Origin of the sequence: Chelativorans sp. J32, from assembly GCF_000518985.1 — a bacterium.
In the GTDB taxonomy this organism is placed as follows: Bacteria; Pseudomonadota; Alphaproteobacteria; order Rhizobiales; family Rhizobiaceae; genus Chelativorans.
This window is the reverse complement of sequence record NZ_JAEQ01000002.1, coordinates 222,965-278,648: the sequence shown is the minus strand read 5'-3', so window position 1 is coordinate 278,648 and position 55,684 is coordinate 222,965. Positions and strand designations below refer to the sequence as shown.

At 61.0% G+C, this 55,684-nt stretch carries 53 protein-coding genes, 1 other RNA gene and 1 riboswitch (2 of these 55 cut by a window edge); of the genes, 19 read left to right on the top strand and 35 right to left on the bottom strand.

Features of this window, described 5'->3' with window-relative positions; all coding sequences use genetic code 11:
• The 7 genes in view from mraY to mraZ are tightly spaced (at most 46 nt apart) and all read right to left on the bottom strand, a layout consistent with a single transcriptional unit that may run on beyond the window.
• Positions 1-616: the 5' portion of a phospho-N-acetylmuramoyl-pentapeptide-transferase gene (gene mraY / locus CHEJ32_RS0104595; protein WP_028032805.1), read on the bottom strand. 467 nt of this gene lie to the left of the window's left edge; only the first 616 of its 1,083 coding nucleotides appear in the window; its start codon is at positions 614-616; its stop codon lies off the left edge, out of view.
• Between the two features lie 28 nt (positions 617-644).
• Positions 645-2,081 carry a UDP-N-acetylmuramoylalanyl-D-glutamyl-2,6-diaminopimelate--D-alanyl-D-alanine ligase gene (locus CHEJ32_RS0104590; protein WP_028032804.1) on the bottom strand — a complete coding sequence of 479 codons (1,437 nt, stop codon included), beginning with the start codon at positions 2,079-2,081 and terminating at the stop codon, positions 645-647.
• Positions 2,078-3,529: a UDP-N-acetylmuramoyl-L-alanyl-D-glutamate--2,6-diaminopimelate ligase gene (locus CHEJ32_RS0104585; protein ID WP_028032803.1), complete on the bottom strand. Its 1,452-nt coding sequence runs from the start codon at positions 3,527-3,529 to the stop codon at positions 2,078-2,080. Before CHEJ32_RS0104585 ends, CHEJ32_RS0104590 begins: the two co-directional genes overlap by 4 nt.
• Positions 3,530-3,575: 46 nt before the next feature.
• Positions 3,576-5,303, bottom strand: a complete 1,728-nt coding sequence (locus tag CHEJ32_RS0104580) for a penicillin-binding protein 2 (protein ID WP_028032802.1) — start codon at positions 5,301-5,303, stop codon at positions 3,576-3,578.
• Positions 5,300-5,671 (bottom strand): hypothetical protein, encoded by a 372-nt coding sequence (locus CHEJ32_RS0104575; protein ID WP_028032801.1) that lies wholly within the window; start codon positions 5,669-5,671, stop codon positions 5,300-5,302. The genes CHEJ32_RS0104580 and CHEJ32_RS0104575 overlap by 4 nt, the downstream gene beginning before the upstream one ends.
• Before the next feature lie 7 nt (positions 5,672-5,678).
• On the bottom strand, positions 5,679-6,692 hold the full coding sequence (gene rsmH / locus CHEJ32_RS0104570; protein ID WP_028032800.1) for a 16S rRNA (cytosine(1402)-N(4))-methyltransferase RsmH: 1,014 nt from the start codon (positions 6,690-6,692) through the stop codon (positions 5,679-5,681).
• The gene (mraZ, locus tag CHEJ32_RS0104565; RefSeq protein WP_028032799.1) at positions 6,689-7,159 is read right to left on the bottom strand and encodes a division/cell wall cluster transcriptional repressor MraZ; all 471 of its coding nucleotides are present in this window, start codon (positions 7,157-7,159) and stop codon (positions 6,689-6,691) included. Before mraZ ends, rsmH begins: the two co-directional genes overlap by 4 nt.
• 405 nt (positions 7,160-7,564) lie before the next feature.
• Between mraZ and CHEJ32_RS0104560 the strand changes: the two genes are divergently transcribed.
• Positions 7,565-7,966, top strand: coding sequence for a VOC family protein (locus tag CHEJ32_RS0104560; protein ID WP_028032798.1), 402 nt, complete (start codon positions 7,565-7,567; stop codon positions 7,964-7,966).
• 46 nt (positions 7,967-8,012) lie between these two features.
• Here CHEJ32_RS0104560 and rnpB read toward each other — a convergent pair.
• The 5 genes from rnpB to CHEJ32_RS0104540 form a co-directional block, all read right to left on the bottom strand.
• Positions 8,013-8,459, bottom strand: an RNA gene (gene rnpB, locus CHEJ32_RS26130) — RNase P RNA component class A.
• Between the two features lie 47 nt (positions 8,460-8,506).
• Complete coding sequence (locus tag CHEJ32_RS0104555) at positions 8,507-9,073, bottom strand: lytic transglycosylase domain-containing protein (protein ID WP_371179775.1); 567 nt, start codon at positions 9,071-9,073, stop codon at positions 8,507-8,509.
• A 223-nt stretch (positions 9,074-9,296) separates the two neighbouring features.
• Positions 9,297-10,061: an N-acetylmuramoyl-L-alanine amidase gene (locus tag CHEJ32_RS0104550; RefSeq protein WP_028032796.1), complete on the bottom strand. Its 765-nt coding sequence runs from the start codon at positions 10,059-10,061 to the stop codon at positions 9,297-9,299.
• Positions 10,058-10,768: a DnaJ family molecular chaperone gene (locus CHEJ32_RS0104545; protein ID WP_028032795.1), complete on the bottom strand. Its 711-nt coding sequence runs from the start codon at positions 10,766-10,768 to the stop codon at positions 10,058-10,060. Before CHEJ32_RS0104545 ends, CHEJ32_RS0104550 begins: the two co-directional genes overlap by 4 nt.
• Positions 10,769-11,007: 239 nt before the next feature.
• Positions 11,008-11,208 (bottom strand): hypothetical protein, encoded by a 201-nt coding sequence (locus CHEJ32_RS0104540; protein ID WP_028032794.1) that lies wholly within the window; start codon positions 11,206-11,208, stop codon positions 11,008-11,010.
• Between the two features lie 224 nt (positions 11,209-11,432).
• On the opposite strand from CHEJ32_RS0104540, the gene CHEJ32_RS0104535 reads away from it, so the two are divergent.
• Positions 11,433-15,068, top strand: coding sequence for a hydantoinase B/oxoprolinase family protein (locus CHEJ32_RS0104535; protein ID WP_028032793.1), 3,636 nt, complete (start codon positions 11,433-11,435; stop codon positions 15,066-15,068).
• Between the two features lie 75 nt (positions 15,069-15,143).
• On the opposite strand, the gene CHEJ32_RS0104530 is transcribed toward CHEJ32_RS0104535, so the two are convergent.
• Both CHEJ32_RS0104530 and CHEJ32_RS0104525 read right to left on the bottom strand, forming a co-directional pair.
• Positions 15,144-15,620, bottom strand: a complete 477-nt coding sequence (locus CHEJ32_RS0104530; RefSeq protein ID WP_028032792.1) for an SRPBCC domain-containing protein — start codon at positions 15,618-15,620, stop codon at positions 15,144-15,146.
• Positions 15,617-15,955, bottom strand: a complete 339-nt coding sequence (locus CHEJ32_RS0104525; protein ID WP_028032791.1) for a helix-turn-helix transcriptional regulator — start codon at positions 15,953-15,955, stop codon at positions 15,617-15,619. Before CHEJ32_RS0104525 ends, CHEJ32_RS0104530 begins: the two co-directional genes overlap by 4 nt.
• A 165-nt stretch (positions 15,956-16,120) precedes the next feature.
• Here CHEJ32_RS0104525 and CHEJ32_RS0104520 point away from each other — a divergent pair, with 165 nt between their 5' ends.
• A complete protein-coding gene (locus CHEJ32_RS0104520) occupies positions 16,121-17,368 on the top strand; it encodes a DUF3419 family protein (RefSeq protein ID WP_028032790.1) in 1,248 nt (415 codons plus the stop codon).
• Positions 17,365-18,027 carry a class I SAM-dependent methyltransferase gene (locus CHEJ32_RS0104515; RefSeq protein ID WP_028032789.1) on the top strand — a complete coding sequence of 221 codons (663 nt, stop codon included), beginning with the start codon at positions 17,365-17,367 and terminating at the stop codon, positions 18,025-18,027. Before CHEJ32_RS0104520 ends, CHEJ32_RS0104515 begins: the two co-directional genes overlap by 4 nt.
• Positions 18,028-18,068: 41 nt before the next feature.
• Here the strand turns inward: CHEJ32_RS0104515 and CHEJ32_RS0104510 are convergent, their stop codons facing one another.
• Positions 18,069-19,478: a serine hydrolase gene (locus CHEJ32_RS0104510; RefSeq protein ID WP_028032788.1), complete on the bottom strand. Its 1,410-nt coding sequence runs from the start codon at positions 19,476-19,478 to the stop codon at positions 18,069-18,071.
• Between the two features lie 60 nt (positions 19,479-19,538).
• Between CHEJ32_RS0104510 and CHEJ32_RS0104505 the strand changes: the two genes are divergently transcribed.
• Entirely contained in the window at positions 19,539-20,330 is a 792-nt protein-coding gene (locus CHEJ32_RS0104505) for a GH25 family lysozyme (protein ID WP_028032787.1), read from the top strand.
• A gap of 27 nt (positions 20,331-20,357) precedes the next feature.
• Positions 20,358-21,542, top strand: a complete 1,185-nt coding sequence (locus CHEJ32_RS0104500) for a lytic murein transglycosylase (protein WP_028032786.1) — start codon at positions 20,358-20,360, stop codon at positions 21,540-21,542.
• Between the two features lie 133 nt (positions 21,543-21,675).
• Here CHEJ32_RS0104500 and CHEJ32_RS0104495 read toward each other — a convergent pair whose 3' ends face one another.
• A complete protein-coding gene (locus CHEJ32_RS0104495; RefSeq protein ID WP_028032785.1) occupies positions 21,676-22,896 on the bottom strand; it encodes an alanine racemase in 1,221 nt (406 codons plus the stop codon).
• 177 nt (positions 22,897-23,073) lie between these two features.
• On the opposite strand from CHEJ32_RS0104495, the gene CHEJ32_RS0104490 reads away from it, so the two are divergent.
• Positions 23,074-23,301 (top strand): hypothetical protein, encoded by a 228-nt coding sequence (locus CHEJ32_RS0104490; protein ID WP_156936604.1) that lies wholly within the window; start codon positions 23,074-23,076, stop codon positions 23,299-23,301.
• 486 nt (positions 23,302-23,787) lie between these two features.
• On the opposite strand, the gene metF is transcribed toward CHEJ32_RS0104490, so the two are convergent.
• Both metF and CHEJ32_RS0104475 read right to left on the bottom strand, forming a co-directional pair.
• Positions 23,788-24,702, bottom strand: a complete 915-nt coding sequence (metF, locus tag CHEJ32_RS0104480; protein ID WP_028032783.1) for a methylenetetrahydrofolate reductase [NAD(P)H] — start codon at positions 24,700-24,702, stop codon at positions 23,788-23,790.
• Positions 24,702-25,712 carry a metalloregulator ArsR/SmtB family transcription factor gene (locus CHEJ32_RS0104475; RefSeq protein WP_198023819.1) on the bottom strand — a complete coding sequence of 337 codons (1,011 nt, stop codon included), beginning with the start codon at positions 25,710-25,712 and terminating at the stop codon, positions 24,702-24,704. Before CHEJ32_RS0104475 ends, metF begins: the two co-directional genes overlap by 1 nt.
• Before the next feature lie 168 nt (positions 25,713-25,880).
• Here CHEJ32_RS0104475 and CHEJ32_RS0104470 point away from each other — a divergent pair, with 168 nt between their 5' ends.
• A complete protein-coding gene (locus tag CHEJ32_RS0104470) occupies positions 25,881-26,195 on the top strand; it encodes a DUF2293 domain-containing protein (RefSeq protein ID WP_028032781.1) in 315 nt (104 codons plus the stop codon).
• Positions 26,196-26,198: 3 nt separating this feature from the next.
• Here CHEJ32_RS0104470 and CHEJ32_RS0104465 read toward each other — a convergent pair whose 3' ends face one another.
• The 4 genes from CHEJ32_RS0104465 to ettA form a co-directional block, all read right to left on the bottom strand.
• A complete protein-coding gene (locus tag CHEJ32_RS0104465; protein WP_051469476.1) occupies positions 26,199-26,765 on the bottom strand; it encodes an MOSC domain-containing protein in 567 nt (188 codons plus the stop codon).
• Between the two features lie 62 nt (positions 26,766-26,827).
• Positions 26,828-28,012: a beta-ketoacyl-ACP synthase III gene (locus CHEJ32_RS0104460; protein WP_084032685.1), complete on the bottom strand. Its 1,185-nt coding sequence runs from the start codon at positions 28,010-28,012 to the stop codon at positions 26,828-26,830.
• 112 nt (positions 28,013-28,124) lie between these two features.
• Entirely contained in the window at positions 28,125-28,502 is a 378-nt protein-coding gene (locus tag CHEJ32_RS0104455) for a response regulator (RefSeq protein ID WP_028032778.1), read from the bottom strand.
• 173 nt (positions 28,503-28,675) lie between these two features.
• Entirely contained in the window at positions 28,676-30,325 is a 1,650-nt protein-coding gene (ettA, locus tag CHEJ32_RS0104450; protein WP_028032777.1) for an energy-dependent translational throttle protein EttA, read from the bottom strand.
• A 178-nt stretch (positions 30,326-30,503) separates the two neighbouring features.
• Between ettA and CHEJ32_RS0104445 the strand changes: the two genes are divergently transcribed.
• Together CHEJ32_RS0104445 and CHEJ32_RS0104440 are read left to right on the top strand one after the other, a co-directional pair.
• Positions 30,504-31,433 carry an alpha/beta fold hydrolase gene (locus CHEJ32_RS0104445; protein ID WP_028032776.1) on the top strand — a complete coding sequence of 310 codons (930 nt, stop codon included), beginning with the start codon at positions 30,504-30,506 and terminating at the stop codon, positions 31,431-31,433.
• A 75-nt stretch (positions 31,434-31,508) separates the two neighbouring features.
• Complete coding sequence (locus tag CHEJ32_RS0104440) at positions 31,509-32,678, top strand: CaiB/BaiF CoA-transferase family protein (RefSeq protein WP_028032775.1); 1,170 nt, start codon at positions 31,509-31,511, stop codon at positions 32,676-32,678.
• A gap of 31 nt (positions 32,679-32,709) precedes the next feature.
• On the opposite strand, the gene CHEJ32_RS27020 is transcribed toward CHEJ32_RS0104440, so the two are convergent.
• Both CHEJ32_RS27020 and CHEJ32_RS0104430 read right to left on the bottom strand, forming a co-directional pair.
• On the bottom strand, positions 32,710-32,871 hold the full coding sequence (locus tag CHEJ32_RS27020) for a hypothetical protein (RefSeq protein ID WP_156936603.1): 162 nt from the start codon (positions 32,869-32,871) through the stop codon (positions 32,710-32,712).
• A 791-nt stretch (positions 32,872-33,662) separates the two neighbouring features.
• Positions 33,663-34,277: a TetR family transcriptional regulator C-terminal domain-containing protein gene (locus CHEJ32_RS0104430; protein WP_028032774.1), complete on the bottom strand. Its 615-nt coding sequence runs from the start codon at positions 34,275-34,277 to the stop codon at positions 33,663-33,665.
• A 220-nt stretch (positions 34,278-34,497) separates the two neighbouring features.
• Here CHEJ32_RS0104430 and CHEJ32_RS0104425 point away from each other — a divergent pair, with 220 nt between their 5' ends.
• Complete coding sequence (locus CHEJ32_RS0104425; RefSeq protein WP_028032773.1) at positions 34,498-35,823, top strand: aspartate aminotransferase family protein; 1,326 nt, start codon at positions 34,498-34,500, stop codon at positions 35,821-35,823.
• Between the two features lie 61 nt (positions 35,824-35,884).
• Entirely contained in the window at positions 35,885-37,135 is a 1,251-nt protein-coding gene (locus CHEJ32_RS0104420; protein ID WP_028032772.1) for a Zn-dependent hydrolase, read from the top strand.
• A gap of 165 nt (positions 37,136-37,300) precedes the next feature.
• On the opposite strand, the gene CHEJ32_RS0104415 is transcribed toward CHEJ32_RS0104420, so the two are convergent.
• Positions 37,301-38,203, bottom strand: coding sequence for a helix-turn-helix domain-containing protein (locus tag CHEJ32_RS0104415; RefSeq protein WP_028032771.1), 903 nt, complete (start codon positions 38,201-38,203; stop codon positions 37,301-37,303).
• Positions 38,204-38,357: 154 nt separating this feature from the next.
• Between CHEJ32_RS0104415 and pcaC the strand changes: the two genes are divergently transcribed.
• From pcaC to CHEJ32_RS0104395, 4 genes are read left to right on the top strand one after another with little or no spacing between them, the layout of a single operon-like run.
• Complete coding sequence (gene pcaC / locus CHEJ32_RS0104410; protein ID WP_028032770.1) at positions 38,358-38,759, top strand: 4-carboxymuconolactone decarboxylase; 402 nt, start codon at positions 38,358-38,360, stop codon at positions 38,757-38,759.
• Positions 38,756-39,496, top strand: coding sequence for a protocatechuate 3,4-dioxygenase subunit beta (pcaH, locus tag CHEJ32_RS0104405; RefSeq protein ID WP_028032769.1), 741 nt, complete (start codon positions 38,756-38,758; stop codon positions 39,494-39,496). The genes pcaC and pcaH overlap by 4 nt, the downstream gene beginning before the upstream one ends.
• A 2-nt stretch (positions 39,497-39,498) precedes the next feature.
• Positions 39,499-40,113 (top strand): protocatechuate 3,4-dioxygenase subunit alpha, encoded by a 615-nt coding sequence (gene pcaG / locus CHEJ32_RS0104400; protein ID WP_028032768.1) that lies wholly within the window; start codon positions 39,499-39,501, stop codon positions 40,111-40,113.
• A 6-nt stretch (positions 40,114-40,119) separates the two neighbouring features.
• A complete protein-coding gene (locus tag CHEJ32_RS0104395) occupies positions 40,120-41,190 on the top strand; it encodes a 3-carboxy-cis,cis-muconate cycloisomerase (protein WP_028032767.1) in 1,071 nt (356 codons plus the stop codon).
• On the opposite strand, the gene CHEJ32_RS0104390 is transcribed toward CHEJ32_RS0104395, so the two are convergent.
• The 5 genes from CHEJ32_RS0104390 to CHEJ32_RS0104370 form a co-directional block, all read right to left on the bottom strand.
• On the bottom strand, positions 41,191-41,655 hold the full coding sequence (locus CHEJ32_RS0104390) for a carboxymuconolactone decarboxylase family protein (protein ID WP_028032766.1): 465 nt from the start codon (positions 41,653-41,655) through the stop codon (positions 41,191-41,193).
• A gap of 12 nt (positions 41,656-41,667) precedes the next feature.
• On the bottom strand, positions 41,668-42,189 hold the full coding sequence (locus CHEJ32_RS0104385) for an Rrf2 family transcriptional regulator (RefSeq protein WP_028032765.1): 522 nt from the start codon (positions 42,187-42,189) through the stop codon (positions 41,668-41,670).
• A 104-nt stretch (positions 42,190-42,293) separates the two neighbouring features.
• Positions 42,294-43,604, bottom strand: a complete 1,311-nt coding sequence (preA, locus tag CHEJ32_RS0104380; protein WP_028032764.1) for an NAD-dependent dihydropyrimidine dehydrogenase subunit PreA — start codon at positions 43,602-43,604, stop codon at positions 42,294-42,296.
• Positions 43,605-43,622: 18 nt separating this feature from the next.
• Entirely contained in the window at positions 43,623-43,988 is a 366-nt protein-coding gene (locus tag CHEJ32_RS0104375) for a VOC family protein (RefSeq protein WP_028032763.1), read from the bottom strand.
• A 14-nt stretch (positions 43,989-44,002) separates the two neighbouring features.
• Positions 44,003-45,355 carry an NAD(P)-dependent oxidoreductase gene (locus tag CHEJ32_RS0104370; protein ID WP_028032762.1) on the bottom strand — a complete coding sequence of 451 codons (1,353 nt, stop codon included), beginning with the start codon at positions 45,353-45,355 and terminating at the stop codon, positions 44,003-44,005.
• A 260-nt stretch (positions 45,356-45,615) separates the two neighbouring features.
• Here CHEJ32_RS0104370 and CHEJ32_RS0104365 point away from each other — a divergent pair, with 260 nt between their 5' ends.
• The gene (locus CHEJ32_RS0104365; protein WP_028032761.1) at positions 45,616-46,386 is read left to right on the top strand and encodes a VOC family protein; all 771 of its coding nucleotides are present in this window, start codon (positions 45,616-45,618) and stop codon (positions 46,384-46,386) included.
• 127 nt (positions 46,387-46,513) lie between these two features.
• Here the strand turns inward: CHEJ32_RS0104365 and CHEJ32_RS27015 are convergent, their stop codons facing one another.
• The 5 genes from CHEJ32_RS27015 to CHEJ32_RS0104345 form a co-directional block, all read right to left on the bottom strand.
• A complete protein-coding gene (locus CHEJ32_RS27015; protein WP_156936602.1) occupies positions 46,514-46,915 on the bottom strand; it encodes a hypothetical protein in 402 nt (133 codons plus the stop codon).
• Positions 46,916-47,007: 92 nt separating this feature from the next.
• Entirely contained in the window at positions 47,008-49,074 is a 2,067-nt protein-coding gene (locus CHEJ32_RS0104360; RefSeq protein ID WP_028032760.1) for an ABC transporter ATP-binding protein, read from the bottom strand.
• A 4-nt stretch (positions 49,075-49,078) separates the two neighbouring features.
• Positions 49,079-50,236: an ABC transporter permease gene (locus CHEJ32_RS0104355; protein WP_028032759.1), complete on the bottom strand. Its 1,158-nt coding sequence runs from the start codon at positions 50,234-50,236 to the stop codon at positions 49,079-49,081.
• A 9-nt stretch (positions 50,237-50,245) separates the two neighbouring features.
• Positions 50,246-51,283, bottom strand: a complete 1,038-nt coding sequence (locus CHEJ32_RS0104350; protein WP_028032758.1) for an ABC transporter permease — start codon at positions 51,281-51,283, stop codon at positions 50,246-50,248.
• 97 nt (positions 51,284-51,380) lie between these two features.
• Entirely contained in the window at positions 51,381-53,033 is a 1,653-nt protein-coding gene (locus tag CHEJ32_RS0104345) for an ABC transporter substrate-binding protein (RefSeq protein ID WP_028032757.1), read from the bottom strand.
• A 237-nt stretch (positions 53,034-53,270) separates the two neighbouring features.
• Positions 53,271-53,468: riboswitch (cobalamin riboswitch) on the top strand.
• Positions 53,469-53,582: 114 nt separating this feature from the next.
• Here CHEJ32_RS0104345 and CHEJ32_RS0104335 point away from each other — a divergent pair.
• Together CHEJ32_RS0104335 and CHEJ32_RS23900 are read left to right on the top strand one after the other, a co-directional pair.
• On the top strand, positions 53,583-55,535 hold the full coding sequence (locus tag CHEJ32_RS0104335; protein ID WP_034657837.1) for a TonB-dependent siderophore receptor: 1,953 nt from the start codon (positions 53,583-53,585) through the stop codon (positions 55,533-55,535).
• Positions 55,535-55,684, top strand: the beginning of a protein-coding gene (locus CHEJ32_RS23900; RefSeq protein ID WP_034657835.1) for an ABC transporter substrate-binding protein. The gene runs 720 nt beyond the window's last position; the window shows 150 of its 870 coding nt (coding positions 1-150); it begins with the start codon at positions 55,535-55,537; the stop codon falls past the right edge of the window. The genes CHEJ32_RS0104335 and CHEJ32_RS23900 overlap by 1 nt, the downstream gene beginning before the upstream one ends.

Here is a 55,684-nt window from a genome sequence, read left to right as displayed (position 1 = left end):
TCACCGGCACTGTAGCAAGTCCGTCGAGGCCATCGGTGAGGTTCACCGCATTGCCTGCGCCGACGATCACGAAGGCGGCGAAGGGAATAAAGAATATGCCTAGATTGAGCAGAAGCTCCTTGAAGAACGGAAAGGTGAGCGAGGAGGAGAACGGAGCCTGTCCGGCGCGCATGATCGCCCAGGCGGCGAACCCTGCAATCAGGAACTCCAGCGCGAGCCGGGATTTTCCGGAGAAGCCCAGATGCGACTGTTTGGTGACCTTCAGATAGTCGTCGTAAAAGCCGATCGCGCCGAACCCCACGGTGACCATCAGCACCACCCAGACATAAACGCTGGAAAGATTGCCCCACAGGAGGGAAGAGCCGAGGATACCCGAAAGGATCATCAGGCCGCCCATGGTGGGAGTACCGGCCTTTTTGAAATGGGTCTGCGGCCCATCCGCACGGATGGGCTGGCCCTTACCCTGGCGAAGACGCAGCGAATTGATGATCGCGGGCCCGAACAGGAACACGATGAACGCCGCCGTTATCAACGCGCCGCCGGTGCGGAAAGTGATATAGCGAAAGACGTTCAGCACCGAAAACTCATCGGCGAGTTCAACAAGCAGCATCAACATCTAAATAGCCCCCGCGACTGCCGGCCCATTAAGCCCGGTCCGGTTCATCGACCGCTGCCGGATATGTTTTCAGAAGTGCATCGACCAGCCTGGAAAACCCGATGCCTTTTGACGATTTGATCATGACTGTATCCCCCGGGCGGAGCACCTCGAAGAGAAGCGACTGCAACTCCTCCACGGAAGGTCTGTATTCCACCAGCCGGCCGGCCGGCGGATTGTCGGCAAGCGCCTTCATCTCCGTTCCCGCTAGGAGAAGAACATCCGTCCTGGTCGCCGCAATGATGTCGCCGAGGGCCGTATGAAGCTTCTCCGAATGAACGCCCAGTTCCAGCATGTCGCCGAGGACGGCAATGCGGCGCCCCTCGCCGGACGACACCGGAGAGTGGTCCAGCACCTGCAAGGCGGCTTTCATCGAAGCGGGATTTGCATTGTAGCTTTCATCAATCAGGGTGATCGTGCCCTCACCGAGGCTGAGGCGATGCATCCTGCCCCTGCCTTCTTCGGCGGAGAAATCGCCGAGGGCTGCGAGAAGCTTCGAAACGTCCGCACCAGCAAGATAGCCGGCGCCGATCACGGCGAGCGCGTTCTGAACGATGTGCCGCCCCGGAGCGCCGATACGCCCGACGAGTTCCTGGCCGGCCACCTTGATCGCGACGGCCGAACGGTTGCCTTCCGGTTCGTAATGCGCAAGCCGGAAATGTGAGCGCACATTCTCACCAAAACCCCAGATATTCTTGATCCCGGCCTCTGCCGCCATATCGGCGAGAAGTTTGAAGCGCTGGTCGTCTCGATTGAGGATCGCATGGCCTCCCGGCACGACGCCGGAGAAGATCTCGCCCTTTGCCTCGGCGATCTCGTCAAGGCTCTTGAAATGGCCGAGATGCGCTGCCGCGATCAAAGTGATGATCGCTATATGCGGCTTTACGAGCTGCGTCAGCGGCTCGATCTCGCCGGGATGGTTCATGCCGATCTCGAAGATGGCGTAGTCGGCATCGGCAGGCAGGCGAGCGAGCGAAAGGGGCACACCCCAGTGATTGTTGAACGAGCGGTCGGCGGCATGCACCGTGCCAACGCTCGACAATGCGTGTCGCAACATCTCCTTGGTGGTGGTCTTGCCGGCGGAACCGGTGACGGCAATCACCTTGCCATGGCTGCGCTTGCGGGCGGCGACCGCAAGATCCCGCAATGCCTTCAGGACGTCCGGAACCACCACTTTCGGCACCGTGAGGCGGCCGAGCGCCGGCAGCTTCTCTTCCGAAATGACGAGCAGGCCGGCACCGGCAGCCATGGCAAAGGTGGCAAAGTCATGCCCGTCGAAGCGATCGCCCTTGATGGCGAAGAAGGCTTCTCCGCGCTGCAAGGTTCTGCTGTCGATGGAAATGCCGGTCACACCCTCAGGGAGCGTCCCGAAAGGGCGGCCGCCGACCGCAGCAACCAGCTCATCCGAGGTCCAAAGAAGCGTCACGCCGCTCTCTCCTTTAGCGCCCGTCGCACCTCCTCATGGTCCGAGAACGGGAATTTCTGGCCCGCGATCTCCTGGCCGATCTCGTGGCCTTTGCCTGCAACGATCAATGTGTCGCCCGAGTGGAGCATGGAAACGGCGGTGCGGATGGCCTCGCGCCGGTCGCCGATTTCCGTCGCATCCGGCACGGCTTCGAGGATCGCCTTGCGAATCGTCGCGGGGTCTTCCGAACGTGGATTGTCGTCCGTCACGATGACCACATCAGCCAACCGCCGCGCGATTTCACCCATGATGGGCCGTTTACCGGGGTCGCGGTCGCCGCCGCAGCCGAAGACGACGATCACTCGTCCCGTCGTGAAGGGCCTCACCGCCTGAAGCACGTTTTCCAGCGCGTCCGGCTTGTGGGCGTAATCCACATAGACCTGCGCGCCATCTTCCGTCGCGCCGGTGAGTTCGAGACGGCCCGACGCACCCTTCAGGTGCTCCAACGCAGCGAGCGCCTTATCGGGAGAGAGACCGGTGGAGATGGCGAGCCCCGCGGCGACCAGCGCATTGCCGACCTGAAAATCCCCGGCAAGAGGCAGCACGATTTCATAGATCGTGCCCTTATGCTCGATCTCGGTACGCTGCCTATGGCGCTCATGCTCGACGCGCTTGATGGTGAGGAAAGTTCCCTTGCGGCCTACGGTGCGAAGATCGAGACCGGCGGCGAGAACTGCCTTCTCTGTGGGTTCCGACCAGGGATCGTCCGCGAAGATAACGGCCGGCGCCTCCTTCGGAAGAATCGTATCGAAGAGCCGCATCTTGGACTGATGGTAGTGTCCGACAGTCGGATGATAATCCATGTGGTCACGGCCGAGATTCGTGAAGCCGCCGGCAGCAAGCTTCACCCCATCGAGACGGCGCTGATCGAGCCCGTGGCTCGAAGCCTCCATGGAAGCGTGGGTCACGCCTGCATCGGAAAGCTCCCGCAGGAGCTGGTGGAGAGAGACCGGATCTGGCGTGGTCAGCTCGCCGTATTCTTCCCGTCCCGGCGCCACGACGCCGGTCGTGCCGATCGACGCAGCGGCAAAGCCCGCTTGTTCCCAGATCTGACGGGTGAAGGAGGCGACGGACGTCTTTCCGCTGGTCCCCGTAACCGCGACCATTGTTGAAGGCTGCGCGCCATAGAAGCGGGCTGCCGCAAGCGCCAGCACATGCCGGGGGTCTTCGGCCTCGATGATGGGAACACCCAGATCTTGGATGGTGCCGGGTCTGGCAACGATGGCCACGGCACCGCGCTGCACGGCGTCGGCGACATAGGCGGTGCCGTCCGCCTTCGAGCCTTGCAGCGCAAAGAAAACGTTCCCGGCAGTCACCCGCCGGGAATCCGATGCGAGACCGGATATGTTCGTATCACCCGCAAGGGGCCCGCTATACGGCAGGATATCGGCAAGTTCGCCCAGCTTCATCGCAATCCATTATTCTCTGCGGTCGGTCCGCTCATTTGATCCGGAATCACCGGTAGGAGACCAGCAAAGCGTCACTTTCATGACCGAAATCCGGCTCCACGCCAAGTAGTGGTGCAGTACGCCGGATAACATTCGAGACGACCGGCGCCGTATTGAGGCCTGCAGTTGCAGACATGCCGGGCTTTTCGCCCTTGGGCTCGTCCAGGATCACCACCACGACATATTCCGGATCATTGATCGGATACGCGGCGAGGAAAGCATTGAAGCGCTTGTCGTTCGAATACCTGCCGTTGACAACCTTCTCGGCGGTGCCGGTCTTACCGCCCACATAGAAGCCGGGGACATCCGCGCGCGAGCCGGAACCGCCCGTTCCTTTCTGCACGTTCAGGCGGAAGAGATAACGGATCGCCGCACTGGTTTCGGGCGAGATCACCTGAGTGGACAGGGCTTGCGCCTCCTCCTTGGAGCGGGGCAGGAAAGTGGGCGGGATGAGCTTGCCGCCATTGACCATGGCCACAGCGGCAACGGCGGTCTGGAGCGGCGTGGTCGCAACGCCGTGGCCGAAGGAGATGGTGACGGAATTGATCTTCTTCCACACCTTGGGCTCGGTCGGCTGCGCGACCTCGGGAAGCTCGGTTTTCATCCTGTCGAGGAGGCCGATCTTCTTGAGAAAGGCGCGATGGCCGTCGATGCCAACCACGTCCGCCATCTTGGCCGTGCCGATATTGGACGAATAGATGAAGACCTCCGGCACGGAAAGAACTCGCCCCTTGCCGTGGAAATCACGGATCGTGAAGCCGCCAAGGCGCAGCGGACGGGATGCGTCGAAGCTATCGCTCAGCTTCACGAGCCCCGAATCGAGCGCCATGGCGGTCGTGAAGAGCTTGAAGGTCGATCCCATCTCGAACACGCCCGCGCTCATGCGGTTCATCCGGTCCTTCTCAAGCGCGTTGTAGGGATTGTTCGGGTCATAGTCGGGCAGCGACACCATCGCCACCACCTCGCCGGTCCGCGCGTTCAGGATGGCGCCGCCACCGGCGATCGCGTGATAGCGCTCCATCGCCTGCGACAGCTCGTCATGCAGGATATATTGCGCCCTGAGGTCAATCGACAGCCGCACCGGCTCAAGCGTGTCCGGCCCAGCGAGTCCCAGTGCCTGGAGATCGGCAAGACCTTGGTCGTCGACATATTTCTCAATGCCGGCGATGCCTTTGTTGTCGATATTGACGAGGCCGAGAATGTGGGAGGCCGTGGCGCCGCCGGGATAGAAGCGGGTCTTCTCCGTACGGAAACCGAGGCCCGGAATACCGAGTGCGAGGATGTCGCTCTGCTGGCGCGGCGAAAGCTGCCGCTTCAGCCACACGAAACCAGCATCGCTGTCGAGCCTGCGATAGGTCTGTTCATAATCGAGATCGGGCAAGACGCGTTGCAGTTTCTCGATCGCCTCGTCGATGTCGACGATGCGGCGCGGCTCGGCAAATAGCGAGGCGGTCTTGATATCCGTGGCCAGCACTTCGCCGTTGCGGTCGAGCAGATCGGGCCGGGATGCGGTCGGCCGCGTTTGCGGCAGGTTCACGGGCGGTTCCTCGATCATGCCCAGATGCACAAGCCGCGCACCGATCGCGCCATAGATACCGAAGAGCATCGCCATTGCCATTATGATGCGGCTTTGAGCCCGACCGGACGTCGCCTTGCGTCGTCCTTGCAACACGATCGAAGACGGCTCGGCAGCCGCTTGCGATTGCTTCGATTTCCTCAGGCTCGGAAGCTTCATGGCCGCACTCCTCCGGTAACGGTAGGATCGGTTTCCCCGCCACCAAGTTCGGCGATCAGATCACCCACTTTGTCGACGGGAAAGGGAATCCCGCCAAGCGCTGAGAAATTCACGATCTGCTGGGGTTTCGTTACCTCAAGCCCCAGCTCGGAATTGTAGGCCTCCGCCAGCTTCTGCAGCCGTCCCGGCTGGGTGAAGAGGCTCCAGTCGGCCTTCAGCACGTCGATCGAGTCCTTTTCGAGCTGGATCTTGGTCTCCAGCTTGCCGATGCGCTCCATCATGGCTTCCGCATCATGCTTGGTCTTGTAGGTGAAAGCGGCCGCCGAAAGCATGACCGCAATCAGGATGACGTCGCTGGTCCGAAACAACATGGGCCTACCTCGTCTTCTCGCCGAGCTGCTCTGTGACAAACAGCGCGGGAACGCCAAAAAGTTTGAAATCTTCCACGCCAGCGGGATGCTCCGTCCGCCGCGCAGCCCTAAGATGCGCCGAGCGGGCGCGCGGGTTCTCCGCCGTTTCCGCCTCGCCCGGCGAAACAGGCTTCATCGGTTTCTCGAATGTCGGCTGCGCCGCTGCCGCCTCCGGCAGATGCCTCGACTGCGCCTGCGGGCCGGAACGCGCCTGGAAGAAGCGCTTGACGATCCGGTCTTCGAGCGAATGGAAGGTAACGACTGCAAGCACGCCGCCCGGCTTCAAAAGCCGCTCTGCGGCGAAAAGCGCCCGTGCGAGCTCGCCCAATTCGTCATTGACGAAAATGCGAAGCCCCTGGAAGACGCGGGTGGCCGGATGGATCTTGTCTGTCGGCTTGTGACCTATGGTGCGTTCGACCAAGTCCGCCAGATCGCCCGTCGTCTGGAACGGCTTGTCCGCCCGCCTCTTCTCGATGGCACGGGCGATGCGGCCGGCATGCCGCTCCTCGCCTAAAAGCCCGAAAATCCGGGCGAGATCGGCCGCTTTGAAGCGGTTGACGACATCCGCCGCACTCAGGCCCTGCTGGCTCATGCGCATATCGAGCGGTCCATCCCTGCGAAAGGAAAAGCCGCGCACCGCCTGATCGAGCTGCATGGATGAGACGCCGATATCGAGCACCACGCCATCGAGCATCTCACCTGCTAGACGCTCCATCTCGGAGAAGCGGCCGCGCTCTAGTCGCATCCTTCCGCCGAATTCCAGAACCATCCGCTCACCGCCTGCGATGGCATCAGGATCTTGGTCGACCGCGATCACATTGGCGCCTCGTTCGAGCATAGCCCGCGTGTAGCCGCCAGCACCAAAGGTCCCGTCGAGGATCAGCTTACCGGGCGCCGGATCAAGCGCCTTCACCACCTCGGCCAGAAGAACCGGAATATGGAGGGACGGTCTGCCGCCGTCTTCGCCGGCGCCGGTCATGATTCCGGGAGGGCGGCAGCCCGAGCCTCTGAGGCCTGCTGCCGCAGCTTGAGAAGCCTTGAACGCACGGCACCGGCGTGAGCCTTCAACCGCTCCGGCTCCCACATCTGAAAGAAAAGCCCGCGTCCTACAAAAGCCACTTCCGCGCCGATCCCCGTATGCTCGCGAATGAAGTCGGTGATGGTGATGCGCCCGTCCTGATCGAGCTTCAGGAAGCTGCCATCCCCATGCACGAAGAAAGACATGTCGTCGGCGGCCTGCAAAAACGGATCCTCCAACGCGATGCGCTGCTCGTACCGGTCGAGAAGATCCGGGCCGCCCACATCCATGGCCTGAACGTCCAGCGCACGTAACGCATAGAGCTCCACAAAGCCCCGCTTCTGCAGCACGGACCGGAAATGGGCCGGCACAGAAACCCGCCCCTTCGTATCGATCTTGTTGGTCGCGCTGGATAAAAACCGGTCCATATTCTGCGGCGACTAGCGACGCCCTGCCCCTCTGCATTGCTCCAACCGCGGGAAATCGCGGCTCCTCAGTTGCTTGCACGCCCTCACGCGCAAACACGCTCCAGCGCCCCGCCTGACCCGCAAGCGACACAGCTTTCAATGACTTGACTGGAACGAGAACTGACGTGTTCATGGGATAGCATGGGACAATATGGGCGTCAACGGGAACTGACCCCATCGTCAATGGCGTTGAGCAATACTCCTGGCCGCACAAAAGCATGCGGCTTTTATGAGCCATTAACGCTAACGAAGTGTTAGGACCGCCCCTCTTCGCATCGACCCAGACAGCAACGGGCCGCTGCGATCCTGGTCGCCTTGCGCCGGTGATCGGACTAGAATGATAAGGTCAGCATCCGAGGAGGAGAGATGATGACCGTTTCCGTCCGTTACATTGTCGACGATGTGGACGCGGCAATCCCGTTCTATGTCGACGCACTCGGGTTCAGCGTAGCAATGCATCCCGCTCCGGCCTTTGCGGCACTTTCGAAGGGCGACCTCAGACTTCTGCTCAACAGGGCGGGCGCTGGCGGCGGAGGCCAATCGATGCCCGACGGCACCACGCCCTCACCAGGAGGCTGGAACCGCATCCAGGTGGAGGTGGAAGACCTTGATGCCACAGTCGCCGACATGAGGTCCAAAGGCTGCGTCTTCCGCAGCGACATCATCGAAGGAATTGGCGGCAGACAGATCATTGTCGAAGATCCGAGCGGAAACCCCGTGGAGCTGTTCGAAGCGACACGCCGGGCGGAACCCGGACGATCCGCATGAATCTTTGTGCGAGGAGGCGCCCGCAACCCCTTCCGGGTGAAGAAGAAATACCAGCCGGCCTATAAGCCGGGTTCTGTATGGCCCCGCCGTCCGAAGACAGCGCGACGTGACGACCATTCCTCTTGGACCGATGTCGCCATCGGCCTCGTGCAACCTACCCGAACGGCGGGCCGGAAATCGCCTTGAAGGTCTCCCTTCATGCCGTTCCTATTCGGTCTTGCTCCCGGTGGGGTTTACCGTGCCGCCTCTGTTGCCAGAAGCGCGGTGGGCTCTTACCCCACCCTTTCACCCTTACCCCGCCAATAAATCGGTCCGTCGAGAGGCTGCGTCAGCGCATCGGGGCCGATTTATAGGCGGGGCGGTCTGCTTTCTGTGGCACTTTCCCTAGGGTTACCCCCGCCGGGCGTTACCCGGCACCGTATTTCCGTGGAGCCCGGACTTTCCTCACACGCGGCCTTTCGGCGCTTGCGCGTGCGGCCGTCCGACCGGCTGGTAGCCCCGTATAAAGGGATTCCCGAAGGAAAAGGCAATGGGGTTCGTTTATTTCCCGCCGATCAGCCGCTTCACCTTCTGACAATAGGCCGAAGAGACCGGATTCATGCGCTTTGCTCCATGCCCGGCATTGTATTTCAGGATGACCGAGCAAGTCTTTCCGCCGCCCAGTTTGAACGCCTCAGCCAGATACTTCATGCCGTATTTGATGTTGGTCTCCGGCTCGTAGAGGCCCTTGGCCGAACCGCTATAGCCCATCATGCGCGCGGTCGCGGGCTTGATCTGCATAAGGCCGATCTCGCCGGCCCTGCCCCGGACGCCCGGCCGGTAGTTGCTTTCCACCGAGATCACGGCATGGGCAAGCGAAACCGGCACGCCATACTCGGTTGCATAACGAGAGATGATAGAGTGGTAGGGACGTCCGCCCTGCTTGTTCGACTGCTTCGGAACCCGGGTTGAGGCCGTCACTGTCTTGTCCACCTGCTTCTTTGCTGCTCCACTGGTCTTTTTCGGCTGATTTAGCGCGTCCATGAGGTTGCTGGGAACCGCTTCCGCATTCGCCACGGCCAAGCCTCCCTCGGAGGAAACATCCTTGGCATTCGAGGCAATAGTCATCGCTCCGACAGCGATCGCTGTCGCAATAAACACACTGATTTTCATAGTTACCCGTTTGTTATTGCCGCCGCCTGCGCCACGACATTTCTTGGTTGCTCTTTGCTGGGCCGGAACAGTACCGCCCGCCACCGATGGGATTGGGTTTTACGGTGGAAGATGAACCAAAAAGGGCTTGAGGAGTAAAAAGGCGTTACAGTTCGTAACACTTTAAGAGAAAATCATTTCAACTTGTCGTTTTCGGCAGGGTGGAAATGAGCTTTTGGAGCGTCTCCGATGTGGACGAATCGGCGACCCCGTCAACGCGTGCGGGGCGGAAGTGACGCTGGAATGCCGCTACCACCACCTCCGTCGCAGCATCAAAAATGCCATTTACATCAACGCGATACCCATAATCGGCCAAACGGCGCTGCAATAAGGCGACCGCGTCACCTTCATCGCCAAGGGAAAGCGCATTTCCGCCCGCGATCCGCTCCGGCGCGACATAGTGACCGACGCCGTGCTCAGCTAAGCGCTTCCAGGGAAATTTTTCTCCCGGATCCACCTTTCGGCCCGGTGCAGTGTCTGAATGGGCAAGCACCCTTTGTGGCAGGATTGCGTTACGTCGGCAGATATCCAGGCAAAGGGCGATCACCGCCTCCACCTGCAGGTCGGGAAAATCGGGGTAGCCGAACTGGTGCCCGGGATTGACGATCTCCACGCCAATCGAGAAGGAATTGACGTCCTCCTCCCTCTTCCAAGAGCCCTTGCCCGCATGCCAGGCGCGGGCTGCTTCAGGGACCATCTGTATGATGCGCCCGTCTTCATACACCAGATAATGTGAGGAAACCTCGCTTACCGGGTTGCAGAGCCAATCTTCCGCTGCTTGCCCGGTCGTCATGCCGGTGTAATGGAGGATCAATGCATCCGGCTTCCGCCCGCCACGCCTCTCGCCAAAATTCGGCGAGGGCCGCACCACCGCCCCTACAAAATCGGGCGGAAAGGCGGTCATACGGGCACCCAGCTCTTTTCGATCTGCTCAAAGGCAGCATTGATCGCAGCAAGCCTGGCATTGGCGAGCGCCAGAAACTCCATTGGAACGCCACGCGCAATCATCCGGTCCGGATGGCTCTCCCTTACCAGTTGGCGATACCGCCGCTTGATCTCTGGGAAAGGCGTGTCCGGGCTCACGCCGAGCAGAACGTAAGGGTCCGCTTTGTCGCCGAGCACATGACGCGCGCGTATGCGGGCATAATGGCTTTCGGTGATCGAGAAGATCTCGGCCACCCGCGCCAGGAAGCTGTGCTCCCGCTCGTGCAGAACGCCATCCGCCTTGGCGATGTGGAACAGCCCGTCGAGAATGTCCTCCAGCATCGCACAGTTTTTGTGGCCGGACCCGCAGAGACCGGCCATCTGCCTGGCATAGGCTTCGAAGCCGGCCACATCCTGCTTGGCAAGGTCATAGAGGCGCATAACGTTGCGCATCTCGTGCCGTGGTACGGCGAAGATCTCATGAAAGGCGCGTACCTCGTTCGCGGTGACGATGCCGTCCGCCTTTGCCATCTTGGCGGACAGGGCGATGATGGCGATCGAAAACGCGACGCGCTTGCGCAATTCGGGGTCGCCTTGGAAAACCGTGCGAACCGCTTCGACAATGGCGGAAAGCACGCTTCCGGAGGCGCGCGCGACATATTCGGAAATGCGGCGAAGAATAGACATTTGATCCGCACTCTTAAGATGATTTGGCGCTGATTTCGAGACAGCTTTTTCGTCGCACAGCGCTTGGTGCGGAATTTCGGTCTTCTTGTGTTGGGAGCGTGATTTAATCATCTAAAGCGGGTTAGGCCCACAAAGAGAAAGGCCGGTATCCCGGCCTTTCTGCCTTTCCCAAAGCGATCCGAGCGAGCTCAAGGATCCGAACACCAGCCAAGCGCTGGGGCCTTGGGCACTTTCCTGGATTACTGCGCCGTGTTGGTGCCTGTGCCTGCTCCACCGCCAGCGCCCGTATCTGCCGGAGGGGTAGCAGCCGGCGGATTGGCCGGCGTCGTCTGCGTTGCATCCGGCTCCACGCTCTGGGTGGTCGTGTTGTCGGCGTCGCCGCAAGCCGCAAGGCCCAAGAGGGCGGTGCCGCAGACGAGACCTGTCAGGATCTTCTTCATCGAGTATGTCTCCCTTTACCGTTGCAGCCCGATGGGGCAGCCATCTTCGAAATGCATGGCGACAAAGGGGGTTTCCTCACATTGGATGACAGAATGTAATCGATCCCATCGTTGCCTCGCTCGGACGCCTTTCGGCCGAGACAACGGCCCAGGAGCCAATATTGTCTTCACCCGTGATAAAATGACTGCTGTTATTCGAGCCTTTATCGCGCAGAGAGGAATGCATGGTTTCTGGCAAATGGGATTTCTGGATCGATCGCGGCGGCACGTTCACGGATGTGATCGGCAGGGATCCCGACGGTAGGCTGCACCAGCGCAAGCTCCTCTCGGAAAGTCCGGAAGCCTATCGCGACGCCGGCATCCAGGGCATCCGCGACCTTCTTGGCGTTGCATCCGACGAGCGCATCCCTTCCGAAAAGATCGGTGAGGTGAAGATGGGCACGACCGTTGCCACTAACGCGCTCCTTGAGCGCAAGGGCGACCGCGTGCTCCTCCTTATCACCAGGGGGTTCCGGGATGCGCTAAGGATCGCCCACCAGGCGCGGCCGGACATCTTCGCCAAGGAGATCATCCTGCCCGAGCAGCTTTATGAGCGGGTGGTCGAGGTACCTGAGCGGGTGCGCGTGGACGGCATGATCGAGACGGAGCTCGATCTGGAATCCGTCCGGCACCAGATGGAAGCCGCGCGCCGCGACGGGATCGCGGCGGTCGCGATCGTCTTCATGCATGCCTGGAAATACCCCGCGCATGAAAAAAAGGCCGCCGAACTCGCGCGCGACCTGGGCTTCACGCAAATCTCGGTAAGCCACGAGACCTCGCCGCTTATCAAGTTGGTTGGCCGCGGCGACACGACCGTGGTGGACGCCTATCTCTCGCCGATTCTCTCCCGCTATGTGCGACTGGTGGCGGGGGAACTGGGAATCCACGCCGCAGGGGGGGCCGGCTCTCCCCGTCTCGAATTCATGATGTCCTCGGGCGGGCTGACCGCAGCAGACATGTTCCAGGGCAAGGACGCGATCCTGTCCGGGCCCGCCGGCGGCGTGGTGGGTATGGTGGAGACCGCCCGGATCGCCGGTTTTGAGAAGGTGATCGGCTTCGACATGGGCGGCACCTCGACCGACGTCGCCCATTACGATGGCGAGTATGAGCGTGCCTTCGATACGGAAGTTGCCGGCGTCCGCATCCGCGCGCCCATGATGCGCATCCATACCGTGGCGGCGGGCGGTGGGTCGATCCTGCATTACGAGGATCGGCGGCTGAAGGTCGGGCCGGATTCGGCCGGCGCCAACCCCGGCCCGGCCTGCTACCGCCGCGGCGGGCCGCTGGCCGTGACGGACGCCAATGTCATGCTGGGCAAGTTGCAGCCCGACTTCTTCCCCGCGATCTTCGGTCCGGAACGAGATCTACCACTCGAGCTCGGCATCGTACGCCAGCGCTTTTCCGAACTGGCCCAGAAAATCGGTGACGGCAGGAGCCCGGAGGCCGTGGCGGAGGGCTTCATCACCATCGCCGTCGAGAACATGGCAAACGCGGTGAAGAAGATCTCCGTCCAGCGCGGCTATGACGTGACGCGTTATCTGCTCAACTGTTTCGGTGGCGCAGGCGGGCAGCATGCCTGCCTCGTCGCGGACGCGCTTGGCATGGAGGCGGTTCTGATCCATCCCTTCTCTGGCCTGCTTTCGGCTTACGGGATCGGGCTTGCGACCGTATCCGCCTCACGCCAGAAGGCGCTTCTAAAGCCTTTGTCGCATAGCGCGGTGGCGGACATCGCTTCCATGGTCTCCGAACTCCAGGCCGACGTCTCGAAGGAGCTGAAGGGCCAGGACATAGAGGCTGAGGCGACCGAGTGGCGCATCCGCCTGGAAATCCGCTACGATGGCACGGACACCACCCTCTCCATCCCTTTCGACAACCGCTCGGTGGAGGAGGCCAGGAAGCGCTTCGAGGCTGCACACAAAGCCCAGTTCGGCTTCGTCTACGAGGACAAGCCTCTGGTCGTGGAGGCGGTCAATGTCGAAGGCGTGGACGCGCGGCGTGCTGCGCCCGAGGAGTCTCTCCTGCCCGTGAACGACAACACGGCAGAGCCGCACGTGGTCAGGCAGATCTTCTGCGAGGGCAAGTGGCGGGACGCCGGCATTTTCCTGCGGTCAGAGCTTGCGCCGGGCAACCGGATCGCCGGCCCGGCCCTCATCATCGAGGCGAACCAGACAGTGGTGGTCGAGCCCGGCTGGCAGGCCGAGATCACGCCGCGCGACCACGTGCTCATGCGCCGAGTGGAGAAGAAGGCACGCCAGGCCGCGATCGGCACCGATGCCGATCCGGTGATGCTGGAGGTCTTCAACAATCTCTTCATGTCGATCGCCGAGCAGATGGGCGTAACGCTGCAGAACACCGCCTATTCGGTGAATATCAAGGAGCGGCTCGACTTCTCCTGCGCCGTGTTCGACGGCCAGGGCGCCCTGGTGGCGAACGCCCCGCATATGCCGGTGCATCTCGGCTCCATGGACCGTTCCGTCGAGACGATCATCCGCCTCAACGAGGGCGATATCCATCCGGGAGACGTCTTTGCGCTGAACGCCCCCTATAACGGCGGCACGCACCTGCCGGACATAACCGTTGTCACGCCGGTCTTCGACGAGAAAGGCGAAACGATCCTCTTCTGGGCGGCTTCGCGCGGCCATCACGCGGATGTCGGCGGCACCGCGCCGGGCTCCATGACTCCGCTCGCCACGACGGTGGATGAGGAAGGCGTGCTCTTCGATAACTTCCGGCTGGTCGAGCGCGGGCGCTTCCGCGAGAACGAACTCTACGAGCTCCTGACGAACCATCCCTACCCCGCCCGCAACCCGCACCAGAACATCGCCGACTTGAAGGCACAGATCGCGGCCAACGAGAAGGGCGCGGCGGAGCTGAAGAAGATGGTCGCCAATTTCGGCCTCGACGTGGTCGAGGCCTATATGGGCCATGTGCAGGACAATGCCGCGGAAGCGGTGCGCCGCGTGTTGGAGCGCCTGCCGGACGAATCCTCCTGCGAGTACCCGACTGACACCGGCCAGGTGATCAGGGTGAAGATCACGGTCGACCGCGGGAAACGCGAGGCGACGGTCGACTTTACCGGCACCTCGTCCGTGATGAGGAATAATTTCAACGCGCCGGAGCCGGTCACCCGCGCGGCGGTGCTCTATGCGTTCCGCGTGATGGTCGAAGGCTCGATCCCGATGAATGCCGGATGCCTCAGGCCCGTCAAAATCATCATTCCGGAGGGTTGCATGCTGCGGCCCTCCTATCCGGCCGCAGTGGTGGCCGGGAACGTGGAGACCTCACAGCACGTGACCAATGCGCTCTTCGCTGCCATGGGTGCGCTGGCTAACGCACAGGGCACGATGAACAATCTCACCTTCGGCAACGAGACCTATCAGTATTACGAGACGATCTGCTCGGGCTCGCCGGCTGGCCGTATGAATGACGGCCGCGGCTTCCACGGCACCTCCGGCGTGCACACGCACATGACCAATTCGCGCCTGACCGACCCGGAAATTCTGGAACTGCGTTTCCCGGTACTGCTCGAGGACTTCCACATCCGCGAAGGCTCCGGCGGCAAGGGCCGCTGGAAGGCGGGGGACGGAACGAGACGCACGCTCCGCTTCCTGGAGAAGATGGAATGCGCCATCCTCGCCTCCCACCGCGCGACGCCACCGCGCGGTATAGACGGCGGAGGTGACGGCCAGGTCGGCAAGACCGAGGTGCGGCGCAGGGATGGCCGGATCGAAGTGTTGAAGGCCTCGGACCAGACTGTGATAGACGCCGGCGAGGCGGTGATTGTCACCACGCCGACGGCCGGGGGATTTGGAAAATCATAAAGACGCTTTGCTCATGCCAAGTCGCTGATAGCCTCGCCTTGCTTCGAGGACGACGTTGGGTCTGGCAGCTGTGCCTTACCCCTCCTCCTCGAGGGTCTCCTCCAGCCGCGCGTAGCTCGCCTCCATGCCATGCTCCATGCCTGTGGCAAGCATGGCCGTCCGCGTCTCGGAATCCGGCAAAGTCATGCGCATGGTCATGAGCGTCCCGGTGCCGTCCGGCTCGAAGATCGTCTCGACATGGTTGTCGGGCGTCGCGTCCGGCAGGTGCATGCGCTCGACATGAACAATGCGCCGGAACGGCTCCAGCGAGATGAACTCGCCCGTAAGGTAGAACCCGCCGCCCTTCCCGTCGGACCACTCATAGCGAATCTTGCCTCCCGGCTTCGCCTCGTTGATACAGACGGGCATTGTCCAGCCCTCAGGACCAAGCAGCCACTTCTTGAGAAGGGCGGGCTCCATATGCGCGCGATAAACCGCTTCCGGCGGAGCTGCGAAACGGCGGGTGACGACGACGTGGGTATCGCCCTCGGTCTTGAGTGTCAGTTGGCTCATGGGGCTTCCTTTCCTTCTTCCGATTGCATTTCGGCCAGCACCTGGTCGAGCCGGTCATAGTTGCGCGCCAGCGCTTCCCGCAGCATGTCGAGCCACCGGTCGATCTGCCGGATCGCATCCGGCGCCAGTCGGCAGGGCCGCTTCGTTCCTTCCACGCGCCGCGTGATCAACCCCGCGCCTTCAAGCACCTTCAGGTGCCGCGAAATGGCCGGCTGAGACATATCGAACGGTTCCGCCAGCTCCATCACCGTAGCTTCGCCCACCGCAAGGCGCGCAAGAATCGCGCGGCGAGTGGGGTCGGCAAGCGCCGAAAACGCTCCGTCCAAATCTTTCATGCGCAGTTCCTTATATAACAAATATCTTATATATCACCAGTGACTTTGACAAGGCGGATTCTCGCCGAAGCTGATTCACAAGGCCGTCACACAGCGTCACATCTCCTTCAATCGGCTGTCATCGAGCTGAGCTAGGGCTTGGCAAGTGCCCGGAGGACTCAGGCGATGACAGATCTTTCCGCCGATATTGGCCTTTCCTCGCATCATCGTATCGGCAAGGCCGTCTACCAGAACAGGTTGCTTTCGAAGGAAGGCCTTTCGGAGCGCCTGTTCGCTCTGCTCTTCTCAGGCCTCGTCTACCCACAGATCTGGGAAGACCCTGAGGTGGACATGGCCGCAATGGAACTCACCGAGGGCCACCGCGTGGTCACCATCGCATCGGGCGGCTGCAATATGCTCGCCTATCTTACTCGCTCGCCCGGGCGCATCGACGTGGTCGACCTCAATGGCGCACATGTGGCGCTCAACAGGTTGAAGCTCGCCGCCTTCACTGCGCTGCCCAACTACGAGGACGTGCTGCGTTTCTTCGGCGAGCCCGGTCACAGCTCCAATGTGCCGGCTTATGACCGCTTCATCGCCGAGAAGCTCGATGCCCGCTCTCGCCGCTACTGGGAGACACGCGATCTTCTCGGACGGCGGCGCATTTGTGCCTTCGGCCGCGACTTTTATCGCACGGGGCTGCTCGGCTTCTTTATCGCCATGGGCCATCGCGCGGCCAAATTTCACGGCGTCGATCCGGCCGAAATCATGCAGTCGACCAATCTGCGCGACCAGCGCCGTTTTTTCGAAGAACGCCTCAAGCCCTTGTTCGATAAACCCCTGGTCCGTTGGGCAACGTCGCGAAAGGCCTCGCTCTTCGGGCTGGGCATACCGCCCGCACAATATGATGCCCTGCTCAGCTCCGGCAATGGCAGCATGGCCGAGGTGCTTTCGACCCGGCTCGAGAAGCTCGCCTGCCATTTTCCGCTCAAGCAGAACTATTTCGCCTGGCAAGCCTTTGCCAGGCGCTATCCGCGCGAGGGCGAGGCCGAGTTGCCGGTCTATCTGAAGCGGGAGAACTTCGCGACAATCCGGGCCAATAGCGGACGGGTCTTCGTCCATCACGCCAATTTCGTGGAGCTTTTGGCAGCAAAGCCCGCCGGCAGTGTCGACCGTTTCATTCTTCTCGACGCGCAGGACTGGATGAGCGACCAGCAGTTGAACACGCTCTGGACCGAAATCACGCGCACGGCGGCCCCCGGCGCCCGTGTGATCTTCCGCACCGCGGCGCAGCCGACCCTGCTCACGGGACGCCTTTCCGATGCCCTGCTTGGCGAGTGGCGTTACGAGTTCGCACGCTCGCGGGAGCTTGCCGCAGGTGACCGCTCCGCGATCTATGGCGGCTTCCATCTCTATGTGAAGAACGACGCATGAGCGCGGTGGCGGACAACCCCTCGCATGCCCGGCTGATGGACAGCGTCTATCGCCACCAGCGGCACATCTATGATCTTACGCGCAAATTCTACCTGCTCGGACGGGACGATCTTATCGACGGGTTGGTCGTACCGCGCGGCGGCTCGGTGCTGGAGCTGGGTTGCGGCACGGGCCGGAACCTGGCGCTCGCCGCCGGACGCTATCCCAAAGCGTTGTTCTACGGTCTCGACATCTCGCAGGTGATGCTGGAAACCGCCCAGAAGAGACTTCACCGCGAACATATTCACGATATTGTCCGGCTGGCTCGCGGCGATGCCTCTGATTTCGACGCCGCGCCGCTCTTCGGCAGATCCCGCTTCGACCGCGTTTTCCTTTCCTATGCCTTGTCTATGATTCCGCCCTGGGAACGGACGGTTTCGGCCGCACTCGACTGCGTCGAAAGCGGAGGCTCGCTCCATATCGTCGATTTTGGCCAGCAGGAAAACCTTCCCGGCTGGTTTCGTCGGGGACTTCGTCACTGGCTCGCCAGCTTCCATGTAAGCCCCCGCGATTCACTGCGTGAAGTACTTGAATCGGAATGCGAGAAGCGCGGCGCAAGCCTACGTTTCGACTCATGTTTCGGGGGCTATGCCGTCCATGCGGTGGCGCAGATGGGCTGATGGGGCAGCCGCAAACAAGGCTACCCCGAAGACGATCGTCGCTACTCCCCTGCCACGCTCCCTTGCGCATCCAACGCCCTGACCACTGCCTCCACCAATGCCTGGGGCTTGTAGGCGAGCTTGTTCGGCGTAAGCCCCATGCGCACCACGACGAGTTGGCGCGAAGGGATGATCGTGACCGTCTGGCCGTCATGGCCAATCAGCCAATAAGCGTCGTCGGGCAGGTCGAAACCGGCATCGGGATCTGGATTGCGCGAGAACCCCACCCGTGGTCCGTGGAGCCAGATGCCGCGGCCATATTCACCCCCTGAAGCCTCGGTCGGCCTCCGCATCCATTCGGCCCAGCCTTCCGGCAGGATGCGCCGCCCGTTCCATACACCGTCCTGGAGCAGGAGCTGTCCGAAGCGGGCCCAGTCACGTGCGGAAGCGTAGACATAGGACGAGCCGACAAAAGTGCCTCGCGCATCCGTCTCGTAGATGGCCGTATGCATCCCGAGGGGTTCGAACAGCGCCTGACGAGGCCAGAAAAGTGCATCCTCCGGGTCCTCGAACACGTTCTGCCAGATACGCGAGACGATCACGCTCGCTCCACTGGAATAGGCGAAATGCGTGCCGGGACGGTGAAGCAGCGGCTGGTTGGCGGCAAAGCCTGCCATGTCGGGCTCCAGGAAGAGCATGCGCGTGACATCGCTGACATTGCCGTAATTTTCGTTGAAGGCGAGCCCGCTTTCCATCCCGAGCAGATGGGAAAGCGTGATCTCGTTGCGCCCGTCGCCCGCCCATTGAGGAAGGAGATGGCCTTCATCGACCGAAAGGCGCCCTGCCCCGGCCAATGTGCCGACAATGGCGGCATTCACGGTCTTCGTCATCGACCAGCCGAGAAGCGGCTGATCCGGGCTCTGGACGCCCGGGCCTAACCGCTCGCCCATGATGCGCCCGTTTCGGACGACAACAATGGCGCGCATGCCCGGACCGGTCATGCCGGGATCATCGAGGATCTCGGCGATGGCGGGATCGCCCGGAAGCTCGACGCGGTCACCCAACGGCCATAGCTCCTCGCTGCCGCCGGCAGCAGGCACATCCATCACGATCCCCCGCGCGGCGGCCAGATCTCCGTCGGGTACGACGGCGCATCCCGTCGCCCCGCGATAAAGGGCAAGTCCGTTCCCCATCGAGCCGAAAAGGCCGGTGCGCACGATCGCATGAGCAGTATCGACCTCGACGCGCATCAGCCTGAGCAGGGGATTGCCGGGCGCCTGCACGTCCTCATCGAGAACCTCTGCCGGATCGCGGCCGGCCAGGAAGACATTAGAGCAAACGATCTTCGCGGCATAGTTGGAGCCGACGCGGATCAGTTCAGGTGGAGAAAACCAGAGCCAGCCCGCAGCGGCGACCAAGGCGAGGATGATGAAACCCGTCAGCCATTTGGCGATGGAAAGAGTTCTCCGCATAACTTATCCCACAAAAAAAGATCACGATAGCGATTCGCCCGGCGGGAGGCTCTCTCTAACATGCGCCTGATGGCATTTTTGCTGACGTCGCTTCTGCTCGCCGGCTGTTCCACCGTGAGCTACGATTTCTCCGACCTCGCGCCGTCTGCTGCGACCCGTTCCGCAGGTCCGCGTTTCGCGGACAACAATCCGCATGAATGGGATGGCCACGCGCCGTGGCACTACCCCATCCACGGCACGGATGTTTCAAAATATCAGGGCGAAGTGGATTGGCACGCGCTGCGGCAAGGCGGCATCCGCTTTGCCTTCATAAAGGCGACAGAGGGCGGCGACCGGTTGGATGAAATGTTCCACCGGAACTGGCAGGGTGCGAAGGCAGCCGGCATTCCCCGCGGAGCCTATCATTTCTTCTACTTCTGCCGTCCGGCCGTCGAGCAGGCACGCTGGTTCATCCGGCATGTCCCACGGGATAAATCGGCGCTGCCACCGGTGCTCGACATGGAATGGAACCATCTCTCGCCCTCCTGCAAGCTCCGGCCGCCTGCAGAGACGGTCCGCGCCGAAATGCAGGTGTTTCTAGACATAATCGAAAGGCATTACGGAAAACGCCCTATTATTTACACATCTATCGACTTCTTCGACGACAATGGCCTGTGGCGCTTCAAGGGCTATCCGTTCTGGTTGCGCTCGGTCGCCGGCCACCCGGACGGGAAATACGACGACCACCCCTGGGTGTTCTGGCAGTATACGGGAACGGGGGTTCTCCCCGGCATCAAAGGGAACGCGGACATCAACGTGTTCCATGGCAATGCGGAAGCCTGGAAGGGCTGGCTCAAGGCGCACGCCGGTTGAAGCGGCCCCATTCGGTGAGGAGTAGAGATGCAATTGAAGTCCACCATGCTTGGAGCAGTTCTTGCGCTGTCGCTGCCTTCGCTGGCCACCGCCCAGCAATGCGGAGGAGATTTCGCCACGTGGCGCGCGGGCGTGGAGGCGGAGGCACAAAGCCAGGGCGTGGGTCCAGCAGGGATCGCGGCGCTCGAAGGTGCGGGAATCGACCAGAAGGTGCTCAACCGCGACCGTTCCCAGCGTGTCTTCACGCAGACTTTCCGCGAATTCGCAAACCGGATGATCAGCCGCGACCGAATGCAACGGGGCGCCGCCAATCTGCAGAAGTATGCGGATGTGTTCGCCCGCGGGGAACGCGAATATGGCGTACCCGGCCCGGTGATTGCCGGCTTCTGGGCTTTGGAGACGGATTTCGGCGCGGTCCAGGGGGACTTCAACACACTCAAGGCGCTGGCGACGCTTTCGCATGACTGCCGCAGGCCGGAACTGTTCCGGCCCGAGCTGATCGCGTTTCTGAAGCTCGTCGATGGCGGAATCGTTTCCACGGATATCACAGGCGCGTGGGCCGGCGAGATCGGCCAATTGCAGGTGCTCCCAAGCGACTACCTCGAAAAAGGCGTGGATGGCGACGGAGACGGCCGCGTTGATTTGAAGGGGAGCGCACCCGACGCGATCCTCACCGCCGCCAACAAGCTGGCCCAGCTCGGCTGGAAACCCGGAGAGCCGTGGCTGGACGAAGTGCGCGTGCCGGACAATCTGAACTGGGCTGAAACCGGCCGCGTCAACAAGATCCCGCGATCCCAGTGGACGGCGCTCGGTGTTACCAATCATGATGGCAGCCCCCTGCCCTCGGACGGCCTCATGGCGGGCCTGGTGCTGCCCATGGGCCACAAGGGTCCTGCTTTTCTCGCCTACGACAATTTCGATATCTATCTCGAATGGAACCAGTCTCTGATCTACACGCTGACCGCGGCCCATCTGGCCTCGCGTTACGCAGGGGCGCCGGCTTTCGATGCCCGCAATCCTGAGGAAGGATTGCAGCCGGAGATGCTCAAAGTTCTGCAGCAGAGGCTTCAATCCCTCGGCTATGATGTGGGTGATGTGGACGGGATCCTCGGCTTCAATACACGCGAAGCGGTTCGCCAGGAGCAGCTGCGTCTGGGCCTACCTGCGGATGGTTGGCCTACCCCCGCACTGCTGACCGGACTGGGAGAGTAAGGCGGGGTAAGGCATCAGAGCGGTAGGAAGAGAACCATTGATGAGTGTCCGGCTGGACAATGACGGGCAGGGTCTCCGCGCCGCTCGACGTGCCTACGGCCTGATTCCCCTATCGCCACGCTCTTCCCGTGCCTCAATCGGCCATCGTCTCGAGGCTCGCGAGCCCTTCGGGGGCCTTGCCCTCATCGAAGGGCTGTTCGACTTCGACGAAGACGTCCGGGTAGAAACCGTTGAAGCGGGTTCTGAGCGCCATGGAATAGGCGCCGATATGGCCGATCTCGATCCAGTCGCCGGTATCCACCGTCTCAGGCAGCCAGAATGGCCGCGAGAGGATGTCCACGGAATCGCAGGTGGCGCCGCATACGCGGAAGGGCACGATGTTGTCGGCACTCCCGTTGCGGGTGCGGATGGCAGGATCGGGAATGAAACGGGCCGGCAGCGTTATCTTGCCGGTCCATGAATCCGACAGGGAGGCCCAGATCCCGTCATTGATATAGAGCCGCCTGCCCTTGCGCAGGAGAACGCGCACGAGGAGCGAGAACGCGCGCGCCACGATAACCCGGCCCGGCTCCGCCACCAAGGGCACTCCGTCGAAGCCCCATTCGGCGATGTCGGCCCTCACCCTCCCCATCAGCTCCTCCAGGGATGGCATTTCTGGCTTTCTGCGGGTGGGATCATGCCCATATTCGGCTGGAAATCCTCCGCCAATGTCGAGGCCTGCCAGCGGTACGCCTGCCCGGTTCCGCACCCAATCGGACGAGGCGAGCGCCCGTTCGTAGACATCAGGATCCTCGATCTGGCTGCCGACATGAAAGCATATGCTGACCTTGTAGCCGTTGCGGTGGAGACGCTGCAGGAGTTCCACGGCATGGGCAGGCCCAGCGCCGAACTTCTTCGAGAGTTCATAAGCCGCGTGGCCTTTGGTCTGGATGCGCACGAAGACGGTGAGCGTGCCCGGATCGATATCGAGAGCGCGCACGACCCGGGTGAGCTTCGTCACTTCGTCTTCATGATCGACCGCGATGACGCGGATCCCATATCCCTCTAGCGCGAGGCGGATATCCGATTGTGCCTTGATGGGATGCATGTAGAGCATCTCCGCCGAGGGAGCCACGGCACGCACCGCTGCGAATTCGGCCGGCGAAGCGACATCGAATGCCGTCACACCCGCCTCCGCGAGTGTCTTCAAGACGAGCGGCTCGCCATTGGTCTTGACGGCATAGGCCGTCTTGCCGGGGAAAAGGCTCATGAAGCGGCGGGCGTCCGCTTTAAGAACCTCCGGCCGGAAGCAATAGACCGATTCGTCAGGGCGCATGTTGAGAGCGACGTCGCGCGCGGTCTCAAATCGCTGCATGGCGGGCCTCCACTGCGCAGGTTACCCAAATCGACTTTGGCGCTGCCAACCCCATTTACTGCATGGGACGCCACGATGGCAAAGTATCCTCCATCGCCAACTCAACCAAGAATTCGACATGAAACGGCGAGATCCAAGCCGGGTACTTTATGCAATTTGGAGCTGGTTATAGCGTCCTTGCTGTCCCAAAACGACCTCGCTCTTGCCGCCGAGCCATTCGGCGACCTGCAGGTGAGTGCCGATAAGTTCGAAGTCGACACCGATGAGCGTGATGCACCTCTCCGGCGACGTCGTCATTGGCACGGGGGGGAGATCACCGTCAAAATGGACAGCGCCTCCGTTTCCAAGAAGGACTATAAGATTGCTGTCGAAGAAGGCCCTGCCGTGGACGATCCTCGGGATTGAGCCTCTTTCAGCCGTTACGGGGCACCCCCGTGAAGAAGCCGCCCGGGCAGCCTTTCCGCTGCTCTTGAACGGCGTCCCTCCATCTTGTCGCCAATCGTCCGATTCGAAGCGTCAAACGTTTACATTTGTAAAGGCCACGTCTCCATCATTCTTATAAATATTTTGTGAAGGCGACTGCATTTTCCAGGAAAATCAAGCCTTTTGGCCGCCTCTTTAGAATTCCATTCCACAGTTTCGCTGCACTGCAGCAATTAAAGGACTTGGCAACGCTTCATTAATTTCTAGAATCCGAGCCTCCAGTCAGCATAGGAGGCTTTGCTTATGGGACTGACGCGACCACTGAATGCGCTTGTGATTTGTGCGGCGTTTGCATTTGTCGGAGCGCTCATCATGGGGGTCCTGCCGTAAGCAGCTACAGCCGAAGAGCCAAAGCTGAACAGACGGGAAGGCCGGGTGAAAACCCGGCCTTTTTCAGTTCATTGCCTTTCAAGCAGCCGCCTGCTGCGCATTCTCCGCCGGTGGCCTGATGCCAATCATGTGGCAGATTGCAAAAGGAAGATCGGCCCGGTTCATCGTGTAGAAATGAAAGTCGGTAACGCCGCGCTCAACCAGGTCCAGCACCTGTTCGGCGGCAACCGCAGCCGCCACAAGCTGATGCGTCGCGGGATCGCCTTCGAGGCCACGAAAGCGCTCCGCCAACCAGGCAGGCACATGCGCGCCACAGCGGCTGGCAAAACGAACCACCTGGGAGAAGTTGTGAACCGGCAGGATGCCGGGCACGATGGGCACATAGATGCCCGCACGGCGCACCCGCTCGACATAACGCTCGTAGACGTCATTGTCGAAAAAGAACTGGGTGATGGCGCGGGTGGCGCCGTTGTCCACCTTGCGCTTCAACATGTCGATGTCGGTAGCAAAATCCGGGCTTTCCGGATGCTTCTCGGGATAGGCGGAAACGGAGATATCGAAATCGCCGTGGTGTGCAAGCGCACCGACGAGATCGGCTCCGTTGATATAGCCGTTCGGATAGGGACGATAGGCGGCGCCGACGCCCTCCACAGGATCTCCACGAAGGGCGACGAAGCGTTTTACGCCCATGTCTGCGAATTCCGCGATGACGGTATCCACCTGCTCCCGCGAAGCGTCCACGCAGGTAAGATGGGCTGCCGGCATCAGCTCGGTCTCACCCAGGATTCGGCGAACCGTATGCGCGGTGCGCTCTCGCGTGGAGCCGCCCGCACCATAGGTCACCGACACAAAGGCAGGCTTGAGCGGCGCGAGCCGCTCCACCGTTTCCCACAGCTTGCCCGCCAACTCGTCGGTCTTGGGCGGGAAGAACTCGAAGGAGACGCGAATCTTCTCGGCCGCGTCGGCCTGCCGCGCAAATCGGTAGTTTGTCATTATGCCAGCTCCTTGTGCGCGGAAATTTGTTCAGATGCCATCGCGATGCGCCGATCCTGCGCGAGCCAGACCTTGACCGTCAGTCCTCCCTCGCCGCCATTCTCAGGCGCAAAGCTGCGGGTGGCTTCCAGATCAAGCTCGGCTTCGGAAAGCCATTCGGCGATTTGCCGGTCGGCAAAGCCGAGCCTCAGATGCGCATGTTCATCGCGCAGGAAATCCAGGTTGTGCGGAGCGAAATCGACGATGACCAGCCGGCCGCCGGGCCTGAGAAGCCGAGCCGCTTCGCGGATCGCCGCGGCAGGATCCTCCAGATAGTGGAGCACCTGGTGGATTGTCACGAGGTCGTGCGCATCACGCTCCACCGGCGGCGCATAGATGTCCCCCTGCCGAACCTGGGCATGGGCGACGCCCGCCCGCTCCAGATTGGCCCGCGCGACGGCAAGCATCTCGCGGGAGAGGTCGACACCAACTCCGCGGCGATAAAGGGGCGAAAAGAGTTCGAGCAACCGGCCCGTCCCCGTGCCGAGGTCGACCATGGATTGGAAGCTCTTTTCCCCGACCAGAGCCCTAAGCCCTGCTTCCACGGCTGTATCCGCTACGTGGAGGGAACGTATCTGATCCCAGCTCGCCGCGTTCTTGCGGAAATACTCGGCCGCCCTTTCCTGCCGCCGCCGCTTGATAGCTTCCAGCCGTTCCAAATCACGGCCGGCCACGGGATCCGCACGATCGACACGCCCGACCACGCCGTCGATGAATTCCCGCGCCGCCTCGGCGTCCGAAAGGCGGAAGAAGGCCCAGGAGCCTTCTTGATAGCGTGCGATCAGATCAGCTTCGAGGAGGAGCTTCAGGTGGCGCGAAACCCTGGGTTGGGACTGGTTCAATATCTCGGTGAGATCCGAAACGGTGAGGTCTGCATAGGAGAGCAACACCAGAATGCGCAGCCGGCTGGGCTCGGCGGCAGCCTTCAGGATATCGACCATCACGTCGAGCCGAATTCTCGGGCGCTTCAGCATCATTCACTCCAGAAACATATAAAGATATGTTTATATGACGCGGCCCATTTTGACAAGCCTTCCTCATGCTTCCAGCCGAGATTTCGGTGAACATCGAGCCGCGCTCCCGCCTTGGCCCTTCAGGTGGCCTATTGCCTCCTATATTCCACAGGCAGGAGGAAGGGCATGAAGGTCTCTACCGCGCGCCAGCGCTCCGTGAACAAGGCGCTGACCGCGCTTCTGCCGCAGGCGCCATACGCGGATACGGAAAAGATCCGTGCGCTTGCAAATGACCGCAAGCTCCGCTTCTTGCCCGCCTCGGTGGCTGTGTGGCTTGCCACGATCACGCATGTCCGCCACGAGCACACCGATTACGATCAACTTCTCGCCGAAGGCTATGACCGCGATTCCGCGCGCTTCTTCGTGGTGGACCAGATCAACGGGGTGCTGACCCAATGGCGCGCGACACGCCTGCTCGAGCCTGACGAAGAGGATGAATAGGCGTTACGGCTGGTAGATCCACTGTTCCGGGATGCGCAGGGACACGGCCTCGCCTGCCGTGATCCGGCCCGGCTTCTCCACCCAGGCGACGAGACCGCGAAGCCGCTTGGCGGTCTTGGCAAAAAGGAGCGCGGCGCCCTCGATATCGGCCAAGCCCGCATTGCGCGCGACGGACCGCCCAGAAAGGCGACATGGTCCATTCTGGAAATCGACCTTGAGCGTGGCTCCGCCCTCGAAGAAAAGCAGTGTTCCCGCAGGCAGCATCGAAAGGCGCGGCACACCCTCGATCAGAAGGTTCCCGCCTATCCATTCCGGCCGCACTTCGGAGATTTCCATCGCCGCGGCGATCTCCGCCAGTTCATCGGGAGCCACGATACTGAGTTGCCGCTCGTTGCGGATTTCCGTCCCGCGCCGGTACCAGGGCTCCCGCCCACCGGAGCGTCTCGTGATCCCGCAATGATGGTCGCCCTCAATGCCTGCGAAAGTGAGCGGCATTACGTCCACGGCGCTCGTCTGAAAATTATCCCCGCCGGCAATATAGACGCCTGCCACACGGCCGGACCGTTTCATGGCCGGTATGATCTGAAGGTCGGACGAAAGGGCTGTCGCCGCCTCATGCCGGGCAATGTTTTTCACATCATCCTCAAGAGAGCGCCGCCGATGGAATAGCCGGCTCCGAAGGCGCAGAGAAGGCCGAATTCGCCGCGTTCCAAATCCTCATGGTTTTCCGCCAGCGCGATGATCGCACCGGCAGCTGCGGTGTTGCCAAGGCGCTCCAGAACCGTGGGCGCACGATCCTGCCCAACTTCTTCGCCGAAGGCGAGCTTCAGGATCATCCTGTTCATGCGTGCATTCGCCTGATGTAGCCAGAAGCGCCGCATCGTGCCGGGCGTATGCCCGTATTCGGCCAGGAAGTCCACGATGAACTGATGGCCAGCCACCGTGACTTCCTTGAACACCTTGCTTCCCACCTGCTTGATAAGTTGGCCTTCCATAGAGAAGTTGTAGGGGTCCTCTTGGGAAAGGCGGCTGAGAAAGCCGAAATTCGAACGAATATTGCTCGATAACTGGGTCCAGAGCCGCGTATCGATCAGCTCGAATCGACCAGGATAGCTGCTGCCCGAGGCCATGCCCTCCACGACCATGGCCACGGCCGCGTCGCCGAAGATGAAATGCGTCTGCCGGTCGCGGAAATTGAGATGTGCCGTGATCAGTTCAGGCGTCACCACCAGGACGCGCCTGTGCGCACCCGCCCTCACCAGGTTTGTGGCCATATGGAGGCCGGCAAGTGCCGAGGAGCAGCCAAGCCCCATGTCGAAGGCAGCACCCTCCGCCCCCAGGGCCTGCTGGATCTCGATGGCGACCGCAGGATAAGGGCGTTGGTGATGCGCAGCAGAGCAGATGACGAGGTCGATATCGCGCGGCGACAGCCTCGCGTGATCGAGCGCCTTGCGCGCGGCTTTAAGCCCGAACTCAGCCATCACCGACAGTTCATCGTCGCCACGTTGCGGAATGAAGGGCGCCATCCGCTGCGGGTCCAGGATTCCCTCCCGTTCATAGACATGGCGCTGCCTGATGCCGGACGCGTGCAGGATGAACTCCGCATCGGAGTGCTGCAAAGGCTCTTCGCCTCGTGCGGCACGGGCACGGTTCTCCTGATCGACCCACCGGTTGAAGCTGTCTACGAGATCTTCGTTTGAGATCACGGCCGCGGGGATTTCTACGCCCAGGCCTGAAAGGCAAAGGCGGTCCGCCGTCTCCCGTTTCCGGGCCAGATCGAACTCCCCCGTGCCCTGCCCGCTGATCCGGCGTAGCATCATTCATATGCCCTGCGCTCCGGAGCCGGTCTCAGCCCCGTCTTGTCCCTACAATGTATAGAGCAAAGGGATGCGAATAGGGTTAATTTGCGGCTCTCATTCACCGCCAGGCTTAGTTATCCCCTAACGCCTGCGAAAGTACCCGCGCGACTTCATCACTTGTGTAAGGTTTCTGCAGCATCGGCCGGCCATGCCATTCGGACGGGATTCCCGTCCGGTCATAGCCCGTGGCAAAGACAATCGGCATCTTCTCCACAAGCCTGTGGGCCAGGGGAAAGACCTGCTTACCGCCGACATTGACGTCCAGGATCGCCAGATCGGCAGCCAGATCGCCTTCAACCATTGCCTCGGCGCGGTCGAACCGCATTGCCGGACCGACCACTGCGCATCCCAGATCCTCCAGGATCATCTCAAGATTCATCGCCACCAAGGCCTCGTCTTCGACAACGAAAATTCGCAGGCCCTGGAGGTTCTTTGAATCAATAGACATGGGTCTGGATCGCCATGAAGGAAGGAGCCGCAGCCGAAGAAAACAAGGCTGCAGCTTTAGCTGAATACAAAGAATTGCTCATAGATACGTCCCGGCCCTCCGGCTATTAAATACGCAAACGCAGACAGGGGCCTTAAGTTCCCGCAATTCTGCCCTTTCCTTCATGAAATCCGCTAACGCGTCAGTCGCTTATAGGTGACCCGCTTCGGATTGACGCTGTCGGGGCCCAGCCGGCGCACCTTGTCCGCCTCGTATTCCTCGAAATTGCCCTCGAACCATTCGACATGGCTGTCGCCCTCGAAAGCGAGGATATGCGTGGCGAGCCGGTCGAGGAACATGCGGTCGTGCGAGATGATGACGGCGCAGCCGGCAAAGTTTTCCAGCGCATCCTCGAGCGCTGCAAGCGTTTCGGTATCGAGGTCGTTGGTGGGTTCGTCGAGCAGGATGACGTTGCCGCCGTCCTTGAGCAGCTTGGCCAGATGCACGCGGTTGCGCTGGCCGCCCGAAAGAGTGCCGACCTTCTGCTGCTGATCACCGCCCTTAAAGTTGAAGGAAGAGCAGTAGGCGCGACTGTTCACCTCGTGCTTGCCGAGCTTGATGACGTCATTTCCTCCGGAGATCTCTTCCCAGACCGTCTTGTTCGGATCGAGCGTATCGCGGCTCTGGTCGACATAGCCGAGCTTCACGGTATCGCCGATGCGGATCGCACCTTGGTCGGGCTGTTCCTGGCCGGTGATCATGCGGAAAAGGGTGGTCTTGCCGGCACCGTTCGGGCCGATGACGCCGACAATTCCGCCGGGAGGCAGCTTGAAGGTGAGATCATCGATGAGCAGCCGGTCGCCATAGCCCTTCGATACTCCTTCGACCTCGATCACTACATTGCCGAGCCGCTCGCCGGCCGGGATGATGATCTGCGCTTCGCCCGGACGCCGGTCGTTGGCAGCGTTGACGAGTTCGTCATAGGCGCGGATACGGGCCTTGCTCTTTGCCTGCCTGGCCTTGGGGCTCGCCGCGATCCACTCGCGCTCGCGCGCAAGCGCCTTCTGGCGCGCAGCCTCCTCGCGCCCCTCCTGCGCCATGCGCTTGGCCTTGGCTTCCAGATAGGCGGAGTAGTTGCCCTCATAGGGAATGCCGCGGCCGCGATCGAGCTCGAGGATCCAACCCGTGACATTGTCAAGGAAATAGCGGTCGTGGGTGATGATGAGCACCGCACCGGGATATTCGCGCAGGTGCTTTTCAAGCCATGCGGTTGTCTCGGCGTCGAGATGGTTGGTGGGCTCGTCGAGAAGGAGAAGGTCGGGCTGGCGTAGCAGGAGTTGGCAAAGTGCGACGCGGCGCTTTTCACCGCCGGAAAGCTTCGTCACATCCGCATCACCCGGAGGGCAACGCAGAGCCTCCATGGCCATTTCCACCTGGGAATCGAGATCCCACAAGTTCTGGCTGTCGATCTGGTCCTGGAGCTTGGCAGCCTCGTCCGCCGTCTCGTCGGAATAGTTCATCATGAGATCGTTGTAGCGGTCGAGGATCGCCTTCTTTGCCGCCACGCCTTCCATGACATTGCCCAGCACGTCGAGTGCGGGATCGAGCTGCGGTTCCTGCGGCAGGTATCCGCAGGTGGCGCCCTCCGCCAGCCAGGCCTCGCCGGTATATTCCTTGTCGAGGCCCGCCATGATGCGCAGCACCGTGGATTTACCGGCGCCGTTCGGGCCGAGAATACCGATCTTGGCATCCGGATAGAAGGACAGATGGACGTTATCGAGAACCTTCTTGGCTCCGTAGGCCTTGCTGAGGCCGGCCATGTGGTAAATGAACTGACGTGCCATGGGGGCGAAACTGCTCCGTGGATAAGGTGAGTGGTCAATAGTGAATGGTGAATGGAAGCGGCCGGCGGGGAAGCCAATCAGGGCGAAGCCTCGCCGGAACCATTCACCATTGACCATTCACTATTCACTCGATCAAAAGGTTGCCGCGTATGTAGGCCAAGTGTGTCCGGGGAGCAATGTGGCATTCGAAACTGCAACGACTCTCAAGACCGCATCCGGGTCACGATTGCGCCTCTATATCAGCCGCGCAAAGGCCAATCCGGTCGGCATCGTACAAATCAACCATGGCCTTGCCGAGCATGCTGGCCGTTATGCCCGGTTCGCCGCCTTTCTCTCAGAGCGCGGCTTTCACGTCTATGCCCATGATCATCGCGGCCACGGTCATTCGAACGCAGCCGGAACGCCGCCCGGCCACTTTGGCGCGGAGGCTTCCGCGGAAACGATGCTGGCCGATGTGCTCGCGGTTCATGAGCGTATCGCGGTCGATCATCCCGGCCTTCCCTTGATCCTTTTCGGCCACTCTATGGGTGCAATGATCGGTCTTGCCTTTCTCAGCTGGCACGCGGGACGGGTTCATGGGGCGGCGCTGTGGAACATGCCGCTTGGAACGCGCATCGAAGCGCGCGCCGCCAAAGCCCTTCTCGCCTGGGAACGCTTCCGCCTCGGCTCCGACATACCCTCGCGCATTCTGCCCCGCCTCACCTTCCAGGCCTGGGCCAGGGCCATTCCGGAAGCACGGACGTCATTCGACTGGTTGTCGCGCGATGCCGAAGAGGTCGATCGTTACATCGCCGACACATTCTGCGGCTGGAATGCATCCGTGGGCCTGTGGCGCGCCGTCTTCGATTTCAACCTGATGGGTATCGATGAGCGAACCCTCGTGTCGATACCCCGATCCCTCCCTATTCAACTCGTCGGAGGGGGCGCAGACCCCTCTACCAATGGCGGAGCTACCCTTCTGCGGCTGGAACGACGGCTGCGCCGGAACGGCTTTTCGAATCTGGAAACAAGGATCTACCCGGAGAACCGGCACGAATCTCTCAACGAGTTGAATCGAAGCCTGATCATGAGTGATTTCGTCCATTGGGCCAAAAGAGCCCTGCGGTGAGAACCAGCCCAGGCAAGTGGCGGTCCGCGCCAACATCTGCTAGGCAGCGCTGAAAACAGAAAGGCCACGACCACCATGGCACAACCGCCGCTCAAAGGCATTCGCGTCATCGAACTTGCCCGTATTCTCGCCGGCCCCTGGGCGGGCCAGCTTCTCGCCGATCTCGGCGCAGACGTCATCAAAGTCGAAAATCCCGATGGCGGGGACGACACGCGCAAGTGGGGGCCGCCGTTCGTGACCGGAAAGGATGGCGAGAACCTCTCCGCCGCCTATTTCCACGCCTGCAACCGGGGCAAGCGCTCTATCGCCCTCGATTTCGCGAAAGAGAAGGATCGCACGGTTCTTCTGAAGTTGATCGCCTCCGCCGATGTGCTGATCGAGAACTTCAAGCTTGGCGGCTTGAAAAAATACGGCCTCGATTATGAAAGCGTGAAGGCGGTCAATCCCCGCCTCGTCTACTGCTCCATCACCGGTTTCGGGCAGGACGGGCCCTACGCTCCGCGCGCCGGCTACGATTTCATCATCCAGGGCATGTCAGGCCTGATGTCCATCACCGGCGCCGTGGACGGCGAGCCGCAGAAAGTGGGGGTGGCGGTCACCGACATTTTCACCGGTCTTTATTCTGTCATCGCCATCCAGGCCGCGCTCCGGCACGCGGAAAGGACCGGCGAAGGACAACACATCGACATGGCACTCTATGACGCCCAGATCTCCGTGCTTGCCAATCAGAACCTCAATTTCCTGGCTTCCGGCGCGGCGCCGACGCGCATGGGCAATGCCCACCCGAACATCTGCCCCTATGAGGTGTTCGAAGTCGAAGACGGACATTTTATCCTGGCTGTCGGCAATGATGGACAGTTTGCCCGTTTTTGCGGCGTAATCGGTCGAGAGGACCTGCCTTCGGACCCCGATTTCGCGACCAACGCCGCGCGCGTCGCCAACCGCGGGAAGCTGCGGACGCAGATCGTCCCGGTGCTGAAAACCTTCGCCCGCGATCTTCTCCTGAAAAAGCTCGAGGAAGCCGGCGTCCCGGCAAGCCCGATCAACACCATTGCCGAAATGTTCGCCGACCCACAGACAATCGCGCGCGGCATGAGGCTCGGCCTTGACGACGGGCGGGGCAACACGCTTCCTTCCGTACGCGCCCCGATGGTCATGTCCGAAACCCCGCTCACCTACACGCGCCCGAGCCCACGCCTTGGCGAGCACACCGAAGAAATTCTGCGCGAATTGGGAGAGAGTTGACAGCGGAAGCAGGTCGAACCGGGAAGACCGCCTACTCGCCTTTTCTCGCGTGATAGGCCGCACCGACGGCCGCCCCGAGCGCAACTCCGACCGCTATTCCCACCGAAACATTGTCGATCGCCGCGCCTATAGCCGCGCCCACTCCGATGCCGAGCGCCATACCAAGAGCCATGGCGGAAGATTGATCGCTCATGTGTCGGGAATTAGGGCGAAGCGACGAGATGTAAGGGGTTTGCAACCATATAGCCTGGATACTGCAGCAGATCAGGGGAGGAGGTAGACGGCAGAAACCGCCTGCCCTCTCCGCCGGAGATTATATCAGGTTGGTCTGAAAATCCCTTCATCGAACGTCCACAGTAACATTCCGGCGTCGCCTGCGGACCATGGGCTTGACACTGCAATCGCTTTCGTTTGGTTCGATGCCAGCGTCGCCTTCGCAGGATGCGAGAAAGATCGCTCGGCGGATGGGAGGCAAGCGCTTGAGGTATCGCGCGATCTGCCAGGCTATTCTATTCCGTTCGGCAGCTGTTCCAGGTCGTTCAGCCGGAGCGGTAGGCGGTTCGATCTCTTGACCGATGTGAATTAACCACGGCCTGCTCTCGGCCGCAGATGACCTCCAGGCTAGGCCCGGCTTTGGGGCCGCTATATCGATGGCCGCGCGGTATGCGCGGTGGAGCCGGACTGAAGTCGCACGTCCTCCAGAAGAAGCTGGGCTGTATAGGCACGCATCAGGAGTCCGCACTGGCGAATTGAAATGATATACGTGCTTTGTTTGCTTTTAAGCCTATCAAAATCCATCCCCGACTCCCGAGACAACACGGGCGAATGATGGGGCGCCTGGAACGAGCAGGGACAAAGATCCCCGGGGAAAAAACCCGTCTAAATGCGGGTTTCATCAACAGCTGGAAATCACAAAAGCTTTTGACGCAATGAGATTTCCCTGTCGCTTAAAAATCTACCCTCTTCTTGGAAAGAGTGCAGAGATCATCCCAGAAACAGCTTCTCTAGGAAAGCGGCGGCATCCTCGAAGCGCCCTTCTCCGCCCCGTTCGGGACCGAGCACTGCCCGCACCTGCACGTCGAAATCGGCATAATGCTGGGTGGTGGCCCAAATAGCGAAGATGAAGTGGTAGGGGTCGGCGCCCTTGAGCCTGCCCTGCCGCATCCATTCCTTGATGATCTTCGCCTTCTCGTCGACCAGATCCTTCAGTTCGCCCTGTAGAAGCGGCATGACGCGTGGCGCGCCCTGCAGGATCTCGTTCGCGAACAGCCGGCTTTCGCGAGGGAAATCCCGCGCCATCTCCATCTTCCGCCGGATATAGGAGCGTATTTCGGTCGCTGGGTCGCCGTCCTGGTCCATTTCACGCAGAGGCGCCAACCAAGCCTCCATCAACCGATCGATCAGCGCGACGAAAATCGCTTCCTTGCTCTTGAAATAATAGAGCAGATTCGGCTTCGACATACCGGCGGCCTCCGCGATCTGATCGATGGTCGAGCCGCGAAAACCGTGCTGTGAAAAAACTTCCAGGGCCGCCTCCTGGATGAGCTCGCGTCTTTCGCGCTGGATGCGCGTGCGTTTTGGCTTGGCGGGATTGTCCATGATTTCGCCTGCCCCGGGCATCGGCCGTCAAACTTCCCCTCTGGCACAGCGCATCTGGCAGACTGGCGCGCGCGGGGGCAAGTGCAAATCCGTACAATGCCCTTGACCGCCTTATCGGCGGTGTTAACGTTTGTCCAAACGGTCAAAAAATTGCGTATCATTTTTCTTTTGAAATACCAAGCTTGACCGGGACGAAGAGGGGTTAAAAGGAGGCTTGGCGATGCTTGAGCGACCCACGAGGCCAAACGATCTCAGCGCGTTCTGGATGCCGTTTACGGCAAACCGGCAGTTCAAGCAGGCGCCGCGCATGCTCGTCTCGGCCAAGGACATGCATTATACGACCGCTGACGGTCGCAAGCTGCTCGACGGGACTGCCGGACTGTGGTGCGTGAATGCCGGCCACTGCCGGCCGAAGATCACGGAAGCGATCAGGCATCAGGCGGGCGAACTCGACTATGCACCGGCCTTCCAGATGGGCCACCCGATCGTGTTCGAATTCGCGAGCCGCCTGGTCGATATCGCGCCCGAGGGTATGGATCATGTCTTCTTCACCAATTCCGGTTCGGAATCGGTCGAGACGGCGTTGAAAATGGCGCTCGCCTATCACCGCGTGAAAGGCGATGGCGCGCGCACGCGTCTCATCGGCCGGGAGCGCGGCTATCACGGCGTGAATTTCGGCGGAATCTCCGTAGGCGGCATCGTGAACAACCGGAAGATGTTCGGCACCCTTCTGGCCGGCGTCGACCACCTCCCCCATACCCACCTGCCGGAGAAAAACGCCTTCTCGCGCGGTGAGCCGGAGCACGGGATCGAGCTTGCCAATGAGCTGGAGCGGATCGTGGCGCTTCATGATGCCTCCACGATCGCCGCCGTCATTGTCGAGCCAGTGGCGGGCTCCGCCGGCGTCATCCTGCCGCCCAAGGGCTATTTGAAACGGCTGCGCGAAATCTGCGACAAGCACGGCATTCTTCTTATTTTCGACGAAGTGATTACCGGCTTCGGTCGGCTTGGAACGCCATTTGCAGCCGATTACTTCGGCGTGGTGCCGGATATCATGACGACCGCCAAGGGCGTCACCAATGGCGTGATCCCCATGGGCGCGGTGTTCGTGAAGAAGGAAATTCACGACGCCTTCATGTCCGGCCCGGACCATATGATCGAGTTCTTCCACGGCTACACCTATTCCGGCAATCCGGTCGCCTGCGCCGCCGGTCTGGCGACGCTGGAGACCTATAAGGAGGAAGGCCTGCTCACGCGCGGCGAGGAGCTGGGCCAGTACTGGGAGGATGCGCTGCATTCGCTCAAGGGCGAACCGCATGTGATCGACATCCGCAATATCGGCCTTGTGGGCGCCATCGAACTGGAGCCTATCCCCGGCCAGCCTACGAAGCGCGCCTTTTCCGCATTCCTGAAGGCCTTCGAAAATGGCCTCTTGATGCGCACGACGGGCGATATCATCGCCCTTTCGCCCCCACTCATCATCACCAAGGGCCAGATCGACGAGATCATAGATCACGTAAGGGATGTGCTGCGGGCGGTGGATTGATTTCAGCGGCCGGCCCTTTGGCCGGCCTTCGGCTGAGGAAAAAGAACAAAAGGGCGGACGAATGGCGGCACCCGGTGAAAATCTCAGGATCAATGCGGATCGCCTCTGGGATTCCATTCATGAAATGGCGCAGATCGGTCCGGGCATTGCTGGCGGCAGCAATCGCCAGACGCTGACCGACGAAGATGGCGAAGGCCGCCATCTCTTCAGAAAATGGTGCGAGGAGGCGGGCATGACCGTCTCCGTCGACGCCATGGGCACGATATTCGCGATGCGCCCGGGAACCGATCCCGATGCCCTGCCCGTCTATGTCGGCTCCCATCTCGACACCCAGCCGACGGGTGGTCGATATGACGGCGTCCTTGGCGTGCTCGGCGGGTTGGAGGTCGTCCGGACGCTCAACGACCTGGGCATCAAGACGAAACATCCGATCGTCGTCACCAACTGGACGAACGAGGAAGGCACGCGCTTCGCCCCGGCCATGCTCGCCTCCGGTGTCTTCGCCGGCATACACGACCTCGAATGGGCCTATGACCGGAAGGATAAAGACGGCAAGCGCTTCGGCGACGAGCTGGAGCGCATCGGCTGGAAAGGCGAGGAGCCGGTCGGTCAGCGCAAGATGAAGGCCTTTTTCGAACTCCATATCGAGCAAGGCCCGATCCTGGAAGACGAGGGCATCGATATCGGCGTGGTCACCCATGGCCAGGGGCTTAAATGGCTGCAGGTGACGCTCAATGGCCGGGAGGCCCATACGGGCTCCACACCCATGCCCAAGCGGCGAAATGCCGGGCTCGGTATGGCCCGCGTGATCGAGCTGGTTCACGAAGTGGCGATGGACTACCAGCCGCATGCGGTGGGCGCCATCGGCCACATGGAGGTCTATCCGAATTCGCGCAACATCATCCCCGGCCAAACGGTTTTCACCATCGACATCCGCTCGCCGGACAAGAAGGTGCTCGACATGATGGATACACGCATCAGGCAGGGCATCGAGACCATCTGCGACGCGATGGATATCTCATACGAGATCGAGCAGGTCGGCCATTTCGATCCCGTCACGTTCGACAAGAGCTGCGTGCAGGCGATCCGCAATGCAGCCGAGCGGCTCGGCTATACGAATCGGGACATCGTCTCGGGTGCCGGGCACGACGCCTGCTGGATCAATCGCGTGGCGCCCACGGCCATGGTCATGTGCCCCTGCGTTGACGGGCTCTCCCACAATGAGGCCGAGATGATCACCAAGGAATGGGCGCAGGCCGGCTGCGACGTGCTTTTCCATGCCGTGGTGGAAACAGCCGAAATCGTAGAGTAACGGGAACGGCAAGCCGGCGAGGAAAGTGCGATTTAGCGGCCGGGCACGCCCGTTTGCCTCATGTTCATCGTTGGAATATCCCTTCGGCCAAACTGAAGGGCGACAAGGCCGAGAGCGCCGCCCCATCGTGGATGCCCGGCTTCGTCAATGTCGCAGAACTTACGGTCACGCCGCAAGCTTCTTCCGCTCCGCATCGCGGAAGGCGCCAGGGGTCATGCCGGTTTCGCGCTTGAAGAAGCGGTTGAAATAGGCCGGATCCTGAAAGCCTAAGGAATAGGCGATGGCCTGAACCGGCGTCGGCGTGAAGACGAGTTCGCGCCTTGCCGCCCTGAGAAGATGCCGCGCCGCCAGTTCCTGGACGCTTGCCCCGGCTTCGCGCCGCGCGATCCGGTTCAGATGGGCAGGCGAAATGCCCAATCTCTCGGCATAGAAACTCACCGGCCGGTGTTCCCTGCAATGCGCGGCAAGAAGGGTCGTGAGCGCTTGGATGCGCTGGCGATCCCGAGCACGCCCGGCAAAGGGTTCACCCATCCTCTCGGCCTGCGCTCCCGTCCGGGCGAGCCGCAGGACGAGCTCGGTCACCATCGCGTCCAGCAGTATGTCGCTCCCAGGCCCTGCCCGATGAAGCTCCTCATGAACACGCTGGGCAAGCGGCGCGACATGCGAGGCATCCTGACCCGACCCGTCGAGCGGGATGATCTGGGTCCTGGACAGGAATGCCGAAATCGCCGGGTCAGCCGCTCGAACGGGCGAGAGCCGGTCCGCCAGCACCGTGATCACCAGCCCGTCCGCGTTTCGCGTGTAATACCGGAAGCCGTGTACCGCCCCCGGTGCAATATAGATCGCAGCCGGCGCCGCAAAGGACCGGGGCTCGGACCCGCCAAGGAGCTCCCCTCCCCCCGCCGCCAGCACGAAAATCTGGAAAAGCGCCTCGTGCCGGTGAAGCGAAATCTCCCAATTGTGCAGGCTGCTGCGAAACGGCAAGGTCTCGCTGTGGAGCCAGAACCCTTCCGACTCTCCCGAGTTCTCCCGATAAAGGCGGTAATTGGGAACGTTCTTTCCGGCCATCTCATCCTCATTTCATGATCGGAAAGTGCAATGATACGCGATAAAAGTCCATTGCCGCCGGTCACCGGCAGTTCCAATGTCCAGCGCCTGTATGCATGCTGAACCTAGGGTGCGATTCCGGCGGGCCCGGTCCACCCCGCCTCGGGAGGTAGGAATGAGCACAGACGGATATTCCAAACGTTACAGCGAAGGCATGGCCACGCGCCGGTCCGTTCTTGGGGATGCCTGGGTGGACCGGGCCGAGGCGAACAAGACGGAATTCGACGCGCCGTTCCAGGAATTGATCACCGAGGCTGCCTGGGGCCACGTCTGGTCCGGGCCGACCTGGACGAAACGCGAGCGCTCCATGGTCACCATTGCCCTTTTGGCTGCCCTGGGCCACGACGACGAGGTTGCGATGCATGTGCGCGCCACAGCCAATACCGGAGCGACGGCTGACGACCTGCGCGAGGCCATGCTGCATGTCGCGATCTATGCCGGCGTGCCTGCGGCGAACCACGCGATCAAGATCATCAAGCAGACGCTTGCTGAAATGCAATCGGGAGAAAAGAAATGAAGAACGAGAGACCCGAAACGGGCGGCTTCTTCCAGCGCGACCGCAGCTGGCACCCGCCGGCTTTCGCGCCGGGCTATAAGAGCACAGTGGTGCGTTCGCCGCAGCGCGCGCCCATCTCCTTCGGCAACACGCTTTCCGAACTTACCGGACCCACCTTCGGCCATAGCTTGCTCGGGCCACTCGATAACGACCTGACCGTCAACTTCGCCAAGCCTGGCGAGAGCGCCATCGGGCCGCGCATTATCGTCTATGGCCGGGTGTTGGACGAAAACGCGCGGCCGGTCCCGAACGTGCTGGTCGAGTTCTGGCAGGCGAATGCCGGCGGCCGCTATCGCCATAAGAAGGATGGCTACCTCGCCCCCCTCGACCCGAATTTCGGCGGCTGCGGGCGCACCATCACGGACGAAGACGGGAACTACTGGTTCCGCACCGTTCAGCCCGGAGCCTATCCGTGGCCAAATGGCATCAATGACTGGCGGCCGGCCCACATCCACTTCGCGATCTTCGGCCACGGCTTCGTCCAGCGGCTGATCACGCAGATGTATTTCGAGGGCGATCCCATGATCTGGAAATGTCCGATCGTCCGCACGATCCCCGACAAGAAGGCGATCGAAGGGCTGATTGCCGCTCTCGACATGGAATCCACGGTACCGATGGATTCGCGTGCGTATAAATTCGACATCGTGCTGCGCGGGCGCCGTTCGACGCTGTTCGAAAACAAGCTGGAGGGCAACTGATCATGGTCCAGTCACTGACAAGGCTGAAGGAAACCGCCTCACAGACGGCCGGCCCATATGTCCATATCGGGCTCACGCCGAACTACTGCGATATCGGCGGCATCTATCCCGAGGACCTCGGCGTCCGCATGGTCAACGAGAAGACGAGGGGTGAGCGCGTCACCTACAAGATGCGGGTCATCGACGGCACGGGGTCCGTCATCAAGGACGCGCTGATCGAGATCTGGCAGGCTGACGCGGATGGTCTCTACAATTCGCCATCCGAGCCGCGCGGCAAGGCCGATCCCAATTTCACGGGCTGGGGGAGGCAGGCGTCGGATCCGGAAACGGGCGTCTTCACCTTCGGGAGCGTCAAGCCGGGTCGGGTTCCCTTTACCGACGGGCGGCCGCAGGCGCCCCATGTATCGCTCTGGATCGTTGCCCGCGGCATCAATCTCGGTCTGCAGACGCGCATGTATTTCGGCGATGAGGCTGAAGCCAATGCGGCGGATCCGGTGCTCACACGTCTGGAACACCAGAATCGGGTTCCAACGCTGATTGCGCCGCGCACTGGGGATACCTACAATTTCGACATATATCTCCAGGGTGACAAGGAAACCGTGTTCTTCGATGTGTGAGGCGGAATGAGCGTCAGCGCCTTCGACCACCCCATCCTCTCCGGACTTGTGGGCGACGAGGAGTTCGCGGCGCTCTTTTCCGTCGTCGCGGAACTCGCGGCGATCCTTCGCTTCGAGATCGCACTGGCGGAAGCCGAAGCGGAAGAAGAGATCATCTCGCAAGAGGCGGCGGAAGCCATTTCCGCCGCCTTGCAGCACTACAAGCCGGATGTGGGCGCGCTCAATAGAGGCATTGCGCGCGACGGGGTGGTAATCCCGGCGCTCGTGGAGCAATTGCGCCAAAAGCTTCCCGAGGAGCACCGCACCTGCCTTCACTTCGGAGCGACAAGCCAGGATCCCATTGATACCGCCTTGGCGATGCGCCTTTCGCAGGCCACCACTTTGCTTGCCACTCGGCTGGATGAGGTCATCGAAAGCCTTGACGCACTGGAAAGGCGCGACGGCGGCATTGAGGTGATGGCGCATACGCGCATGCAGGCTGCCATACCCGTGAGAGCGGGCCGGAAAATCATCTCCTGGCGCGATCCGCTTATGCGTCACCGTGCGCGGCTCGAAACCATTCGTAAATCCGTGACGGTCCTGACCTTCGGGGGAGCTGCCGGAACACTCGACAAGCTTGGCGAAAAGGGACCCGCCGTGGCGGCTCGCCTCGCGCGCAAGCTCGGCCTCAACCTCGTCGCCCGTGCGCGACATTCGGAGCGCGACGGCATTGTCGATTTCGCCTCCTTCCTCTCTCTTGTCACGGGAAGCTTAGGCAAGATGGGCCAGGATGTAGCCCTCATGGCCCAGAATGAAATGGGCGAGGTGCAGGTGGCGGAAGGTGGCGGCTCCTCCGCCATGCCACACAAGCAAAACCCCGTTAAGGCGGAGATCCTCGTCACTCTTGCCCGCTTCAACGCCACGCTACTTTCCGGCATGCACCACGCGCTGATCCATGAGAACGAGCGGTCCGGCGCGGCCTGGACCCTTGAATGGATGCTTCTTCCCCAGATGGTCGTCGCGACAGGTGCCGCGCTCAGAATCGCGAACGAGCTTGCGGGCGGTATTACCTTCGCCACCCGCAAAGCAGCGCCGTAATTATTCAGCCGCGATCCGCTCTTCCCTGACCGGATGAATGCTCTGAAAGGGCACGCAGAGGCGGTTCCAGACATTGATCATGCCGATGGCGACGGACAGCTTCACCAATTCGTCGTCGGAGAAGTGCTTGCGGGCCTGCTCGAAGTCCTCGTCCGTCACCATCTGCTCCGAAAGCCGCGTCAGCCTTTCCGTCCAGGCAAAGGCGGCTCGTTCCCGTTCGGAGAAGAGAGGCGACTCCCGCCAGGCTGCGACGAGATACAAGCGCTGCTCGCTTTCCCCATCCTCGCGCGCTTCATGGCTATGCATGTCGACACAGTAGGAGCAGCCATTAATCTGGGAAGCCCGGAGCTTGATAAGATGAAGCAGGCTCTTTTCCAGGCCGCATTCGTCGACGGCTTTGTTCAGGGCCCGGACGTTTTTGATGATCTCCGGCGAGGCGTGGAAAAAATTGAGTCGTGGCTGCATGGCTCTTCCTTTCTACTTCGACTTTTTCAAAGAGGTTTCGCCCTGAGGCCGCTGGTGGCGGGCAATGAAGGCGCAGTTGAACGCGACCGCGCGCGGATCGGCATCGGCCTCATAACCTGACACGATCTGCGAAAGCTTCGTCTCGGCCAGCACGGCCCGCCAGGCCCGCTCCGCCTTGAGCATGGCCACCTTGATGCCGCACGGTTTCACATAAGCTTCGGCTTCCAGAGCGCCCGGCCCGCGCTGCCTGATCTCACCACAGCGAAAGGCCGGCTGATGGCCTTCAACGGCAAGGACGATGTCGAGCAAGCTGATCCGCTCGGGCGCCTTTGCCAGGCGATATCCGCCGTTCGGCCCCGGTATGGATTCGAGGATCTTCGCGGCAGTCAGCGCTTGCAGGTGCTTAAGCAGATAGCTGGGTGAAAGACCATGCAATTCGGCAAGAGCACTGCCTGGAAGCGTGGCCTCCCCATTCAATTGCGCCAGAACCGCCGCACAGTGGATCGCAGCTTCAACCCCGTCGCTCAGCTTCATGGGTTAATCTCCTATCGTGGATATTCTCTATCCTGGATATCGAGTATCCGCAATAGGGGTGCGGGTCCGAATTTCCGTTACGGCAGCATTTCATCTCCGCGGGGCTATTCGGCCGCGATCTTCATCGGATTGTTCGGATGAGTGGTCCAATTGGCATAGTCGCCCAAGACGACCTGCCCGGTTCTCCGGTCGACCTCTCCCGCCGCGAGCGGCACCATGGTGATGCAGTTCTCGACGGGGCATATGTTGACGCAGAGATTGCAGCCGACGCACTCCTCCTCGATCACCTCGAAACGGCGTACGCCGTTCACCATGCTGGTGATCGCCTGATGCGAGGTGTCCTCGCAGGCGATGTGGCAGCGACCGCATTTGATGCAGAGATCCTGGTTGATGCGGGCCTTGGTGGCGTAATTGAGATTGAGATATTGCCAATCAGCGATGTTGGGCACCGCCCGCCCTATCACGTCGTCCAGCGTGGCATGGCCCTTCTCGTCCATCCAGCTCTTGAGACCTTCGATCATTTCCTGGACGACCTTGAAGCCATAGGTCATTGCGGCGGTGCAAACCTGGACATTGCCTGCGCCAAGCGCCAGGAACTCCGCGGCGTCGCGCCAGGTCGTGATCCCGCCGATCCCGGAGATGGACAGGCCGCGTGTTTCGGGATCGCGCGCGATCTCCGCCACCATATGAAGCGCGATGGGCTTCACCGCCGGCCCGCAATAACCGCCATGGGTTCCCTTGCCGTCTATGGTCGGCTCGGGCGCGAACGTGTCGAGATTGACGCCGGTGATCGAGTTGATCGTGTTGATGAGCGACACGGCGTCCGTACCGCCGGCGAAAGCCGCTCGAGCGGGATTGCGTATGTCCGTGACATTGGGCGTGAGCTTTGTGATCACCGGCATGCGCGTGTTCTGCTTGCACCAGCGCACGACCATCTCCACATATTCGGGCACCTGACCGACCGCGGAACCCATGCCGCGCTCGCTCATGCCGTGCGGGCAGCCGAAATTGAGCTCGATCCCGTCGGCCCCGGTTTCCTCGACCAGCGGCAGGATCGCCTTCCAGGCCTCCTCCTGACACGGGACCATCAGCGACACCACGAGCGCCCGGTCCGGCCAGTTCCGTTTCACCTGTTTGATCTCGGTGAGGTTCACGAAGAGATCGCGGTCGGTGATGAGTTCAATATTGTTGAAGCCAAGCAGCCTGCGGTCGGCACCCCAGACGGCGCCATAGCGGGGGCCGTTTACATTGACGACCGGAGGTCCCTCCTCGCCCAGCGTCTTCCAAACGACCCCGCCCCAGCCGGCCTTGAATGCGCGCTCGACATTGTATGCCTTGTCGGTCGGCGGCGCCGAGGCCAGCCAGAACGGGTTCGGGGATTTGATGCCGAGGAAATTGGAGCGGATATCAGCCATGGGTTTTCTCCTCCGGCCTCAGGAAGAGGACACGACGATGCGGTTGCCCTCGCTGTCGCGAAACTCCGCAAACGTGCTGCCCGGCTCCCACGATGCCTCTTTCGGGGCCGTAATGATCTTCACCTTCTCGGTTCCCAACCGATCGAAGAGGCCCTTTACATCTTCCTCGATGAGCACGAGAACCGGCCTGTCCGACGGCTCGTCATCGCCGCGTCTGGTGAGCAGCAACTGCGTCCTCGCGCCGGGGAGCTTCAGTTCCACCCAGCGCCAGCCATCCTTCGCATAGGGGGCGTCCCGCGCAACGGTGCATCCCAGATGTCTGCCATAGAATGCGATAGCGCGATCCTGATCGAACACGGGCAGTTCGGCGAATTTCACGAACATGGCGCCCTCCCGTTTCAGCCAGTCAATACCCTATGAATGCTTTCGGCTGCGTCGCGGCCCTGTGCGACGGCCGAAACGGTCAGATCGTCGCCGCCGAGCACGCAATCGCCTCCAGCCCAGACCTTCGGCATGGATGTACGGCCTTCCGCATCCACCCGGATCCGCCCGCTCTCAAGCACGATCGCCTCGCCGCTGCCATTGAGAACCGTGGGCTCGAAGCCCTGTCCAATAGCCTTGAAAACCTGGTCGGCCTTCAGCGTCAGTGTCTCACCGGTGCCGATCAGGCGGCCATCGACCATAGCGGTATACTCCATCTCGATCCCGGCTGCGCAGCTTCCCTCTACGATAACCCGCTTCGGCTGCAGCCAATGCCTGATCACGACGCCCTTGGCCGCGGCAAGTTCCTGCTCCCATTCGGAGGCGTTCATGTGTTCGCGCCCGCGCCGGTAACAGATGGTTACTTCCTCCGCTCCAAGCAGCCGCGCCTGAACGGCGATATCGATCGCCGTCATGCCGCCTCCGATAACGACGACGCGCCGGCCGATCGGAAGTCTCGACAGATCGTCTGCCTGGCGGAGCGTCGCGATGTAGTCGACAGCGTTTTCCACGCCTTCGGCTTCCTCCCCTTCGGCGCGCAGCGCATTGACGCCCGCAAGCCCCATCGCGAGGAACACGGCGTCGTAGCCGGCTGCAAGGCCGGCAAGGGTGAAATCGCGCCCTAGCGCCTTGCCATGCTCAACCGTGATGCCACCGATGGAAAGAATGTAATCGACTTCGGCCTGCGCGAACCCGCCCGGGCTCTTATAGGCCGCGATGCCGTATTCATTCAGCCCGCCCGATCTCGGCCGGACCTCATAGACAATGACCTCGTGACCATGCATTGCCAGCCGGTGCGCGCAGGCAAGTCCTGCAGGTCCTGCACCGATGACCGCAATCTTTTTGCCCGTCGGTGCGGCGCGCGTGAAGAATTGCTGCCCCTGGCCCATAGCGGCATCGGTGGCATAGCGCTGCAGAAGGCCGATCTGGACGGGCTTGCCCTCCGCATACTCCCGCACGCAGGCTTCCTCGCACAGGGTCTCCGTGGGGCAGACACGGGCGCACATGCCGCCAAAGATGTTCTGGTCGAAAATGGTCTTGGCCGCGCCGAGCGGGTTTCCGGTGGAGATCTGTCTTATGAACAGCGGAATGTCGATCGCGGTCGGACAGGCCTGCATACAGGGCGCATCGTAGCAGAAATAACAGCGATCCGCCGCGACCCGCGCCTCATGCATATCGAGCGGAGGATGAAGATCCGAGAAATTCTGGGCATAGACGTCCGGCGAGAGGCGGCCGGCGACGATACCGTCCTCATAGCGGCTTTGAGCCATACCGTTCCCCTTATTCTTTTGAGAGGGACGGTAACACAGTTTTGTTTTTTATCAATCGGTCAAAATTCAGGTATGCGACACAGGCAAAAGAATAGGCGGCTCTAGATCATCTTTATTTGGCTGCACTAACACGATTGTTTGTATGGCCGGCCCCTATCCTCAGTCATAAGGTGTTGTGGCCAACCCAGTAGGCGCCTCTGCAGCCGCTCGAACCGTTGCGCACAGGCCACCAAAGAAGAGAACATAAGAGGAGAAATACGATGCCGGCTCCAAAATCCTTCTTCTGGTACGAGTTGATGACCACGGACGTGAACGCAGCGGAAGCCTTCTACTGCGCTGTGGTCGGGTGGCGGGCCTCACGTTGGGAAGCGCCGGGGAGCTCGCCCTACACCATTATGAATGCAGGTGAACGGGGTGTGGGCGGAATCATGGAAATGCCGGACGATTACCGTCAGTCCGGCAGTCAGCCCATGTGGCTCGGTTATATCTATACCGATGACACGGATGCAGCGACGCAAGGTGTACAAGACGCGGGGGGCACTGTGCACCGCCAGCCCGCGGACATTCCCGAAGTCGGGCGCTTCTCCGTCGTGTCGGATCCGCAGGGCGTGATGTTCATGCTGCTGCACCCGATGGGTCCCGACCAGCCTCCGGTCCCCGCTGGTACGCCCGGCCATGTCGGCTGGCATGAGCTTTATACGACCGATTGGCAGAAGGCATTCGAGTTCTATTCAAGCCAGTTCGGCTGGACCAAGGCCGAAGCAATGGACATGGGCCCTATGGGCACCTACCAGCTTTTCTCGGCTGGCGGCGATCCCATCGGCGGCATGATGAACAAACCGGCCCAGATCCCGATGCCGTTCTGGCAATTCTACTTCAACATCCCGGCAATCGAGGAGGGCCTCCGCCTCGTCAAGGCCAATGGGGGCCAGATCCTGATGGACCCGATGGAAGTACCAGGCGGCAGCTGGATCCTGCAATGCATGGATCCCCAAGGCGCCGCTTTCGCATTGAACGCCCCGAAACGCTAGCAGCCAGTTGCAGCAAGTGAGGTTAGCCCTCAAGCAGGGCTAACCTCCTTCATTTCTCAATCGCAGAAAATTGCGCCTATGAAAGGCGACAATGGATTCGCCGGTGGAGAGAAGACGGTTATCTACATCACTGCAAAAACCACTCATAAACTTCTAATGAACCGATATCGCCACCATCAATATCATCATAAAAGCCATCTACAATGAAGTCCTCAATGACATATTCAAAGTCATCTTCACCAGGGACATAATTCCAACAAGAGCCACCAAAAATTTCCTCATCACAATCCGTTATTCTCGCTTCATTGTAGAGGCGGAGGGAGCGGATGGGACTGGAGGGAAATGCGACTGAGTTTCCGGCCGAAACGCAGAAGCGGGTATTTCCAAAATTTGGCTCAGAGTAGAAGCATGATGCTTTCTTGCCACCTCGAGTCGAGTTATAGCTAATCACGTCATCAGCGAATGCAGCGTCTGCAGCAAATAGCAAAGCAAGAGCAATCGCGACTTTTCTGATAGAACTGGAATCCATACTAGCGTAATCTCAATTTAATTATTATAGTGTCCAATATTGTATTATGATATATTGCCAGCCTATTTAAGAATCAAATTTTGCTATAGAAGCTATTCGATTACCGGTCTCATTTCGCCCAGCACGTCATCTCCCAGCCAGCAAAGGCTGCGATGACCACGTCCGAGATCGCGGAACGGCGGTAGTTCGCGCTCGCAGAGCTTATCCGGCACCAGTTGCTTGTATGGACAGCGGGTTTGGAACGGGCACCCGGAAGGGGGATCGACCGGCGAAGGAATTTCGCCCTTCAGCACGATCCGCCTCTTCGTGGCTTGGGGATCAGCAAGAGGTACAGCGGAGAGAAGCGCTTCCGTGTATGGGTGATAGGGCGGCGAAAATATCTGCTCCGTCGTTCCCTGCTCCACGATATGTCCCAGATACATCACGATCACGCGGTCGGCGATATAGCGAACCAGCGACAGATCGTGACTGATGAAGAGCATGGTCGTCCGATTGCTGCGCTGGATATCCATCAGGAGCTCGGTAACGGCCGCTTGCACGGAAACGTCTAAAGTTGAGACCGGCTCGTCAGCCACCACCAATCTTGCATTGCCGGCGAAAGCGCGGGCAATGCCGACGCGTTGTTTCTGTCCTCCGGAAAGTTGGCGGGGCTTTCGGTTTGCAAAAGAAGGCGGCAGCTTCACCAGATCGAGCAACTTCAACATCCTGTCGCGCCGCTCACCCGCCGTTCTGCCAATCCTGAATTTCTCCAGCGTGCGAACGATCTGCGCGCCAACCGGCTGCGTTGGGTTCAAGGTGTCGAACGGATTCTGGAAGACCATCTGGATTCCCGCCACGGTCTTCCTGTCCCGCTCCTCCACGGGCGTGTCCTGGATCTCCGTGCGGCGATAGGCAATCCGGCCATTCGTGGCCGTTTCCAAGCCGACCAGCATTTTTGCCAATGTCGATTTCCCGCTGCCGGATTCGCCCACAATCGCAAGGGTTTCTGCTTCACGGGCATCAAAGCTGATCGCCTCGTTTGCCTTCACGACACGCGTGCCGCCGGCCAACAGGCCGTTTCCGTTCTCCTGATAGTATTTTCTTACGTCCTCCACCTCGAGAACGGGGGCGCCGGGCGCAATCGGCTCGTGCGCCGCGGCAGCTTGCGGCGGCGCATCCCAATCGATTTCACCGATGCGAATGCAGCGCGAGAAATGCGCATTCGCTGCGTCCACCGCAACCATCGGAATATCGGCGGCGTCGCACAGCCCTTCCCGGAAGTGCGGACAGCGCGGCCCGAAATTGCAACCTTTCGGTCGCTCCCTTGGGGCGGGCTGCTGGCCGGGAATGGCGATGAGCGGGTGCGCGTTCTTATCCGCTGTCAGCCGTGGAATCGCGCGGAAAAGGCCTTGAGTATAGGGGTGGCGCATGCGCTCGAACACATCGCGCACATCCCCGGTCTCCACCGCCTCACCCGAATACATGACCGCAACACGATCGCAAACTTCCAGGATGAGACCGAGATTGTGCGACACGAACAGCATGGCCGTGCCGTATCTGTGGCTCAAATCCTTGATGAGTTCGATAATGCCTGCCTCGACCGTGGCATCGAGCGCGGTGGTGGGCTCGTCCAGGATGAGGAGCGACGGCTTCGACAAGAGCGCCATCGCAATGACGATGCGCTGCTGTTGGCCGCCTGAAAGCTGGTGTGGATAGGTCTGCATGATGCGTTCGGGGTCGGGAAGTCCCACCGCCCGCACCATGTCGAGCGAGCGCTCCCATGCCTCCTGGCGTGAAACGCGTTCATGCACACGCGGCACTTCCATCAGCTGCTTGCCGATCCTCATCGCCGGGTTCAGGCTCGCCATCGGCTCCTGGTAAACCATGGCGATCTCCTTGCCGCGGATCTGCCGCAGTTCCCGTTCGCGCATGGAAATGACGTCGCGGCCTTTGAAGATGAGGCGCCCGCCCACGATTCGTCCGCCGGAAGGAAGGCCACGCATGATGCCGAGCGCAAGGGTCGACTTGCCGCTGCCGGATTCACCCACGATCCCCATGATTTCGCCGGGCATGATCGTGGTGGAGAAATCCCGCACGACCTGCACCTCCCCTGCCCGCGTGAAGAAGGAGATGGAGAGGTCTTCGATCTCCAGGAGGGGTTCGGGCACTGCCACGGTCATCACCTCAATCCTTCAACGCCTGCTCACGGATAGCATCGGCGAGCAGGTTGAGGCCCAGCACGAAGGACATCAATGCAATCACCGGCGGAAGAGCCGGATGGATGTGCGCGCGCAAGAGCCTGCTCGATTCCTTGATTGCGGTTCCCCAATCCGGACTTTCCGGAGCAAGGCCCAAGCCGAAATAGCCGAGCGTCCCGAGCAGGATCGTCGTGTAGCCAACCCTGAGGCAGGCATCGACGATCAGTGGCCCGCGGGCATTCGGAAGTATCTCCCACAGCATGATGTACCATGGCCCTTCGCCGCGGGTTTGAGCCGCCGCAACGTAGTCGCGCGTCCTGATTTCCATCGTAAGGCCGCGCACGATGCGGAAGACGCCGGGGCTCGAGGCGAAGACCACCGCCACGAAGATGTTGAGCTCGTTGGGTGCGAGAGAAATGAGCCCCAGCGGATCGACGTTGAAGACAAGACCCGCATAAAACCAGGCGCCGATGACGAGAGTTGCCAGGAGAAGCGGCGCGAGAAGCTTCGGCTGGCCGGAATACCGCGTCGAAACAAGTGTGGCGAAGAACATGACCGGAAAGACCAGGAAGAGGCCGGCAAGCACCTGCGGGATCGGGGTTTCGCTCACGCCGGGGGTCACGAGCAGATAGAAGAGCAGGATCACCGGAAAGGCGAGGACGAGATTGGCGAGGAATGAGAGAACACCGTCGATCCTGCCGCCGTGATAACCTGCGGGGAGGCCCAGCATCGTGCCCACGATCAATGCAAAGAGCGTGGCGGCCGGCGCAATGAGAAGCACGATCTGGCTTCCGAAGACCATGCGTGAAAACACATCGCGTGCCAGACGGTCCGCACCCAACAAAAACACCGCGCCCGTATCGGGGTCGATCGCTCCGGGGGGCGCATCCTTCATGATCGCGATCTGCTGCAGCGGTTCGAAAGGTGCGACAATGCTGGCGAAGATTGCCGTAAACAGCCAGAAGAAGCAGATCATCAGGCCGCTCAAACCCGCCCAATCGTCATGGAGCCGGCCATAGATCCCCAGCCGCTTTCTCAGGCGAAAGCCGACTGCGAGCACAATGGCTAGGGCGATCCAGACCGGCCAGAACCGCGCGATCACACCAAGGAGAATGCCGACGGGCCCGATGGTTTCGAATTGCATCGGCCGCCCCTATCGCACCCGGATGCGCGGATTGAGAAGCGCATAGCCGACATCGGAAACGAGCTGCGTCGTAAGAACCACGAAAACGGAGATCAACGAGCAGGCAAGGAGCAGGTCGATGTCGTTATTGGCGGCAGCCTCCACGAGCGTGAAGCCGAACCCCTGGTAGCGGAACATCACTTCCACCACGGCCACACCGGTCAGCAGCCAGGGAAACTGCAGCATTATGACAGTGAAGGGCGTGATGAGCGCATTGCGCAGCGCGTGGCGAAGTACGACTGCGCCGAAGTCAAGACCCTTTAGCCTGGCGGTACGGATATATTGCTGGGTCATCACCTCCGCCATGGAGGCTCGCGTCATCCGTGCGATGTAGCCCGTGCCATAGAGGGCCATCGTGATCACCGGCAGGGTGAAGTTATAGAAACTGACCCCCTGATTGGTGGCGGATGCGGCAGATCCGTTGAGCCAGCCCAGCCACGAGGCAAACACCACGGTGAAGAGGACGCCTGAGACATATTCCGGGGTAGCGGCGGTGGTAATGGAAGCCGCCGAGAGTGCGCGGTCGGTCCGGCTGCCTTCGCGCATACCCGCCAGAACACCGAGCAAAAGCGAAACGGGCACCATCACGGCCATGACCCAGAACATCAGGATCGCGGTTGCCTTCAGGGCGGGAGCAAGCCTCTGCCACACTGGTACCCGGAACTTCGTCGAGCAGCCGAAATCCCCCTGCAATATCCCGGAATACCGGGCTGCGGTCGTTTCATTACAATAGGAAAAGCGCGGCACTGCCTCCCCGGTAACCGGGTCTAGGGTCGGCTCCTTCGGCATGACGCCGAGCCACTGGCCGTAGCGGACGAAGAAGTTCTGGCGATAGCCGTTCTTTTCGAGCCAGGTCTCCAGCTCCTGGGCCGAGGAGCGCATATTGAGCTGGCTGATGGCCAGCCGCTTAAGATTCGGCTCCAGATTGACGAGATAAAAGACCGCCAGCGACAAACAGAGCATTGCCAGCGCCATGATTCCCAGGCGGCGGATGATGTAGCTCAGCAATATCTATGGTCCATCTCGGAACCCTTGGGCCGCGCTGTGTTGCTGACGCCGCGGGATCGTTCAGGCATGAAGGCTCGGTTTCCTTTGGAGATCGGCATCAAGCCTCGTCCAGCCAGACCTTCCCGAAATCCACCTCGAAGCTCGGGTGGATCCGATGGTTTTTCACCGCCTCCACGGAGTGGTTGTAAACCCTGCGCCAGTAGGGCTGGATGATGATTCCTGAATCCTGGATGTGCTGCTCGATATCCTTCATCACCGTCCGGCGTTCTTCCGGGTCCGGCATGGTAAGCGCCCTATCGATCAGCGCGTCGAGATCGGGATTGGAATAACCGGACTCGTTCCACGACTCGCCCGAGCGATAGGCAAGCGCCACCGTCTGTATCCCGAGCGGCCGCATCGCCCAGTTCGTCATGGAGAAGGGATATTTCATCCAGTCGTTCCAGAAGGTCGAACCCGGCAACACCTCCCGCTTCACCTTGAAGCCTGCTTCACGGATCTGGGCCGCGATCGCATCGCCCGTGTTCTTATGCCAATCCTCATCGACGGTGATGAGCACATGCTCGTAGTCGGTCTGGCCGGCCTCCTGCATCAGCCGCTTGGCTTCCTCGATATTGCGCTGGATCTTCGGAAGTTCGGCGTATTCGGGATGGATGGGGCATACATGATGGTTTTCCGCCACATCACCGGCCCCGCCATATCCCAAGGCAAGGACGGTGGCGTTGTCCACCGCCAGTTGAAGCGCCCGCCGCACGCGTTCGTCATCATAAGGCTTGTTGTTGACATTGGTGCGCGCGAGGATGGTCGCGGCAGTGAGTGTCTCGCTCTTTACAAGCCCCAGCCCGTCCAGGATGTCGACGTAATCGGCGCTCGTCTCGTAATTGGTATGGATTTCGCCCGCTTCGAAAGCCGAGACCATCGCGGAAGGGTCGGTGCCATAATCGATGAACTCCACGCCGTCCAGATAGGGCTCACCGCCCCACCATTGGCCGTTCTCACGCCGCTTGACCACAACCCGGTTGCCGACTTCATAGGAGACCAGTTCGAACGGGCCGGTGCCGATCGGGTTGGCGACGAAATCGCGGCCGGTCTCGTCAAAGCTCCGATGCACCACGAGCGCCGGATAGTCGGTGAAGCTTGCGATAATGGAGACGTCGGGCCTCTGCAGGACAAGACGCACTGTCTGCTCGTCCACCCTCTTGATGGCCCCGTCCCGCACTTTTTTTGTCGCCGGATCGATGAGCGATGTCAGCCGGGTAGCCATGGAGTTGCCCTCGGCCGTCTCATCGCACCAACGGGTGATGTTGTAGATCACGTCATCCGCCGTGAAGGGATCGCCATTGTTCCAGGTCACGCCGGGCCGGACATTGAGGACATATTCCGTCGCCTCCTCGTTCACCTCCCAGCTTTCCAACAGCCTTCCCTCGAAAGTGAAGTCGGCCGTGTACTTGACGAGCGGTTCCAGGGTCTGGCGCATCGCATTCGCGATCTCGGACCAGTCCGCCGTGCGGGGGTCCTTCGGATCCTTGATCCACATTGCCATTTTCAGAACGCCGCCCTTTTTTGGCTCCTGCGCGAATGCCGGACGGGGCAGCGTAAGGCCGGCCATCGAATAAGCCCCGGCTGCTGTGGCACCGAAAATACTGGCAAGTGCAAGGAACTCTCGGCGGTCGATCTGGCCTGCACGCGCCTTTTCGGCCATGCTTGAGATGCGGGCGGGGACGGCTCCGCTGTTGCTCTTGAAGAACTTCATGTGGCACTCTCCCCTTAACTTCCGATTTGCTGCGACTGGGCGGGCCTGGACCAGTAACATTCCGTCAGGCCAGCGGCATTGTCAAAGCGCTATTCTCCTGACAGCGCTCTGTCAGCTGACCTCGAACACAACACCGGAACGTATTCTAATAGTGAAATTTGGCAGTCGGCCTCATCAATTTCCCGGGATCGGATCGCGTCTCACGCGCCGATTGACGGCACCTGAACGCGTTGATAAGTCTCGGCCATTGCCTGAGGTGCCCCGCCCGGCGGGGTTAAAAGGGAATATGGAAGGGCGTGCGTCGCCCGAGCCATAGCTGCTCCCGCAACTGTTAGCGCCGAGGCTTCCTCAAAATGCCACTGGGCTTTGACCTGGGAAGGCGAGGATGCCGGAGAAGCGCAAGCCAGGAAACCTGCCTCGGGTCGTCACCTTCCGGATGCGGGCAGCTTTCGGGACTGTGGTTTCGCAGTGGTGGCGGATCAAGTCATCGCTGGCGGAACCGGGCTCAACGGCCGTTCCCCAGCAATTGCAGGGCTATTGGGGGACGATATGACCGCAGGACGCATCACATCCAGATTTCTCGCCGGCACTTCGGCGCTTTCCATCCTTGTAGTCGCGCTTCCAGCTGGCGCGCAGGACATTGAACTCGGGGAGATCGTGGTAACGCCAAATCGCGCGCCGACGGAATTGTCGGCGAGCGGTTCATCGGTGGAGATCATCGACCAAGAGAGGATCGAGGCCCAGTCCCGTCCTCTCCTGACCGATTATCTGAGCGAATTGCCTGGCATTTACGTCGCCACACAGGGCGGGATGGGCAAGGAGACGTCCCTGTCCATACGCGGTGCCGACAAGAAATACGTCAAGGCGCTCTTCAATGGGATCGATATCTCCGATCCCACCGCCACCCAGATACAGCCATCCTATGAGCATCTGCTGATCGGCGGCATAAGCCATATCGAAGTGCTCAAGGGTTCCCAGAGCACGCTCTATGGCGCGGACGCGGTCGCCGGTGTCATCGACGTTTCGACGCTGCGCAATGATCCGATCGGCCTCACGCACCGGGTGATGGTGGAAGGGGGCTCACATGAGACGGGCCGTGCGAGCTACGGCCTGTCCAACGTCACCGAAACCGGGCGCATGTCCTTCGATCTTTCGGGACTGTACACGGGCGGGATTTCGGCGGCGCTCGTCAATGGCGACCCGCTGATCGATTCGGGTCAGTCCAGCCTGGAAGACGATTTCTACCGGAATTTCACTGCCAGCTTTGCCGGCGAGCAGGAACTGGGCGAAAACGTCACCATTTTCGGTTCTGGCCTCTTGATCAACAGCAAGGGCGCCTTCGACGATTCGGGCCTGCCGCCCACCGATAACGAGTTCAACGAAGGGCACTACAGACAGATCGCCGGCAGAGCGGGCGTCTCTTTCGACTTGATGGAGGGGCGGTTCCGCAACACGATTTCCGGGCAATTATCGGAGGTTGATCGGGACATTTCCAGCGTCAGCGTCTTCGGAGGCTTCGCCAGCCCATTCGAGGGCCAATACAATGGGCGCCGAGGCAAGATCGATTACCAGGGCGCCTTTGATCTGAACGAGCGTCTGACGCTTCAGTTCGGCGCGGACTACGAGCGGCGGCAGGCGCATATCACCAATAATTTCGGCACCGATACGCGTGACGACGACTGGATTGCCGGCTTTTGGGGGCAGGTAACCGCCGAGCTGATCGAAAACCTCACCGTGACGGCCGGCTTGCGACATGACGACCACAGCCGGTTCGGAGGCTACACCACCTATCGCGGCACGGTGGCTTATCTGCTCCCCTCGACAGGAACCAAGCTGCGCAGCTCGATCGGCACAGGCTTCCGCGCCCCAAGCCTTTACGAAAACAATTATATAAGCTTCGATCCGACGGTGCCTCTCCCCGATCTCCAGCCTGAAGAGAGCTTTTCCTGGGATATCGGGGTCGATCAGAGCTTCATGAATGGACGAGGAACGGCGAGTCTCACCTATTTCCAGCTCGATACGGATAACCTGATCGATTACGACTTCATCCGGGACACCTACATCCAGTTCGAGGGCACGACGCGCCGCCGCGGCGTGGAGATGGCGCTATCTTATGACGTCAATGATTGGCTCTCCCTGGGCGGAAGCTACACCTACACCACGGCCGTGGAGGCCGACGACGAACGCCGCCCACGCATCCCCCGCCATATGATCGGGCTCGTCGCGGAGGCACGACCAGCGGAAAAATGGACCGTCTCCGCTTCCGCCAAGATCGCCCTCGATACGGTCGATTTCATCTCGCCGAGTTTCGGCACCTATGAGCGCGTCAAGCTTGACGACTACGTGCTCCTGGATGCCAAGCTCGCCTACAAAGCCACGGAGGATACGGAGCTCTACCTGCGCGTTGAAAACCTGCTCGACCAGGATTATCAGACCGTCTACGGCTATGGATCTCCCGGCATCTCCGCCTTTGCCGGGTTCAAGGCGAAATTCGGACCGTGATGACGGCGGGCCGAACAAGTGCGATCCGCAGATCTTTGATCGCCTTTTCGGCCGTGGCCTTCTCATGCGTTCAGGCAATCGCCGAAGCCCCCACCCGCGTCATGTCGCTCAATCTGTGCACGGACCAGCTCGCGATGGAGCTGGCCGCG

Excerpts from the sequence above, each read along its gene's own strand:
- CHEJ32_RS0104585 (WP_028032803.1), bottom strand. The coding sequence starts at position 3,529 with ATGAAGCTGGGCGAACTTGCCGATATCCTGCCGTATAGCGGGCCCCTT.
- CHEJ32_RS0104580 (WP_028032802.1), bottom strand. The coding sequence starts at position 5,303 with ATGAAGCTTCCGAGCCTGAGGAAATCGAAGCAATCGCAAGCGGCTGCC.
- rsmH (WP_028032800.1), bottom strand. The coding sequence starts at position 6,692 with ATGACCGGCGCCGGCGAAGACGGCGGCAGACCGTCCCTCCATATTCCG.
- mraZ (WP_028032799.1), bottom strand. The coding sequence starts at position 7,159 with ATGGACCGGTTTTTATCCAGCGCGACCAACAAGATCGATACGAAGGGG.
- CHEJ32_RS0104560 (WP_028032798.1), top strand. The coding sequence starts at position 7,565 with ATGATGACCGTTTCCGTCCGTTACATTGTCGACGATGTGGACGCGGCA.
- CHEJ32_RS0104555 (WP_371179775.1), bottom strand. The coding sequence starts at position 9,073 with ATGACTATTGCCTCGAATGCCAAGGATGTTTCCTCCGAGGGAGGCTTG.
- CHEJ32_RS0104550 (WP_028032796.1), bottom strand. The coding sequence starts at position 10,061 with ATGACCGCCTTTCCGCCCGATTTTGTAGGGGCGGTGGTGCGGCCCTCG.
- CHEJ32_RS0104545 (WP_028032795.1), bottom strand. The coding sequence starts at position 10,768 with ATGTCTATTCTTCGCCGCATTTCCGAATATGTCGCGCGCGCCTCCGGA.
- CHEJ32_RS0104540 (WP_028032794.1), bottom strand. The coding sequence starts at position 11,208 with ATGAAGAAGATCCTGACAGGTCTCGTCTGCGGCACCGCCCTCTTGGGC.
- CHEJ32_RS0104535 (WP_028032793.1), top strand. The coding sequence starts at position 11,433 with ATGGTTTCTGGCAAATGGGATTTCTGGATCGATCGCGGCGGCACGTTC.
- CHEJ32_RS0104530 (WP_028032792.1), bottom strand. The coding sequence starts at position 15,620 with ATGAGCCAACTGACACTCAAGACCGAGGGCGATACCCACGTCGTCGTC.
- CHEJ32_RS0104525 (WP_028032791.1), bottom strand. The coding sequence starts at position 15,955 with ATGAAAGATTTGGACGGAGCGTTTTCGGCGCTTGCCGACCCCACTCGC.
- CHEJ32_RS0104520 (WP_028032790.1), top strand. The coding sequence starts at position 16,121 with ATGACAGATCTTTCCGCCGATATTGGCCTTTCCTCGCATCATCGTATC.
- CHEJ32_RS0104515 (WP_028032789.1), top strand. The coding sequence starts at position 17,365 with ATGAGCGCGGTGGCGGACAACCCCTCGCATGCCCGGCTGATGGACAGC.
- CHEJ32_RS0104510 (WP_028032788.1), bottom strand. The coding sequence starts at position 19,478 with ATGCGGAGAACTCTTTCCATCGCCAAATGGCTGACGGGTTTCATCATC.
- CHEJ32_RS0104505 (WP_028032787.1), top strand. The coding sequence starts at position 19,539 with ATGCGCCTGATGGCATTTTTGCTGACGTCGCTTCTGCTCGCCGGCTGT.
- CHEJ32_RS0104500 (WP_028032786.1), top strand. The coding sequence starts at position 20,358 with ATGCAATTGAAGTCCACCATGCTTGGAGCAGTTCTTGCGCTGTCGCTG.
- CHEJ32_RS0104495 (WP_028032785.1), bottom strand. The coding sequence starts at position 22,896 with ATGCAGCGATTTGAGACCGCGCGCGACGTCGCTCTCAACATGCGCCCT.
- metF (WP_028032783.1), bottom strand. The coding sequence starts at position 24,702 with ATGACAAACTACCGATTTGCGCGGCAGGCCGACGCGGCCGAGAAGATT.
- CHEJ32_RS0104470 (WP_028032781.1), top strand. The coding sequence starts at position 25,881 with ATGAAGGTCTCTACCGCGCGCCAGCGCTCCGTGAACAAGGCGCTGACC.
- CHEJ32_RS0104465 (WP_051469476.1), bottom strand. The coding sequence starts at position 26,765 with ATGAAACGGTCCGGCCGTGTGGCAGGCGTCTATATTGCCGGCGGGGAT.
- CHEJ32_RS0104460 (WP_084032685.1), bottom strand. The coding sequence starts at position 28,012 with ATGCTACGCCGGATCAGCGGGCAGGGCACGGGGGAGTTCGATCTGGCC.
- CHEJ32_RS0104455 (WP_028032778.1), bottom strand. The coding sequence starts at position 28,502 with ATGTCTATTGATTCAAAGAACCTCCAGGGCCTGCGAATTTTCGTTGTC.
- ettA (WP_028032777.1), bottom strand. The coding sequence starts at position 30,325 with ATGGCACGTCAGTTCATTTACCACATGGCCGGCCTCAGCAAGGCCTAC.
- CHEJ32_RS0104440 (WP_028032775.1), top strand. The coding sequence starts at position 31,509 with ATGGCACAACCGCCGCTCAAAGGCATTCGCGTCATCGAACTTGCCCGT.
- CHEJ32_RS27020 (WP_156936603.1), bottom strand. The coding sequence starts at position 32,871 with ATGAGCGATCAATCTTCCGCCATGGCTCTTGGTATGGCGCTCGGCATC.
- CHEJ32_RS0104430 (WP_028032774.1), bottom strand. The coding sequence starts at position 34,277 with ATGGACAATCCCGCCAAGCCAAAACGCACGCGCATCCAGCGCGAAAGA.
- CHEJ32_RS0104425 (WP_028032773.1), top strand. The coding sequence starts at position 34,498 with ATGCTTGAGCGACCCACGAGGCCAAACGATCTCAGCGCGTTCTGGATG.
- CHEJ32_RS0104420 (WP_028032772.1), top strand. The coding sequence starts at position 35,885 with ATGGCGGCACCCGGTGAAAATCTCAGGATCAATGCGGATCGCCTCTGG.
- CHEJ32_RS0104415 (WP_028032771.1), bottom strand. The coding sequence starts at position 38,203 with ATGGCCGGAAAGAACGTTCCCAATTACCGCCTTTATCGGGAGAACTCG.
- pcaC (WP_028032770.1), top strand. The coding sequence starts at position 38,358 with ATGAGCACAGACGGATATTCCAAACGTTACAGCGAAGGCATGGCCACG.
- pcaH (WP_028032769.1), top strand. The coding sequence starts at position 38,756 with ATGAAGAACGAGAGACCCGAAACGGGCGGCTTCTTCCAGCGCGACCGC.
- pcaG (WP_028032768.1), top strand. The coding sequence starts at position 39,499 with ATGGTCCAGTCACTGACAAGGCTGAAGGAAACCGCCTCACAGACGGCC.
- CHEJ32_RS0104395 (WP_028032767.1), top strand. The coding sequence starts at position 40,120 with ATGAGCGTCAGCGCCTTCGACCACCCCATCCTCTCCGGACTTGTGGGC.
- CHEJ32_RS0104390 (WP_028032766.1), bottom strand. The coding sequence starts at position 41,655 with ATGCAGCCACGACTCAATTTTTTCCACGCCTCGCCGGAGATCATCAAA.
- CHEJ32_RS0104385 (WP_028032765.1), bottom strand. The coding sequence starts at position 42,189 with ATGAAGCTGAGCGACGGGGTTGAAGCTGCGATCCACTGTGCGGCGGTT.
- preA (WP_028032764.1), bottom strand. The coding sequence starts at position 43,604 with ATGGCTGATATCCGCTCCAATTTCCTCGGCATCAAATCCCCGAACCCG.
- CHEJ32_RS0104375 (WP_028032763.1), bottom strand. The coding sequence starts at position 43,988 with ATGTTCGTGAAATTCGCCGAACTGCCCGTGTTCGATCAGGATCGCGCT.
- CHEJ32_RS0104370 (WP_028032762.1), bottom strand. The coding sequence starts at position 45,355 with ATGGCTCAAAGCCGCTATGAGGACGGTATCGTCGCCGGCCGCCTCTCG.
- CHEJ32_RS0104365 (WP_028032761.1), top strand. The coding sequence starts at position 45,616 with ATGCCGGCTCCAAAATCCTTCTTCTGGTACGAGTTGATGACCACGGAC.
- CHEJ32_RS27015 (WP_156936602.1), bottom strand. The coding sequence starts at position 46,915 with ATGGATTCCAGTTCTATCAGAAAAGTCGCGATTGCTCTTGCTTTGCTA.
- CHEJ32_RS0104360 (WP_028032760.1), bottom strand. The coding sequence starts at position 49,074 with ATGACCGTGGCAGTGCCCGAACCCCTCCTGGAGATCGAAGACCTCTCC.
- CHEJ32_RS0104355 (WP_028032759.1), bottom strand. The coding sequence starts at position 50,236 with ATGCAATTCGAAACCATCGGGCCCGTCGGCATTCTCCTTGGTGTGATC.
- CHEJ32_RS0104345 (WP_028032757.1), bottom strand. The coding sequence starts at position 53,033 with ATGAAGTTCTTCAAGAGCAACAGCGGAGCCGTCCCCGCCCGCATCTCA.
- CHEJ32_RS0104335 (WP_034657837.1), top strand. The coding sequence starts at position 53,583 with ATGACCGCAGGACGCATCACATCCAGATTTCTCGCCGGCACTTCGGCG.